The 57,671-nt window shown below is 64.7% G+C and carries 38 protein-coding genes and 10 pseudogenes (2 of these 48 running past the window's edge); 24 read left to right on the top strand and 24 right to left on the bottom strand.

Annotation, left to right across the window (positions count from 1 at the left end; translation table 11 throughout):
- Together ACETMP_RS25400 and ACETMP_RS25395 are read right to left on the bottom strand one after the other, a co-directional pair.
- Positions 1-723, bottom strand: partial view of an efflux RND transporter permease subunit gene (locus ACETMP_RS25400; RefSeq protein WP_375158305.1) — the 5' end (the start) only. It extends 2,445 nt beyond the left edge of the window; 723 of the gene's 3,168 nt are visible here — the first part of the coding sequence; the start codon lies at positions 721-723; its stop codon lies beyond the left edge, outside the window.
- Positions 720-1,925: an efflux RND transporter periplasmic adaptor subunit gene (locus tag ACETMP_RS25395; RefSeq protein ID WP_375158304.1), complete on the bottom strand. Its 1,206-nt coding sequence runs from the start codon at positions 1,923-1,925 to the stop codon at positions 720-722. Before ACETMP_RS25395 ends, ACETMP_RS25400 begins: the two co-directional genes overlap by 4 nt.
- Before the next feature lie 373 nt (positions 1,926-2,298).
- Here ACETMP_RS25395 and ACETMP_RS25390 point away from each other — a divergent pair, with 373 nt between their 5' ends.
- From ACETMP_RS25390 to ACETMP_RS25355, 8 genes and pseudogenes are all read left to right on the top strand, one after another.
- Positions 2,299-3,453, top strand: coding sequence for an iron-containing alcohol dehydrogenase (locus ACETMP_RS25390; protein ID WP_375158303.1), 1,155 nt, complete (start codon positions 2,299-2,301; stop codon positions 3,451-3,453).
- Between the two features lie 17 nt (positions 3,454-3,470).
- Positions 3,471-5,020: pseudogene (locus ACETMP_RS25385) on the top strand (AMP-binding protein).
- A gap of 402 nt (positions 5,021-5,422) precedes the next feature.
- The gene (locus ACETMP_RS25380; protein ID WP_375158302.1) at positions 5,423-7,021 is read left to right on the top strand and encodes an ABC transporter substrate-binding protein; all 1,599 of its coding nucleotides are present in this window, start codon (positions 5,423-5,425) and stop codon (positions 7,019-7,021) included.
- 40 nt (positions 7,022-7,061) lie between these two features.
- On the top strand, positions 7,062-8,009 hold the full coding sequence (locus tag ACETMP_RS25375; protein ID WP_375158301.1) for an ABC transporter permease: 948 nt from the start codon (positions 7,062-7,064) through the stop codon (positions 8,007-8,009).
- Between the two features lie 9 nt (positions 8,010-8,018).
- On the top strand, positions 8,019-8,912 hold the full coding sequence (locus tag ACETMP_RS25370; RefSeq protein ID WP_375158300.1) for an ABC transporter permease: 894 nt from the start codon (positions 8,019-8,021) through the stop codon (positions 8,910-8,912).
- Positions 8,912-9,918, top strand: a pseudogene (locus ACETMP_RS25365) (ABC transporter ATP-binding protein). Before ACETMP_RS25370 ends, ACETMP_RS25365 begins: the two are co-directional and overlap by 1 nt.
- On the top strand, positions 9,915-10,901 hold the full coding sequence (locus tag ACETMP_RS25360) for an ABC transporter ATP-binding protein (protein ID WP_375158299.1): 987 nt from the start codon (positions 9,915-9,917) through the stop codon (positions 10,899-10,901). Before ACETMP_RS25365 ends, ACETMP_RS25360 begins: the two are co-directional and overlap by 4 nt.
- A gap of 35 nt (positions 10,902-10,936) precedes the next feature.
- Positions 10,937-11,803 carry a formate/nitrite transporter family protein gene (locus ACETMP_RS25355; protein WP_375158298.1) on the top strand — a complete coding sequence of 289 codons (867 nt, stop codon included), beginning with the start codon at positions 10,937-10,939 and terminating at the stop codon, positions 11,801-11,803.
- Between the two features lie 129 nt (positions 11,804-11,932).
- Here the strand turns inward: ACETMP_RS25355 and ACETMP_RS25350 are convergent, their stop codons facing one another.
- The 8 genes from ACETMP_RS25350 to ACETMP_RS25315 all read right to left on the bottom strand — a co-directional run bounded on the left by ACETMP_RS25350 (position 11,933) and on the right by ACETMP_RS25315 (position 21,852).
- A complete protein-coding gene (locus ACETMP_RS25350) occupies positions 11,933-12,733 on the bottom strand; it encodes a hypothetical protein (protein WP_375158297.1) in 801 nt (266 codons plus the stop codon).
- 221 nt (positions 12,734-12,954) lie between these two features.
- The gene (locus tag ACETMP_RS25345) at positions 12,955-14,928 is read right to left on the bottom strand and encodes an acetyl/propionyl/methylcrotonyl-CoA carboxylase subunit alpha (protein WP_375158296.1); all 1,974 of its coding nucleotides are present in this window, start codon (positions 14,926-14,928) and stop codon (positions 12,955-12,957) included.
- Positions 14,925-16,541 carry an acyl-CoA carboxylase subunit beta gene (locus ACETMP_RS25340; RefSeq protein ID WP_375158295.1) on the bottom strand — a complete coding sequence of 539 codons (1,617 nt, stop codon included), beginning with the start codon at positions 16,539-16,541 and terminating at the stop codon, positions 14,925-14,927. Before ACETMP_RS25340 ends, ACETMP_RS25345 begins: the two co-directional genes overlap by 4 nt.
- 114 nt (positions 16,542-16,655) lie before the next feature.
- Positions 16,656-17,522, bottom strand: coding sequence for a 3-keto-5-aminohexanoate cleavage protein (locus ACETMP_RS25335; RefSeq protein ID WP_375158294.1), 867 nt, complete (start codon positions 17,520-17,522; stop codon positions 16,656-16,658).
- Positions 17,523-17,739: 217 nt separating this feature from the next.
- Positions 17,740-18,540 carry a helix-turn-helix domain-containing protein gene (locus ACETMP_RS25330; protein ID WP_375158293.1) on the bottom strand — a complete coding sequence of 267 codons (801 nt, stop codon included), beginning with the start codon at positions 18,538-18,540 and terminating at the stop codon, positions 17,740-17,742.
- A 232-nt stretch (positions 18,541-18,772) separates the two neighbouring features.
- Positions 18,773-19,429 (bottom strand): glutathione S-transferase family protein, encoded by a 657-nt coding sequence (locus ACETMP_RS25325; RefSeq protein WP_375158292.1) that lies wholly within the window; start codon positions 19,427-19,429, stop codon positions 18,773-18,775.
- Positions 19,429-20,592, bottom strand: a complete 1,164-nt coding sequence (locus ACETMP_RS25320; RefSeq protein ID WP_375158291.1) for an acyl-CoA dehydrogenase family protein — start codon at positions 20,590-20,592, stop codon at positions 19,429-19,431. The genes ACETMP_RS25325 and ACETMP_RS25320 overlap by 1 nt, the downstream gene beginning before the upstream one ends.
- Before the next feature lie 123 nt (positions 20,593-20,715).
- A complete protein-coding gene (locus tag ACETMP_RS25315; protein ID WP_375158290.1) occupies positions 20,716-21,852 on the bottom strand; it encodes an acyl-CoA dehydrogenase family protein in 1,137 nt (378 codons plus the stop codon).
- 231 nt (positions 21,853-22,083) lie between these two features.
- Here ACETMP_RS25315 and ACETMP_RS25310 point away from each other — a divergent pair, with 231 nt between their 5' ends.
- A complete protein-coding gene (locus ACETMP_RS25310; RefSeq protein ID WP_375158289.1) occupies positions 22,084-23,634 on the top strand; it encodes a long-chain fatty acid--CoA ligase in 1,551 nt (516 codons plus the stop codon).
- Between the two features lie 59 nt (positions 23,635-23,693).
- Here the strand turns inward: ACETMP_RS25310 and ACETMP_RS25305 are convergent, their stop codons facing one another.
- On the bottom strand, positions 23,694-24,464 hold the full coding sequence (locus ACETMP_RS25305; RefSeq protein WP_375158288.1) for a multiprotein-bridging factor 1 family protein: 771 nt from the start codon (positions 24,462-24,464) through the stop codon (positions 23,694-23,696).
- Between the two features lie 187 nt (positions 24,465-24,651).
- On the opposite strand from ACETMP_RS25305, the pseudogene ACETMP_RS25300 reads away from it, so the two are divergent.
- The 4 genes and pseudogenes from ACETMP_RS25300 (at position 24,652) to ACETMP_RS25285 (ending at position 30,990) form a co-directional block, all read left to right on the top strand.
- A pseudogene (locus tag ACETMP_RS25300) lies at positions 24,652-26,914 on the top strand (marine proteobacterial sortase target protein).
- Between the two features lie 178 nt (positions 26,915-27,092).
- Positions 27,093-27,653, top strand: a pseudogene (locus tag ACETMP_RS25295) (class GN sortase); the annotation flags it as partial.
- A gap of 142 nt (positions 27,654-27,795) precedes the next feature.
- On the top strand, positions 27,796-30,012 hold the full coding sequence (locus ACETMP_RS25290) for an acetate--CoA ligase family protein (RefSeq protein WP_375158287.1): 2,217 nt from the start codon (positions 27,796-27,798) through the stop codon (positions 30,010-30,012).
- Positions 30,013-30,165: 153 nt separating this feature from the next.
- Positions 30,166-30,990: an MlaD family protein gene (locus ACETMP_RS25285; RefSeq protein WP_375158286.1), complete on the top strand. Its 825-nt coding sequence runs from the start codon at positions 30,166-30,168 to the stop codon at positions 30,988-30,990.
- 49 nt (positions 30,991-31,039) lie between these two features.
- On the opposite strand, the pseudogene ACETMP_RS25280 reads toward ACETMP_RS25285, so the two are convergent.
- The 8 genes and pseudogenes from ACETMP_RS25280 to urtA all read right to left on the bottom strand — a co-directional run bounded on the left by ACETMP_RS25280 (position 31,040) and on the right by urtA (position 39,074).
- A pseudogene (locus tag ACETMP_RS25280) lies at positions 31,040-32,081 on the bottom strand (aliphatic amidase).
- A 43-nt stretch (positions 32,082-32,124) separates the two neighbouring features.
- Positions 32,125-32,502, bottom strand: a complete 378-nt coding sequence (locus ACETMP_RS25275) for a zinc ribbon domain-containing protein (RefSeq protein WP_375158285.1) — start codon at positions 32,500-32,502, stop codon at positions 32,125-32,127.
- 99 nt (positions 32,503-32,601) lie between these two features.
- A pseudogene (gene fmdA, locus ACETMP_RS25270) lies at positions 32,602-33,778 on the bottom strand (formamidase).
- A gap of 81 nt (positions 33,779-33,859) precedes the next feature.
- A pseudogene (gene urtE, locus ACETMP_RS25265) lies at positions 33,860-34,548 on the bottom strand (urea ABC transporter ATP-binding subunit UrtE).
- Between the two features lie 227 nt (positions 34,549-34,775).
- Positions 34,776-35,531: an urea ABC transporter ATP-binding protein UrtD gene (urtD, locus tag ACETMP_RS25260; protein WP_375158284.1), complete on the bottom strand. Its 756-nt coding sequence runs from the start codon at positions 35,529-35,531 to the stop codon at positions 34,776-34,778.
- A gap of 65 nt (positions 35,532-35,596) precedes the next feature.
- The gene (gene urtC, locus ACETMP_RS25255; protein ID WP_375158283.1) at positions 35,597-36,739 is read right to left on the bottom strand and encodes an urea ABC transporter permease subunit UrtC; all 1,143 of its coding nucleotides are present in this window, start codon (positions 36,737-36,739) and stop codon (positions 35,597-35,599) included.
- 17 nt (positions 36,740-36,756) lie between these two features.
- Positions 36,757-37,683: an urea ABC transporter permease subunit UrtB gene (gene urtB, locus ACETMP_RS25250; protein WP_375158282.1), complete on the bottom strand. Its 927-nt coding sequence runs from the start codon at positions 37,681-37,683 to the stop codon at positions 36,757-36,759.
- A 132-nt stretch (positions 37,684-37,815) separates the two neighbouring features.
- Positions 37,816-39,074 (bottom strand): annotated as a pseudogene (gene urtA / locus ACETMP_RS25245) (urea ABC transporter substrate-binding protein).
- Between the two features lie 172 nt (positions 39,075-39,246).
- Between urtA and ACETMP_RS25240 the strand changes: the two are divergent.
- On the top strand, positions 39,247-42,618 hold the full coding sequence (locus ACETMP_RS25240) for an ATP-binding protein (protein ID WP_375158281.1): 3,372 nt from the start codon (positions 39,247-39,249) through the stop codon (positions 42,616-42,618).
- Positions 42,602-43,528 (top strand): response regulator, encoded by a 927-nt coding sequence (locus ACETMP_RS25235; RefSeq protein WP_049819940.1) that lies wholly within the window; start codon positions 42,602-42,604, stop codon positions 43,526-43,528. The genes ACETMP_RS25240 and ACETMP_RS25235 overlap by 17 nt, the downstream gene beginning before the upstream one ends.
- 239 nt (positions 43,529-43,767) lie before the next feature.
- On the opposite strand, the gene ACETMP_RS25230 is transcribed toward ACETMP_RS25235, so the two are convergent.
- Positions 43,768-45,270, bottom strand: coding sequence for a flavin-containing monooxygenase (locus ACETMP_RS25230; protein WP_375158280.1), 1,503 nt, complete (start codon positions 45,268-45,270; stop codon positions 43,768-43,770).
- Between the two features lie 124 nt (positions 45,271-45,394).
- Entirely contained in the window at positions 45,395-46,153 is a 759-nt protein-coding gene (locus tag ACETMP_RS25225; RefSeq protein ID WP_375158279.1) for a trypsin-like serine protease, read from the bottom strand.
- Positions 46,154-46,257: 104 nt separating this feature from the next.
- Here ACETMP_RS25225 and ACETMP_RS25220 point away from each other — a divergent pair, with 104 nt between their 5' ends.
- The gene (locus tag ACETMP_RS25220) at positions 46,258-46,893 is read left to right on the top strand and encodes an HAD-IA family hydrolase (protein WP_375158278.1); all 636 of its coding nucleotides are present in this window, start codon (positions 46,258-46,260) and stop codon (positions 46,891-46,893) included.
- Between the two features lie 110 nt (positions 46,894-47,003).
- Here ACETMP_RS25220 and mtnA read toward each other — a convergent pair whose 3' ends face one another.
- The 3 genes from mtnA to ACETMP_RS25205 form a co-directional block, all read right to left on the bottom strand.
- Positions 47,004-48,110 (bottom strand): S-methyl-5-thioribose-1-phosphate isomerase, encoded by a 1,107-nt coding sequence (gene mtnA / locus ACETMP_RS25215; RefSeq protein WP_375158277.1) that lies wholly within the window; start codon positions 48,108-48,110, stop codon positions 47,004-47,006.
- Between the two features lie 18 nt (positions 48,111-48,128).
- A complete protein-coding gene (locus ACETMP_RS25210; protein WP_375158276.1) occupies positions 48,129-49,004 on the bottom strand; it encodes an S-methyl-5'-thioadenosine phosphorylase in 876 nt (291 codons plus the stop codon).
- A gap of 130 nt (positions 49,005-49,134) precedes the next feature.
- Positions 49,135-49,407 carry a phosphopantetheine-binding protein gene (locus tag ACETMP_RS25205; RefSeq protein ID WP_375158275.1) on the bottom strand — a complete coding sequence of 91 codons (273 nt, stop codon included), beginning with the start codon at positions 49,405-49,407 and terminating at the stop codon, positions 49,135-49,137.
- A gap of 355 nt (positions 49,408-49,762) precedes the next feature.
- Here ACETMP_RS25205 and ACETMP_RS25200 point away from each other — a divergent pair, with 355 nt between their 5' ends.
- The 8 genes and pseudogenes from ACETMP_RS25200 to ACETMP_RS25165 all read left to right on the top strand — a co-directional run.
- A complete protein-coding gene (locus ACETMP_RS25200) occupies positions 49,763-50,980 on the top strand; it encodes an acyl-CoA dehydrogenase family protein (RefSeq protein ID WP_375158274.1) in 1,218 nt (405 codons plus the stop codon).
- 54 nt (positions 50,981-51,034) lie between these two features.
- Complete coding sequence (locus ACETMP_RS25195) at positions 51,035-52,015, top strand: amino acid--[acyl-carrier-protein] ligase (RefSeq protein ID WP_375158273.1); 981 nt, start codon at positions 51,035-51,037, stop codon at positions 52,013-52,015.
- A 37-nt stretch (positions 52,016-52,052) separates the two neighbouring features.
- Positions 52,053-52,928, top strand: coding sequence for an acyl-CoA acyltransferase (locus tag ACETMP_RS25190; protein ID WP_375158272.1), 876 nt, complete (start codon positions 52,053-52,055; stop codon positions 52,926-52,928).
- 175 nt (positions 52,929-53,103) lie between these two features.
- Positions 53,104-53,625 (top strand): annotated as a pseudogene (locus ACETMP_RS25185) (PAS-domain containing protein); the annotation flags it as partial.
- A 70-nt stretch (positions 53,626-53,695) separates the two neighbouring features.
- Positions 53,696-54,616 (top strand): annotated as a pseudogene (locus ACETMP_RS25180) (PAS-domain containing protein); the annotation flags it as partial.
- Between the two features lie 22 nt (positions 54,617-54,638).
- On the top strand, positions 54,639-55,973 hold the full coding sequence (locus ACETMP_RS25175) for a putative bifunctional diguanylate cyclase/phosphodiesterase (protein WP_375158271.1): 1,335 nt from the start codon (positions 54,639-54,641) through the stop codon (positions 55,971-55,973).
- Between the two features lie 263 nt (positions 55,974-56,236).
- Positions 56,237-57,163 (top strand): tripartite tricarboxylate transporter substrate binding protein, encoded by a 927-nt coding sequence (locus ACETMP_RS25170; RefSeq protein ID WP_375158270.1) that lies wholly within the window; start codon positions 56,237-56,239, stop codon positions 57,161-57,163.
- Positions 57,164-57,316: 153 nt separating this feature from the next.
- A protein-coding gene (locus tag ACETMP_RS25165; protein ID WP_375158269.1) for a tripartite tricarboxylate transporter TctB family protein crosses the window boundary here: on the top strand, positions 57,317-57,671 show its 5' portion. 131 nt of this gene lie beyond the right edge of the window; the window shows 355 of its 486 coding nt (coding positions 1-355); the start codon lies at positions 57,317-57,319; its stop codon lies beyond the right edge, outside the window.

The following is a 57,671-nucleotide window of genomic DNA, read 5'->3' as shown; positions in this document are numbered from 1 at the left end:
CCGGCCGGTGAAGGTGAGATTCGGCTGGAAGGCGCGGTCGGCGATCGGCGGCTCGGCGATCTGGCCGCCGGCGATCTGCACGTTCTGGGCCCGGATCGCGGCCAGCACCTCGGCCGAGGTCAGGCCGAGATTGGCGATCCGGTCAGGGTCGAGCCACAGCCGCATCGAATAGTCGCGCGCGCCGAAGATCTGGATGTCGCCGACGCCGTCGAGACGCAGCAGCTGGTCGCGGACCTGGAGCAGCGCGTAATTGGAGATGTAGAGCTGGTCGAACGTGTCGTCAGGCGACAGCATGAACACGACCATCAGGATGTCGGGCGAGTTCTTGCGCGTGGTGACGCCGTTGCGCTGCACCTCCTCCGGCAGCCGAGGCTGCGCGATCGCGACGCGGTTCTGCACCAGCACCTGGGCCTTGTCGAGGTCAGTGCCGAGCTTGAAGGTGACGGTGATGGTGAGCTGGCCGTTCGAGGTGGCCTGGCTGTAGAGATACAGCATGTCCTCGACGCCGTTGATCTCCTGCTCGATGGGAGCTGCGACCGTGTCGGAGACCGTCTGCGCGGAGGCGCCGGGATATTGCGTCGTGACCACCACGGTCGGCGGCACCACTTGCGGATATTCGGAGACCGGCAGCGTGGTATAGGCGAGCGCACCGACGATCAGGAGCACGATCGACAGCACCATCGCCAAAATGGGCTGGTTGATGGAGAGACGGCCGAGATTCATGACTTGTCACCGGCTGGGGCTGGCGCGGTCTGCGGAGCGACCTTGGCCCCGACCCGGGCGCGCTGGATGCCGTTGACGATGACGCGGTCCTCCGCCTTCAATCCCTCGCGGATCACTCGCAGGCCGTCATCCAGCGGGCCGAGCACCACGGGACGGGCCTCGACGGTGTCATCGGGCTTCACCACGAAAACGATCTTGCGGGATTGGTCGGTCGCGACGGCGGCATCGGGGATCAGCAGAGCTTCATAGGGCGCGCTGCCGATCAGCCTGACACGGCCGAACTGGCCGGGCAGGATCGAAAGGTCGGTGTTCTTGACGACCGCGCGGCTCCGCAGCGTGCCGGTCGAGACGTCAAGACGGTTGTCGAGAAAGTTGATGGTGCCTTCATGCGAGGGCTTGGTCTCACCGGCGAGCGTCACCTGCACCGGGTTCGCCGTGTCGCGCGAGCTCGGGCGCCGCCCCTCGAACCACAGCTTGCTGTATTTGATGAAGGTCGCCTCGTCCATGTCGAAATAGATGTAGATCGGATCAAGCGTGACGATGGACGTCAGCAATGTCGACGTGCCGCTGTCGCTGCCCTGCACGAGATTGCCGGGACTGACGAGATGGCGGCTGACGCGTCCCGTCAGCGGCGCCGTCACATGCGTGAACTCGATGTTGAGCTTGGCGGCCTTCAGCGCGCCTTCGGCCTGCATCTCGGCGGCGTGCGCGGCCTGCAGGGCTTGGCGGCGCTGATCCACCACCTGCTCGGAGACGGCGCTGCTCTGCACGAGGCTGAGGCCGCGATCGAGCTCGCGCTTGGCAAGCTCCACCTTGGCCCGTGCATCCGACAGCTGGCCCTCCGCTTGCGTCGCCACCGCCTCGAACGGACGCGGGTCGATCACGTAGAGCAGATCGCCCTGGCGCACGATGGCGCCGTCCTGGAATTCGACCGAGTTGACGAAGCCGCCGACACGCGGGCGCACCTGCACCTCCTCGACCGCCTCGAAGCGGCCGGTGAACTCGTCCCAATCGGTGACGGTGCGCTTGACCGGCTGGGCCACCGTCACCGCCGCCGGCGGCGGAGCAGCGGCTTGCGAGGTCGGTTGTCCGCAACCGGTGAGCGCGACAGCCGCGACGAGCAGCGCGGCGATTGCAATCGGTCGGGTCAGAACGAAATCGTGCTTTTTGACAAACCGCTCGCTTCCATCCGGTCCGCTCATCCCAGGTCCTCGCACAAAAGCCGCAGAAAGGCACATGGTACGCTTCTACCTGCGGGCGCCACAAGGTGGGTGGCCAAGATGAACTCTTCAAGACCGCGATGCGCGCAATGCTCGGACGAGCGCCCTGGCCGGAAGACGGGTTGACAGCCCAGATCGCCGGCTTCGCACGCGACGATGAGCGGGCGGATTGCGAATGGGAATCATTGGCCCGGCTCATGAATGGAGACGGCAAGATGTCTGCGGCGCGATCGGTGTCACCCTCCCCTGGAGGGGAGGGTAACAAGAGGGCCAGCGTCTTCACACATGACGGGAGGCGCCGGCTCGGCTAGATTAACCCGCACAAAAACAAGGCGAATTGTCCGGGAGGACAGGCGTGCACCAGGGACGTGTCGTTTTCGGCGCGATCGAGGAGGTCGTATTCGGCCATCCCGCGGCCGACGCCATCGTCGGGCAGATGGACCGGTTGGGAACGCGCCGGGCCTTCCTGATGGTCTCCGGCACGCTCAACCGGCAAACCAACGAAATCGAGACGATCAAGCAGGCACTGGGCCCGCGCTGCGCTGGCCTGTTCGACGCCATGCCGGCGCATACGCCGCGCGAGGCGGTGATCGCGGCCACCCATGCGGCGCGCGCGGCGGAGGCCGATCTGATCGTCACCGTGGGTGGCGGCTCGATCACCGACGGTGCCAAGGCGGTGCAGCTTTGCCTCGCCAATGGCATCACCGAGGTCGACGGCATCGAACGCATCCGCGTCCGCAAGGGCATCGCGCCCGAGATGAATGCGCCGACGGTGCGACAGGTCAGCGTGCCGACCACGATCGCCGGGGGCGAGTTCAGCGCGATCGCCGGCGTCACCGACCGCAGCACCAATGTGAAGCAGATGTTGCGGCATCCGCTGACGGTGCCGCGCGCGACCATCCTCGATCCGGCCATCACCGTGCACACGCCGGAATGGCTGTTCCTGTCGACCGGCATCCGTGCCATCGACCATTGCGTCGAGGCGATCTGCTCGCGGGAGACGCATCCTTATGCCGACGCGCAGGCGGTGAAGGGCCTCGCCATGCTCGCCGAAGCGCTGCCGCGGGTGAAGGCCAATCCCGCCGATCTCGACGCGCGAATGGACGCGCAGATCGGCACCTGGCTGTCGATGGGCGCGCTCGCTGCCGGCGTGCCGATGGGCGCGAGCCACGGCATCGGCTACGTGCTGGGCGCGGCCTTCGACGTGCCGCATGGCTACACTTCCTGCGTCATGCTGCCTGCGGTGATGCGCTGGAATGCCCGCGACAACGCCGAGCGGCAGATGATCGTCGCCGCCGCCATGGGCTATCCCGGCCACAACGCCGCCGATGTGCTCGATGCCTTCATCCGCTCGCTCGGCATGCCGCGCAGCCTTGCCGACGTGCATGTGTCGCCCGAGCATTTCGAGTCGATCGCCGACCAGGCGATGCGCACGCCCTGGGTGCCGCGCAACCCGCGCAAGATCGAAAGCCCGGCAGCGGTGCGCGAAATCCTGCTTCTTGCCGCGTGATTCAAGCCGGAGGATAGATGTACACAGGTCACCACGCCCGCCTGCGCCCGCTGCAGCCCGCCTTCATCATGGCGGCCACAGGCGAGGCCGTCACCTATCGTGAGCTGGAGGCGCGCAGCAACCGGCTGGCGCATCTGTTCCGCAAGCACGGCTTGAGGCGGCTCGACCATTACTCGATCTTCATGGAGAACAATTCGCGGTACCTGGAAGCCTGCGGCGCGGGCGAACGCTCCGGGCTGTACTACACCTGCATCAACTCCTTCCTGACGCCGGGCGAGCTCGCCTATCTGCTCGTCAACAGCCAGTCGAAAATCCTGATCACGTCGGTGGCGAAGCTCGACATCGCGCGCGAGGCGATCAAGTCCTGCCCCGATATCAAGCTCTGCATCGTCGCCGATGGCCCGGGCGAAAGCGAGCGCATCGTCGGGCTTGCGGACGTGACCGCGGACATGCCGGCGACACCGATCGCGGACGAATGGCTGGGCACCGCCATGCTGTACTCGTCCGGCACGACGGGACGGCCGAAAGGCATCCTGCGGCCGCTGCCGGAGGAGCCGCCGAAGCACAATCTGCCGCTGTTCGATTTCCTGACCAAGCTCTGGCACTACCGTGAGGGCATGGTCTACCTCTCGCCGGCCCCGCTCTATCATTCCGCCCCGCAAGCCGCCGTGAACCTCACGATCCGCATGGGCGGTACCGTGATCATCATGGAGAGCTTCGATCCCGAGCGGTACCTCGAGCTGGTCCAGCGCTGGGGCATCACGCACACCCAGCTGGTGCCGACAATGTTTTCGCGCATGCTGAAGCTGCCGGAGGAGGTCCGCAAGCGCTACAACCTGTCGTCGCTCGAGATCGCGATCCATGCCGCCGCGCCTTGCCCGGCGCTGGTCAAGGACGACATGATCAAATGGTGGGGACCCATCATCCACGAATATTACGGCGCGACCGAGGGCCTCGGCTTTACCGCCTGCAACAGCGAGGAATGGCTTAGCCATCGCGGCACCGTCGGCAAGGTGCTGCTCGGCGACCTCCACATCCTCGACGAGAACATGCGGGAATGTCCGGCCGGGACGCCCGGCCAGGTCTGGTTCAAGACGGCGACACCGTTCGAATATTTCAACGACCTTGAGAAGACCAGGGAGGCGCGCTCGGCCGACGGCAGCATGAGCACGGTCGGCGATGTCGGCTATGTCGACCAGGACCGTTTCCTGTACCTGACCGACCGCGCGACCTTCATGATCATCTCCGGGGAGTGAACATCTATCCGCAGGAATGCGAAAACCTCCTGATCACCCATCCGAAGGTGGCCGATGCCGCGGTTTTCGGCGTGCCCAATGCCGATCTCGGCGAGGAGGTGAAGGCGGTGGTGCAGCCGATGCCGGGCGTGGTGCCGGACGCGGCGCTGGCCGAAGAGCTGATCGCGTTCTGCGCGAAGTCGCTGTCGCGGCAGAAGGTGCCGCGCTCGGTCGATTTCGAGAAGGAATTGCCGCGGCTGCCGACCGGGAAGCTGTACAAGCGCCTGCTGCGGGACCGGTATTGGGGAAACAAGGCGTCAAGGATCGTGTGAGGGCGCCTGTCCACTCGCGCGAGATGCGCGAGACGCGTCGACACAAAAGGTGTCGTCCCGGGGCGCGCGGAGCGCGAACCCGGGATCCATAACCACAGGGAGTGGTTATCGCGCAAGCAGGTCACCCCGAGTCTTCGCCAAACGTCTCCCTGTGGCTATGGGTCCCGGAGCTGTGCTTCGCTTGTCCGGGACGACAGCGAGTTTGTTGAGATAGCATCGCCCAATATCTGCACCGGGAACCATCTCTTCGCACCTGCACTCTCACATTGTGAGATGTGAGGTCCTGCGGCCTTCCGTCATCCGAAATGTCGAGGCGGCGCGATCGGGGTTGCCACGCGCGGCTTGCGTGCTATCGTCGCGACAAACAGGCCGCAAAAAGGCCGATGTCCAGGGAGGATGAGCATGCGGAGCGTGTGGGCGCTCGCCGCGACGGCGGCGCTATCTGTGCTGATGGCCTCGACTGCCACGCTTGCCGGCGAGCCCAAGCAGGGCGGCGTCCTGCGGATGTATCACCGCGACAGTCCGGCCAACGCGTCGATCCTCGAAGGCGCGACCTATTCGGTCAACGTGCCGTTCATGGGGGTCTTCAACAATCTCGTCATCTACGATCAGCACATCGCGCAGAATAGTCCCGATACCCTCAGGCCCGAGCTCGCCGAAAGCTGGTCCTGGAGCAGCGACAACAAGAAGCTGACGTTCAAGCTGCGTCAGGGCGTCAAATGGCACGACGGCAAGCCGTTCACGTCGGCCGACGTCAAATGCAGCTTCGATCTCCTGATGGGCAAATCGCAGCAGAAGCTGCGGCAGAATCCACGCAAGACCTGGTACAACGAAGTCAACGAGATCACGACGAGCGGCGATTTCGAGGTCTCATTCGCCCTGAAGCGGCCGCAACCCTCGCTGCTGGCGATGCTCGCGTCCGGCTATACGCCGGTCTATCCCTGCCACGTCTCTCCGGCGGACATGCGCACCCATCCGATCGGGACCGGACCGTTCAAGTTCGTCGAGTTCAAGGCCAATGAATCGATCAAGCTGACGCGAAATCCGGACTATTGGAAGAAGGGCCTGCCCTATCTCGACGGCATCGAGTACACGATCATCACGAACCGCTCGACCGCGATCCTCGCTTTCGTCGCCGGCAAGTTCGACATGACCTTCCCGACGCACATCACGATCCCGCTGCTGAAGGACATCAAGTCGCAGGCGCCGAACGCGACCTGCGTCGTCGAGCCGACCAACGTTTCGACCAACATCATCGTCAATTCGAGCTCGGCGCCGTTCGACAATATCGATGTTCGCAGAGCCATGTCGCTCGCGCTCGACCGCAAGGCCTTCGTCGACATCCTGTTCGAGGGCCAGGCCGATATCGGCGGCACCATGCTGCCGCCGCCTCAGGGCATCTGGGGCATGCCCAAGGACAAGCTCGAGACCATTCCGGGCTACGGCCCGAACGTCAACGCGAACCGCGAGGAGGCGAAGAAGCTGATGCAGAAGGCGGGCTACGGTCCCGACAAGCATCTTGCGGTGAAGGTCTCGACACGCAACATCGCGGAATATCGCGACCCCGCGGTGATCCTGATCGACCAGCTCAAGAGCATCTATATCGACGGCGAGCTCGACGTCGTCGAGACGGCCAACTGGTTTCCGAAGGTTGCACGCAAGGACTACATGCTCGGCCTCAATCTGACCGGCAGCGCCGTCGACGACCCCGACCAGTCCTTCTACGAGAACTATTCCTGCGGCTCGGAACGCAACTACACCAATTACTGCAACAAGGAGATCGAGAAGCTGTTCGACGTGCAATCGCAGGAGACCGACGTCAACAAGCGCAAGCCGCTGGTGTGGGACATCGACAGGAAGCTGCAGGAGGACGTCGCCCGCCCGATCATCTTCCATGCACGCGCCGGCACCTGCTGGCAGCCCTACGTCAAGGGCGTCACGATCATGTCGAACAGCTCCTATAACGGCTTTCGCTACGAGGACGTGTGGCTCGACAAGTAGCACGGCAGGCTGAAGACTAGCGGCTCGCGGAGGGCGAAGGATGTTTGCCTATCTGGTGCGACGCCTGTTCCTGATGCTCGTGACCCTGCTTGGGATCTCGGTCGTCATCTTCGTCCTGCTGCGCGTCGTGCCCGGCAATATCGTCGACATCCTGTTCGCCGCCGCCGGCTATGTCGATCCCGCCGACAAGGCCAATCTGGAGAAGGAGCTCGGTATCGACCAGCCGCTGATCGTGCAATATTGGCACTGGATCAGCGGCTTTCTGCGCGGCGACTTTGGCTATTCCTATGTTTCCGAGAAGCCGGCGCTGCAGGAGATATTGCCGCGAATTCCGATCACGGCAAAGCTGGCCGGCCTCGCGCTGCTGTTCTCGGCCTCGATCGGGATTCCCTTGGGCGTCATCAGCGCCGTGAAGCAGGGCACGCGGCTGGATTACGCCTTGCGCGTTATCAGCCTCAGCGGCCTGTCGCTGCCCTCGTTCTGGCTCGGCCTTCTGATCCTCACCGCGTCGGTGGCGATGTTCGGCCAGATGCCGATTTTCAATCCCAATCCGCAGACCTGGCTCGAGGCGTTCGCGACGTACGCCGTGCCGGCCGCCGCCGTCGGCTTCCGCAGCGCGGCGCTGACCATGCGCATCACGCGGTCCTCGATGCTGGAGGTGCTGCGGCAGGACTACATCCGCACCGCGCGCGCCAAGGGTGCCTCCGATGCCGCCGTGAACTACCGTCACGCGCTGAAGAACGCGATTCTGCCCGTGATCACCGTGATCGGCATCGAGGCGGCCTTCCTGATCGGCGGCCTGATCGTCACCGAAACGGTATTCAACATCCCCGGTGTCGCCCGCTTCCTGGTCGAGGCGATCCGCTGGCGCGACTATCCGATCGTGCAGAACCTCGTAATGTTCATCGCCGTGGTCGTGGTGGTCGCGAATTTCACCGTCGACATGCTCTACGCGGTGTTCGATCCGCGGATCAGGTACACGGATTAGGAGAGCTACTTGGCCGCGATCGACTTCGACGTTGAACTGAGGCGGGCCGGCGCGCATGCCACCGGGGGCTGGCGGCGCGTGCTGTTCCTGGCGCAGCGGCACGTGCTCGGCGCGGCCGGGCTCATCATCATGACGGTGTTCGTGCTCACCGCGATCTTTGCCGACTTCATCGCGCGCTACGACCCGCTGACGGTCGATTCCGCGCGCGCGCTGGCTCGCCCGAGCTGGGCGCACTGGATGGGGACCGATTCCTTCGGCCGCGACGTGTTCAGCCGCATCATCCACGGCGCGCGCATCTCGCTCGCCGTCGGCATCGGCTCGACCGCGCTCGGCGGCACGATCGGCGTCATCGTCGGGCTCACCTCCGGCTACCTGTCCGGCTGGGTCGATCTCGTCTTCCAGCGCGTGTCCGACGTTCTTCAGGCGCTGCCGCTGCTGGTCCTCGCCCTGATCATGACGGCGGCGCTCGGCCCGTCCCTGCCGAACGTCATCATCGCCATCGCGATCCCGCTGATCCCGACCGTGTCGCGCGTCACCCGCGCCAATACGCTGGCGCTGCGCGAGCAGCCCTTCGTCGAAGCCGCCAAGTCGATCGGCATGAGCGAGGTGCGGATCGCGCTGCGCCACGTGCTGCCGAACACGCTCGCGCCGCTGATCGTGCTCGCGACCGCCCAGCTCGGCTCGACCATCCTGACCGAGGCCTCCCTCTCCTTCCTCGGCCTCGGCATTCCCGAGCCCTATCCATCCTGGGGCCGCATGCTGTCGGAATCCGCCGCCGAATATGTCCGCACGGCGCCCTGGCTGGTGATCTTTCCGGGCATCGCCATCAGCCTCGCCGTGTTCGGCGCCAATCTGTTCGGCGACGCCCTGCGTGACATTCTCGATCCCCGGCAGCGCGGCTGATGACGAAACAATCCGATCTCGTGCTCGAGGTGAAGAACCTGAAGACGGTGTTCTTCACCAATTCCGGCCTGTTCAAGGCCGTGGACGATCTCTCCTTCAACGTGAGGCGCGGCGAGACCCTGGCGATCGTCGGCGAATCCGGCTGCGGCAAGAGCGTCACCGCGCTGTCGCTGATGCGGCTCGTGCCCGACCCGCCCGGCCGCATCGTCGGCGGCTCCGTCTCGCTCGAGGGCACCGATCTGCTGGCGCTGGACGAAGCGGAGATGCGCGCCGTCAGGGGCAACCGCGTCTCCATGATCTTCCAGGAGCCGATGACGTCGCTCAATCCGGTGATGCGGATCGGCGACCAGATCGTCGAAGCGGTGCGGCTGCACCGGAACATCCCGGCCAGGAGGCCCAGGACATCGCCGTCGAGATGCTCCGCCTGGTGCGCATTCCCGAGCCGGCGCGCCGCGCGAGGGAATATCCGCATCAGCTGTCCGGCGGCATGCGCCAGCGCGCGATGATCGCGATGGCGCTGGCCTGCCGGCCGGCGCTGCTGCTCGCGGACGAGCCGACCACCGCGCTCGACGTCACCATCCAGGCGCAGATCCTGGCGCTGATCCTCGACCTTCAGAAGGAGCTCGGCACCGGGCTCGTGCTGATCACCCACGATCTCGGCGTCGTCGCACAGACCGCCCAGCGCGTGATCGTGATGTATGCGGGGCGGAAGGTCGAGGAGGCCAGCGTCGAGGCGCTATTCGCCTCGCCAAAGCATCCCTATACGCGCGGGCTGATGGCTTCGATCCCGGCCGTCCCCGCCCCCGGCATTGTCGCGCCGGCGCGGCTGAACGAGATCCCCGGCACGGTGCCCTCGCTGGTGCGCTTGCCGAAGGGTTGCGCCTTCGCGCCGCGCTGCAAGCTCGCCATCAAGCGTTGCGAGGCCGAATATCCGCCGCTGGCGGATTGGGGCGACGGCCATCTCGCCGCCTGCTGGCGCGCGGAAGAAGTCGCGGAGGTGGCATGACCGAGGTGCTGCTCGAGGTCACCGACCTCAAGAAATATTATCCGGTGCGCGCCGGCGTGCTGCGGCGGCTGGTCGGCACCGTGCATTCGGTCGACGGCGTCTCGTTTTCCCTTCAGGCCGGCGAGACGCTCGGGCTCGTCGGCGAGTCCGGCTGCGGCAAGTCGACGGTGGCGCGCAGCGTGCTGCGGCTGGTCGAGCCGACCTCCGGCCAGATCCGCCTCGACGGGGAGGACATCACGTACCTCTCCAAGTCGGCGCTGCGCCCGCACCGACGCTCGATGCAGATCGTGTTCCAGGATCCGTTCGCCTCGCTCAATCCGCGCATGACCGCCGGCGACATCGTCGGCGAGCCGCTGATCGTGCATGGTCTTGCGACCGGCAAGGCGCTGGAGGCGCGGGTTGCAAAGCTGTTCGAGCAGGTGGGCTTGCGACCGGATCAGATGCGCAACTTTCCGCATCAATTCTCCGGCGGCCAGCGCCAGCGCATCTGCATCGCGCGGGCGCTGGCGCTGGGGCCCCGCCTGATCGTCTGCGACGAGCCGGTCTCCGCGCTCGACGTCTCGATCCAGGCGCAGGTGATCAACCTTCTGATCGACCTGCAGCGGCAGCACGGCTTCTCCTATCTCTTCATCGCCCACGACCTCGCCGTGGTGGCGCATATCAGCCACCGCGTTGCCGTGATGTATCTCGGCCGCATCGTCGAGATCGCCGGCAAGGACGAGCTGTTCCGCAATCCCAGGCATCCCTACACGCAGGCGCTGCTCGCCTCGGTGCCGATTGCCAACCCGCTGGCGAAGAAGCTCGCGCCGCTGGTCGACGGCGACGTGCCGAGCCCGGTCAATCCACCGCCGGGCTGCGCATTTCACACCCGCTGCCGGTTTGCGATGGAGCGCTGCAAGATCGAGCGGCCGGCGCTGCTGGACGCGGGCGACGGGCACCAGGTGGCATGCCTGCTCAATGACGGGACGGGGCGGGGCCGCTAGGGCGTGGACTCATAGAATCAATGTCAGCTCCTCTCATGATCGAAAAAATCGAAAGGTCGTGCGACACCGGTCGTGTCGACGCTCCACTACCGCCCGAAATGGCTCTTGCGTGCGAAGTCGCCGGCGCTGCGAAAGCCGGGCGCGATGAGATTACTCTCGTTGTCCTCGGCGTTCTCGCAGGCGCTTTCATTGCGCTCGGCGCGATGTTCATGACGGTCGTAATGACCGGAGCTGGCGACCTCCCATGGGGTATTGCACGCCTTCTTGCCGGCCTCGTCTTCTCGCTTGGCCTTGTCCTGGTGATTGTCGGCGGCGCTGAATTGTTCACCGGAGACTCATTGATGATCGTGGCCTGGGCAAGCCGGCGCATTACGGTTGGGTCGCTCCTGCGCGCATGGTCACTGGTGTACGTCGGCAACATCGGTGGTGCGGTCGGCACGGCCGCCCTGGTATTTCTGGCTGGTCAGTATGGAGTTGCCGGCGGCCAAGTGGGGAAAACGGCGCTTGCAATCGCATCGGCCAAAGCAGGGCTACCTACAGGTCAATTGTTTTTCCTCGCCGTGCTTTGCAACGTGTTGGTCTGCCTCGCCGTGTGGATGTCTTTTGGGGCTCGAAGCGCAACCGATAAGATTATGGTTATCGTGCCGCCCGTCACGGCCTTTGTTGCCGCCGGTTTCGAACACTCTGTCGCCAATCTCTATTTCTTGCCTTACGCGCTCGCGATCAAATATTGGGTTGGGCCAGAATTCTGGACTGCAATTGGTGGCAGTGCGACAGATTATGCGGTGCTCAACGCAGTCAGCGCGGCTCACAACATTGTCGTAGCCACCATTGGCAATCTTGTCGGCGGAAGCCTTCTGGTTGGTGCGGTCTATTGGTTCGTGTATCTGCGCCGACGTTAAGGCGCGATCCTATGGCCGTTCTCGAATGACGAGGATTGGGTCGTCGCCGTGATTGTCAGCTGCTGGCCCTTCAGGCATTGGAAGATTGCTGCTTCTGCCGGTGTTGGGGCGCAAACCGGGGCCAGCCGCTTAATGCGTACACGGTCTTGATCCCAGCGCCCGGATCACCGGCCAGGCGGCGAGCGCGGCAGCGAGATGCTTGAGCGTATGGCCCGAGACGATGTGGCCCGTCGCGTCGAACACGATCGCATCGCCAAGCTCGAACAGCTTGGCCAATGCGTAGAAGAAGATCACGCCGCCGAGCGGTACGCCAAGCGCGCCGGGCCGGGGCCGCGTCGACGCCAGTGCCACGGCGAGCGCGATGCCGCCGTACTGCACGACCACCCATGGCATGAGATTCTCGCGCGCGACCCAAGCCGCCAGCAGGCCCGCGATCATCATCAGCACCAGCACCGCCTCGCCCGCGCGCACGCTGATGCGCTCGCTGGCGGCGATGCCCAGAAATCCCGCAAACGCCACGGCCATGCCGAGGCGGTCGGCGACCAGCCGTTGCGGCACGTCTGGGTCGAGATGATAAAAGCCTGAGCCCAGGCAGGTGAGGATCAGTCCCACAAAGAACCAGCTTGCACCGACCGGCACATCGAGACGGCCGCGCAGCCGCTCCGTGCCCCAGACACCCATCGCGAGAAAGGCGAGATTGCTCAGTACGTCGGCGGCGTTGGGCACGCCGAGCCAGGTTCGGCCGTCGACGAAATGCGGGATGTGCCAGGCGGCGGCAGGCAGCGCGGGTGCGAAGAGCGACGCCAGTGCCAGCACGAACAGCGCCGCGGCCAGATATTTTTCGCGGGCTTGCGGGGCGCCGAACGGGAGGCGGCGGAACACCGAGGGGAGGATGGCAGCCGCCTGGATGGGATCGTTTGCGCGCGACATGCGGGGCTCCTAATGTGAACATTGTTCATCATTAGTAGCAGCAGAATGAACAATGTTCAATGAAGATCATCCACGGCTGCGACCGTTTACCTATCCCCTTGTTATCAAAATATTTTTTAGAATTAGGGTTACGTCTAATGTCACGTGCGGGCGAGCCAGCCACGCTCGCCCTTGGCGACATGGGTTCCGGCGCTCGCGCTTCGCGCGTCCGGGACACGAGGTTAGGCGGCGATCTCCGCCACGATCCTGCCCGTGGTCACCTGCTCGCCCTCGGCGACGTCGATCGCGGCGACGACGCCGTCGATGCCGGCCTTGTGGACGTGCTCCATCTTCATCGCCTCCAACGTCATCACCGGCTGGCCGGCTGCGACGCGGTCGCCCGGCTTGACCAGGACGGCGACGACGCGGCCGTTCAGGGCCGCGCGGACCTTGCCGTCGCCGCCATTGCTTGCGGCCGCCTTCGGCGCAGCGAGGGTCAGGTCACTCACCGTGAGCGGGATACCGCGATGCCGGAGGTGGAGCCGGTCGCCGTCGCGCAGGAATTTGGCGCTGTCCATCACGCCGTCATGGCGGAAGCGGATCATGTCGGAATCAAGCTGCTCGATCTCGAACCGGTCCTGCCGGCCATCGGTCGCCACGGTATAGCTGCCGTCGCGCTCGCGCGTGATGTCGAGCTCGTGCGCGTGGCCTGCGATCTCGATCTTCGCAGGAAGCGCGAATGTGGCCGACAGGCGCCGGCCACTTTGCCAGCACGGCGCGCGCGGATTGGTGACGTAGAGCAGCAGGCCTGCAAGCGCCGTATCGAATGCCGCCTCTCGCCGCGGCGCCAGCAATTCGTCGCGATGCGCGCCGATGAAAGCCGTCGTCGCCTCGCCCTTGGCAAAGCCGGGATGACGCAGGCACGACATCAGGAACGCCTGGTTGGTCGTCACGCCGAACGCGGTGAGCTGCTCCAGGCCGACGATCAGCCGTCCCCTCGCCTCCTCGCGCGTGGTGCCATGGCTGATCACCTTGGCGATCATGGAATCGTAGAACGGAGGAATTTCCGAGCCCGATTGCAGCGCGTGCTCGACACGGATGCTGTCAGGCACCTGCCAGCGCGCCATGCGGCCCGACTGCGGCATGAAGTCGTGCGCGGCGTCTTCCGAGCACAGCCGCACCTCGATGGCATGGCCGGAGAACTCGATGTCCTGCTGCTTCACCGGCAATTGCTCGCCGCGCGCGACGCGCAGCTGCAGTTCGACGAGATCGAGCCCGGTGATCGCCTCGGTGACGGGATGCTCGACCTGAAGACGCGTGTTCATCTCCATGAAGTAGAATTCGCCGCTGGCATCGAGCAGGAATTCCAGCGTGCCGGCGCCTTCATAGCGCAGCGCCTTCACGGCCGCGACGGCGACCTCGCCCATCCTGGCGCGCAGCTCCGGCGTGACGGCGGGCGACGGCGCCTCCTCGATCAGCTTCTGGTGCCGACGCTGCACCGAGCAGTCGCGCTCGCCGAGATGAATGGCGTTGCCGAAGCTGTCGCCGAACACCTGGATCTCGATATGCCGTGGATTTTGGATCGCGCGCTCGAGGATGATTGTGGGATCGCCGAACGCGGCCTTGGCTTCCGACCGCGCGCTGCGCAGCGCATCCGGGAACGCGGCCTCCTCAGTGACGAGCCGCATGCCGCGGCCGCCGCCACCGGCGACCGCCTTGATCATGATGGGGAAGCCGATCTTCCTGGCCTCCGCAAGCATGATTTCGTCGCCCTGCTCTGCGCCCTGATAGCCCGGCACGACGGGAACGCCGGCCTTCGTCATGATATCCTTGGCACCGGCCTTGTTGCCCATCGCCTCGATCGCCTGCGGCGCCGGGCCGATGAAGACCAAGCCCGCATCCTTGCAGGCTTGCGCAAACTCCTCGTTCTCGGCGAGGAAGCCGTAGCCGGGATGGACGGCATCGGCGCCGCTCGCCTTGGCCGCTGCGATGATCGCGGGGATGTTGAGATAGGACTGCGCCGGCAAGGCTTCGCCGATGCGCACGGCCTGGTCGGCCTGCTTGACGTGGAGCGCATCGCGATCCGCATCCGAATAGACCGCGACGACGCCGAGGCCGAGCTTTCGCGCGCTGCGCATCACGCGGAGCGCGATCTCGCCGCGGTTGGCGACCAGGACCTTGAAGAACGGCCGATGCTGCACTGATCCGTTCCTCATGGGCGGGCCACCGAAAACTGCATGCGCTGCGGCGTGCGTGCATCGCCCTCGCGGCAGATCGCGAGCACTTCGGACAGCACCGCGCGGGTGTCGCGCGGATCGATCACGCCGTCGTCGAGCACGCGCGCGCTGGTGGAGAAAACGTCCATCTGGCCGTCGAATACGCCGATGATCTGCGCCCTCATGGCATCGAGCTTCTCCTTCTCGATCGGCTTGCCGCGGCGGGCGGCGGCAGCCTCGGTGACGATGGCCATGGTCTCGGCAGCCTGCTCGCCGCCCATCACGGCGGTCTTGGCGTTGGGCCAGGAGAAGCAGAAGCGCGGATGGAAGCCGCGCCCGCACATGCCGTAATTGCCTGCGCCGAACGAGGCACCGCAATAGATGGTGATCTGCGGCACCGTCGCCGAAGTGACCGCCTGGATCATCTTCGAGCCGTGCTTGATCATGCCGGCTTCCTCATAGGCCTTGCCGACCATGTAGCCGGTCGTGTTGTTGAGATAGAGCAACGGCGTACGCGTCTGGCAGCAGGCCTGGATGAAATGCGTCGCCTTGTTGGCGCCCGCGGGATCGAGCGGGCCGTTGTTGGTGATGATGCCGATCGCCTGTCCCTCGATGCGGGCATGGCCGCAGACGGTGGCCGGGCCGTAATTGGGTGCCATCTCGGTGAAATCGGAATCATCGATGATGCGCGCGATCACTTGGCGCATGTCCACGGGCCGCTTGTGGTCCATCGGCATGATGCCGAGCAGCTCGTCCTGGTCGTAGCGCGGCGGCTTGAACTCCGGAGCCGCCCGGCCCGGCCGCTCCCATTGCAGCGCGGCCATGATCTCGCGCGCGATGCGCAGTGCGTCACGGTCGTCCTCGGCGAGATAGTCGCCGAGGCCTGAGACCTGCGTGTGCATCTCGGCGCCGCCGAGCTCCTCCTCGGTTGCGATCTCGCCGGTCGCGGCCTTCAGCAGCGGCGGTCCTGCGAGAAAGGCGCGGGTGCGGCCGCGGACCATCACAATGTAATCGGACAAGCCGGTCTGATAGGCGCCGCCGGCGGTCGAGGAGCCGTGCGTGACGGTGACGACAGGCAGGCCTGCCGCCGAGAGCCGCGCCAGATTGCGAAAGATATTGCCGCCGCGGATAAAGTCCTCGACGCGGTAGCGCAGGAGATTGGCGCCGGCGCTTTCGACGAGTTGCACATAGGGCAGCTTGTTCTCCAGCGCGAGCTCCTGCACGCGCAGCGTCTTGTCGAGGCCAAAGGGCTGCAGCGCGCCGGCATCGATGCCGGAATCGCTGGCGCTGACCATGCAGCGGACGCCCGAGACGAAGCCGATGCCGGCGATGACGCCGCCGCCGGGTACGCTCTTGCTCGCATCCGGCACGTCGAACATGTAGCCGGCCAGCGTCGACAGCTCGATGAAGGGCGCGCCGGGATCGAGCACCAGCGCGACGCGCTCGCGCGGCAGCAGCTGCCCACGCTTGTGGAAACGGTCCTTTGCCGCGGCAGATGCCGCCCGTGTGCGCTCTTCCAGCGCGCGCATGCGGTCGATCAGCGCGAGCATGCCGTCCCGGTTGGCGTGGTAGCCGGCGCTACCGGGGGAGATGGTGTTTTCGAGAATGGACATGGCTTGATCCTGCTCGTCATTGCGAGGAGCGAAGCGACGAAACAATCCAGACTGCATCCGAGGAGAGATTCTGGATTGCTTCGCTTCGCTCGCAATGACGGGTGAGGCGATACCTTACCTGTTCGTCCCAAAGATCTTCCGCGCCTCGGCCGGGCTCGCGATCTCGCGGCCCGCACGCCTTGCGCAGGCGGCGATCGCCTCGATCAACTGGCCGTTCGACGTCACCTTCTTGCCGTCGGCGAGATAGAGCGTATCCTCGAGTCCCGTGCGCAAGTGCCCGCCGAGCTCGGCGCAGCGCTGGTGCAGCGGCCAGATCTCCTCGCGGCCAATGGCGGTGACCTGGAAATGCGCCTCGGGACGCTTCAGCTTGAGCAGGATCGGCAGCAACTCGGGATCGGCGGGCATGCCGGAGGCAACGCCCATCACGAAGTTGTACTCGAGCGGGCCGTTGTACATGCCGACCTGGCGATACATGCCGACGCAGCGGACGATGCCGACATCGAAGCACTCGAACTCGGGGATGGTGCCGACCGCGTTCATGACGTCGAGATAGTCCTTCACCTTCTCGACCGCGTTGTCGAACATCATCGGAGGCCAGGCCCAGGTGTTATCGGCCTTCACCTTCAAATAATTGAGCGAGCCGGCATTGCAGGCAGCGATCTCCGGCTTGGTCTCGCGGATGCAATCGAGCGCGCCGGAGTAGTTCGGCCCCGACACGCCCGAGGTGTGATTGATGATGACGCCGGGGCAGGCTTCGCGGATGGCCTGCTGAATCTCCCTGCTGACGCTCACCTCCCAGGACGGCAGGTGCCCCTTGCCCGGCGCCTGCTGGCGCAGATGGATGTGCATGACCGACGCGCCGGCCTCGAACGCGGCCTTGGCTTCGCGCGCCATCTGCTCGGGCGTCACGGGTACGTTGTGCTGCTTGGGGTCGGTGAGCACGCCGTTCAGCGCGCAGGTGATAACGGCCTTGTCGCTCATGCCAACAATATCTCGCACGTTGAGAATTCAACGTTTGCGATCATGTGATGAGTGGCATGCGGCTTCTTGCGCGGAGAAGCTGGGAAATGAGCATGAATTCGTAGGGTGGGTTAGCGCAGCGTAACCCACCAAGGTCTCTTGCCACGGATGTATAGATGGTGGGTTACGACGGACAGATGCGCCTTGCGCATCTGTCCGGCTAACCCACCCTACGAGGCTACGAAGCCTCCGCCAACCGCACCGTCTCGGTGCTGCGGTAGATCGCAAGGTCGCGCGAGCCGACGAAGATCGCGCGCGGCTTCAGGCCGTAAAAGCGGCGGATCGAGTGGCTGAAATGGGTCGAGTCGGGATAGCCGATGTCCTGCGCGAGATGGGCGAGGTTGAGATCCTGGTTGGCGAAGTGCAGCAGATGCCGCGCGCGCTTCCAGGCGCGGAAGGAGCGGAACGAGATGCCGGTCTCCTCCTTGAACAGATGCAGAAAGCGCGAGGCGGACAGTCCGGCTTCGGCGGCGCAAGTATCCGCCGTCACCGGCTCGCCGGAGAAGCGCTCGATGCGGGCGACGGCCCGGGTGATGCGCGGATCGAGCACGCGGCGCGGCAGCGCCTCGCCAAAGCACATCTCGTCGAACTCGGCGGTGGTGATGTCGCCGTAGCGGCGCTGGCGCAGCAACGCGTAAGCGGCGAGGATCTTGCGGGCATAGGCGGCTTTGTCCGGCCCGCGCAGCCGTGTGGCGAGGGCCTCGATCAGGCCGTCCGGCATGCTTTCGGGCTCCAGCGTCACGCTGATGACGGTGCGATAATCGCTGGCGATGGTGTGCCGCTGGTTCGGCAGGGTCACGAGCAATTCGTCCGAGGTGTGGACCTCGTCGATCGTCAGATGCAGGCTGCCCCTCACCGCGACATAGACATGGCAGCAGCCGGGGGTCCGCTTGCGAGGGCGCCCGAGCAGGCCGGCATAGAAGACCCGCTCCGGCGTGATCAGCATCAGATGGTCGGATTCGCGACCTTTATCTTCCATTGGGTTCCTCCTCGCGCGGCTCTCTGGCCGCTGCGGACGGAGGTCACCTTAGCGGAAATTTGGCCGCTGTCACGATGGGATAGCGCTGTCATGAAAACAGGCATCGTCGTTCCGGGGCGGTCGCAGACCGAACCTCAGGTGCGCAACTGCGCACCGGGGAACCTCGAGATTCTCAGGTGCGCAAGGGCGCACCGGGGCTCGATGCTGCGCATCGCCCCGGAATGACGGAAACCTACGCCTTCACCCTCGGTGCAACATTCTGCTCGACGCCAGCCTTCTGTTCCGCGGCAACAGCACGCTTGAAACCGTCGCGCTGCTGCAGGCGCGCCCAATAGGCTGCGACATTTGGCCCAAAATCCTTGGCGAGGCCGATGTTGCTCGCCAGTCGAAGCGCGTATCCGATGACGATGTCAGCGGCGGTGAAGCGGCCGGCGCACAATGTTTCGGCATTGGCGGTGGCTGCCTCGACGGCGCGCAGTCGGCCCAAGAACCATTTGGCATAGTCGCCGGCGACCTGCGGGTTACGACGCTCCTCCGGCTCGAGCTGGGTGTATCGGAGCACCAGCGTCTGCGGAAAGGTTAACGTGGCATCGCTGAAATACATCCAGTTCAGGAAGGCGCCATAGGCGGGATCCTCCGGTCCGACCATCAGCGGCGTCGGGCCGTGTTTGATGCCGAGATAATGGCAGATGCCGGAGGATTCGGTCATCCTGGTCTCACCGTCGACCATGAAGGGAATCGTGCCGAGCGGATTGAGCGCAAGATATTCCTTGGCGAAGACCCGCGGCGGGAACGGCAGCATCTTGAGCTCATAGGGCAGCCCCATCTCCTCCAGCATCCAGAGCGGGCGAAACGAGCGCGCGGCGTCGCAGTGATAGAGCGTGATCATCAAGCACTCCCTTTGCTGCCGGGCAACGTACCCATCATCTTGCACAGGACCATCAGCATGACCTCGTCGGCACCGCCGCCGATCGAGGTCAGGCGGCTGTCGCGATAGGCGCGGCTGACCGGCGTCTCGTTGGTAAAGCCCATTCCGCCCCAATATTGCAAGCAGGCGTCGGTGAGCTCGCGGCCGAGGCGACCGGCCTTCAGCTTGGCCATGGTCGCGAGCCGCGTCACGTCTTCGCCCGCCACCAGCTGCTCGGCGGCGCGATAGATCAGCGCGCGCAGCAGTTCGACCTCGGTCTGCATCTCCGCGAGCTTGAAGTGCACGACCTGGTTGTCGAGGATGCTCTGGCCAAAGGCCTTGCGGTTGCGGGTGTACTCGATGGTCTCGTTGATGATGTATTCGTGCGACTTGAGGCAGGCAGCCGCGCCCCACAGCCGCTCCTCCTGGAACTGGATCATCTGGTAGGTGAAACCCTTGCCCTCCTCGCCGATCCGGTTGCGCTTGGGCACGCGGACGTTGTCGAAGAATATCTGCGCAGTGTCGGAGGAGCGCATGCCCATCTTGTCGAGCTTTCGCGCGACGGTGACGCCCTTGCTCTTCATGGGCACGCAGATCAGCGACTTGTTGCGGTGAACGGGCCCGTCGCCGGTGTTGGCGAGCAGGCAGATCCAGTCGGCCTGCGTGCCGTTGGTGATCCACATCTTGCCGCCGTTGATGACGTAATCGTCGCCGTCGGAGCGCGCCTGCGTCTTGATCGAGGCGACGTCTGACCCCGCGCCGGGCTCGGAGACGCCGATGCAGGCGACATAATCTCCGGCAATCGAGGGAGCCAGAAATTCGCGGCGAACCTCGTCCGAGCCGAAGCGCGCCAGCGCCGGCGTCGCCATGTCGGTCTGCACCCCGATCGCCATCGGCACGCCGCCGCAGGTGATGGCCCCTAGCTCCTCCGCCATCATCAGCGCATAGGAATAGTCGAGGCCGGAGCCGCCGAACTCCACCGGCTTGTTCAGCCCGAGGAAGCCGAGATTGCCCATCTTCTTGAACAGCTCATGCGCCGGGAAGATGTCGGCCTTCTCCCATTCATCGACATGGGGATTGATCTCGTTCGCGATGAATTTTTGTAAGGAACGGCGGATGTCGTCGTGGTCGGCGGTGAACAGCATTTTGTCCTCTTCGTCATTCCGGGGCGCGCGAAGCGCGAACCCGGAGTCCATTTCTCTACAGTGCGTGCGGCCCGATGGATTCCGGGCTCGACGCTTCGCGTCGCCCCGGAATGACGGCGTCCGTCACAACCCCATCTGCCGCGATGCCAGATCCTTCATGATCTCCTCGGTGCCGCCGCCGATGGCGTTGACCTTGACCTCGCGATAGATGCGCTCGGCCTTGATGCCGCGCATGAATCCGGCGCCGCCGAAGATCTGCACCGCCTCCGAGGCGCAGAACGCCATGGTCTGCGTCGCCTGGTTCTTCATCATGCAGATTTCCGCAACCGGGCTCTCGCCCTGCTCGAGCCGCCAGGCCAGCATCTCCAGCATTGCTTGCGAGGCTGCCACCTTCTGCGCCATGTCCACGATCTTGTGGCGGATCACCTGATGCTGGGCGAGCGGCTTGCCGAAGGTCTTGCGCTCCCTGGCGTAGGCGATCGCCTCGTCGAGACAGACCCGGGCGAAGGCGGTGCAGCTTGCCGCCATGCCCATGCGCTCGCTGTTGAAGTTCTGCATGATGATCTTGAAGCCCTGGCCCTCCTCGCCGATCAGGTTCTCGGTCGGCACGCGGCATTCGTCGAAATGCAGCGTCGCGGTGTCGGAGGCCCACCACCCCATCTTCTTGAGCTTGGTGCGCGACAGGCCCGGCGTGTTCCCTTCGATCAGCAGCAGGCTGACGCCGCCCGCACCCTCGCCGCCGGTGCGCACCGCAACGGTCAGATAATCGGCGCGCATCCCGGAGGTGATGAAGGTCTTCTCTCCACTCACGACGTAGTGATCGCCGTCGCGCCGTGCCCTGGTACGGAGGCCCGCGACATCGGACCCACCGCCCGGCTCAGTGATCGCGAGCGCGGAGATCTTCTCGCCTGACAGCACCTGCGGCAGCACGCGCGCCTTCACCTCGGGCCGAGCCGCCCGCGCGATCGGCGGCGAGCCGATGGTGTGGCTCATCAGGCTGGCGCCGACGCCACCGGCGCCGGCTCGCGCCAGCTCCTGGCTGGCAACAATCTTCATGAACTGATCGGCGGCGATCCCGCCATATTCCTCGGGAAATCCGAGTCCCAAGAGGCCGATCTCCGCCGCCTTGCGATAGAGCTCACGGGGAAATTCGCCGGCCTCGTCCCACTCATGGGCAAACGGGGTGATCTCCTTGTCGACGAAACGCCGCATGACGTCGCGGAAGGCGTCGTGCTCGGCGGTATAGAACGGGCTTTTCATTGGTCTCGCCCTGTTGGCGGATTCGCTGGTTCACCATGGCTGGAACATTTGCCATTCACTTGCGCAGAGTGGCTGTCCGAAAGGAGCCGCTCCACTGTTGCGTCCCACCTAGCAACTCAACGCAAGACGATTTTCCCCGCTCGCAGGCCAACTCTGGCGCAAAAAGACGTTGCTGCACAGACTCCGGCTGGCCCCAGGGCCACGCCGGCATCGTGCGCAGGGGAGGTATTTTTGGCCGTTCGTTACTACGACTGGATCGTTCATCATGGCCGCCGCACTCCGAACAAGGTCGCGGTGATCGACCTCGCGAGCGAGCGCCGCTTCACCTATTCGCAGTTGGACGCCCGTGTCTCCCGCCTCGCTTCGCTCCTGCGCCACACGCTGAACGTCTCGCGCGGCGACCGCGTTGCGGTGCTGGCGCTGAACACGACCGATACGCTGGAGGTACAGTTCGCCTGCGGCCGCCTCGGCGCCATCTTCGTGCCGCTGAACACCCGCCTCACCGTTCCCGAGCTTCAATTCATCACCGGCGATTGCGCGCCGAAGGTGATGATCCACGACGTCGAGCTCGCCGAGACGGCGCTTGCCGTCGCCAAGCTCTGCGGCGTCGCGACCAGCCTGCTGCTCGGCCCGGGCGGGTCCTACGAGGCCGGCATCGCGGCCGCAAAGCCGCTCGACCGCGCCGAGGAAGTCACGCTCGATGACGTCTCGACCATCATGTACACATCGGGCACGACGGGCCATCCGAAGGGCGCGACCATCACCCATGGCATGACCTTCTGGAATTGCGTCAATCTCGGCGGCCCCGCCTGCATCGGGCCATCCTCGGTGCTGCTCACCGTGCTGCCCTTGTTCCACACCGGCGGTCTCAACTGCTACACCAATCCGGTGCTGCATGCCGGCGGCACCGTGATGATCATGCGCGCGTTCGATCCCGGCACGGCGCTGGACCTGATCAACGACCCCGCGCAGGGCATCAACGTGTTCTTCGGCGTTCCCGCGATCTACCAGTTCATGGCGCAGCATCCCGCGTTTGCGACGACCGACCTCAGCCGGCTGATCGTCGGCGGTGTCGGCGGCGCGCCGATGCCGGTGCCGCTGCTGAAAGTGTGGGAGGCGCGCGGCGTCGCCCTGCAGCAGGGTTACGGCATGACCGAGACCTCGCCGGCCGTCTTGGTGCTCGATCGCGAGGATGCGGCGCGCAAGGCCGGCTCCGCCGGCAAGCCCGTGCTGCATACGGAGGTGCGCATCGTGCGCCCCGACGGCACCGATGCCGATGTCGGCGAGCTTGGCGAGCTCTGGGTGAAAGGACCGAACATCACGCCGGGCTATTGGAACAGGCCGGAGGCGAACAAGACCTCCTTCACCGACGGCTGGCTGCACACGGGCGATGCCACGCGCATCGACGAGGAGGGCTTCTATTACATCGTCGACCGCTGGAAGGACATGTACATCTCCGGCGGCGAGAACGTCTATCCGGCCGAGGTCGAGAACGTCCTGCATCAGCTCAGTGCCATCGCGGAGGCTGCCGTGATCGGCATTCCCGATCCACAATGGGGCGAGGTGGGCCTTGCCATCGTCGCGGTCAAGCCCGGCCAGAAACTGACGGAGACCGAGGTCTTCGCGCATTGCGCGGCCAATCTGGCGCGCTTCAAGTGCCCGCGCCAGATCCGCTTCGTCGACGCGCTGCCGCGCAACGCCACCGGCAAGATCCACAAGCCGACCTTGCGCAAGGAATTCTCGGTGGCCTCGGAGGTCGACAAGAAGGTCGCCAACGCCTGACGACAGCGTCCGTCGCGGATGCTTTTGTTTTTCCGGCGGGCCGGCCCGTCGATCGCGGATTATTGCGTCAAGAACAGCGCAAAAGGCTCTTCCACCGTGCGGCGGAGATGCTTTCGATACAGGGCGTGGTTGGCATCGCCAGGCGCAACCCGCCCCAGGGATGGCTGCGGGACGTTCCTGAGCGGCACATAGGCGATCGGTGCCGCGATCGGCGTGAGCTGCGAACCAGGGCCTGCACGAAGCGTCGAGATGATGCCGTACATCTCACCGGACACCGTCGGCCGCGACACCGTGATCACGCGGTGCTGGCCGTGCTTGATGATGACGAGGTAGATGAAGCCGGACTGATGGGGGACGGCGACCTCGCCGGTATGCTCGTAGGCGGCATCGGTTCGATCGCCCTCGCGGAAGACCAGCGAAGAGACTTTCGGCTCCCAGACGATCTCGGTGCGGTAGGCGAAAATCGCGTCCTTGTCGCCGAAGGACGGCCGCAACGTGATGTAGACGTCTTCCAGCCAGGTCACGGCGCGATGCGCATAGGAGCCGAGGCTGTCGGGAGCGACATCGTTGGCGGCCTGAGGCGCCGGCACGACGGGACCTTTGCGTAAGGAAACGCCCAGTGCCTGCTCCAGCCGGACCGTCGTCGCCAGCGTGAATGGGCGTCGTCCGCCGAGCACCTTCTCCAGCGTGGAGAGGCTGAGCTTGGCCTGCTCGGCCAGCGCCTGCCGGGACATCCGGCGCCGGGCGAGCTCCTCGCGAATGGTCTCGGCGATCTCGCGGCTCTGTTCATCCGAAAGCTGCTTGTCGGAAACCTTGTCCTGCATCTGCATCGTTAGCCCTGCTCCAGCACGGCCACTCTAGCAGGCCGGACAAACCAGCACAAAACCGCACATGGCCGCCCCGGCCGCGGCGCACCCGGCCGGCCGTGGCGGAACATTGCCGATCATTCTGCTCGCGAAAGCGGCTGCTCCCGGCGAATGCTCGGAGCCAGCAAACGCCCTTTCGGGAGCAGGCCAAATGGACACCTACGACACAGCCGACAACGACGAGCACCCCCTGTTGAAAGGACTGATCAAGTTCGGATTGTTGCTCCTCGCTCAGGGCATCGCGGTGATGCTGATGGCCTTCGTGGCCCTGCTCGTCAGCTTCGGGACGAGTTGGTCGGCAACGACCGAGCAGGCCAGCCTGCTCCAGCCCGGCGATGCCAGGTCCGGAAGCCTGCTCCTGAAGGACGGCGACGCCATCACGGAAGCGATCCGCCTCGGCATCGACGTCGACATCACGGTTTCTGGCCCGACCTTGCGTGCCCGGATCACTCAGGTATTCCGCAACCCGACCCAGGATTGGGTCGAGGCGACCTATGTCTATCCGCTCGCGACCGGCGGTGCCGTCGATACGCTGAAGATGGTGGTCGGCGACCGTATCATCGTGGGAGACATCAAGGAGCGGCAGCAGGCGCGCGTGATCTACGAAGAGGCGCGCCGCGCCGGTCAGAGGGCCGCGCTCACCGAGCAGGAACGGCCAAACATCTTCACCAATTCGGTTGCCAATATCGGCCCCGGCGAAACCGTGCTGGTGCAGATCGAATATCAGGAGCCCGTGCACCAATCCGGCAACGAATATTCGCTCCGGCTGCCGCTGGTGGTCGGACCGCGCTACAATCCGGCGCCGATCGTCCAGAGCGTCGACTTCCGCAAGGACGGATCGGGCTGGGGAGCGACGACGTCGGATCCGGTAACGGATCGTGACCGCATCTCGCCGCCCGTGCTGGATCCTGCCAAGTCTGCACCGGTCAATCCGACCAGCATCACGGTGCGCCTGAACGCCGGCTTCGCGCTCGGCGAGGTCAAGAGCCACCACCATAACGTCAAGATCGACGGCCCGGACAGCACGACACGGACCGTCACGCTCGCCGACGGAGTCGTCCCCGCCGACCGCGACTTCGAGCTGACCTGGAAGCCCGCCGCCGAGAAAGCGCCATCGGTCGGCCTGTTCCGCGAACGCGTCGGCGACGCCGATTATCTGCTCGCCTTCGTCACCCCGCCCAGCACCGAGCAGGTGACAAGAAAGCCGCTGCCACGCGAGGTCGTGTTCGTGATCGACAATTCGGGGTCGATGGGCGGCACGTCGATCGTCCAGGCCAAGGCGAGCCTCGCTTACGCGCTCTCCCGGCTTCAGCCGACCGATCGCTTCAACGTCATTCGGTTCGACGACACCATGGACGTGCTGTTTCCCGCTTCCGTGCCGGCCGATGCCGCGCATGTCGGCGAGGCGACCTCGTTCGTGAGCGCTTTGCAGGCGCGCGGCGGCACCGAGATGGTGCCGGCGATGCGCGCAGCGCTATCCGACAAGCTCGGCGACACCGGCATGGTTCGCCAGGTGGTTTTCCTGACCGACGGCGCAATCGGCAACGAGCAGCAATTGTTCGAAGCGATCACGGCGATGCGCGGCCGCTCGCGTGTCTTCATGGTCGGCATCGGGTCGGCGCCCAACACCTATCTGATGACGCGCGCCGCCGAGCTCGGCCGCGGGGCTTTCACCCATATCGGCTCGGTCGAACAGGTGGAGGAGCGCATGCGCGGCCTGTTCGCCAAGCTCGAAAACCCGGCCGTGACCGGCCTCACCGCGAAGTTCTCCGAGACCAACGCCGACGTCACTCCGGCGATCATCCCCGACGTCTATCGCGACGAGCCGCTGGTGCTGGCGGCAAGGCTCGACAAGCTCGCAGGCGCGCTTCGAGATCAGGGGACGGGTCGGCGACCGTCCATGGTCGGTGTCGCTGCCGCTGCAACAAGCCGCCGAAGGCAAGGGCCTGTCGAAACTCTGGGCCAGGCGCAAGATCGGCGACGCCGAAGTGGCGCGCGCCATGCGGGAGCTCGCCCCCGAGGAGGCCGACAAGGCGATCCTGGCGCTGGCGCTCGACCATCAGATCGTCACGCGCCTGACCAGCCTGGTCGCCGTTGACAGAACGCCGAGCCGCCCCGAAGGCGCGCCGCTCAAGCTCAGCGAATTGCCGATCAACCTGCCGGCCGGCTGGGATTTCGAGAAGGTGTTTGGCGAACGGCCGCAGATCCCGGCGCAGTTGCGCGAGCGCCATGCCGATGCAGCCACCTCACCGGCCGCGCGGCGTCCGACGCCCGCAGCGCCCGATGCGATCCGCCTGCCCAAGACGGCAACCTCGGCCGAGCTGAAGATGATCGCGGGTCTGATCCTGATCGCGCTCGCCCTTGTCCTGTTCGTGTTTAACCGGCGTCGGCCCTTGCTCACCAACGCCGCTTGAGAGAGGAGCCCCCCGACTCCTCTGTTAGCGCGCGCGGCTGCCTGTCCCGTCATCAACGGCCGCGCGCGCCTTTTTTGGGAATGTCATTCCGGGGCGGTGCGGAGCATCGAGTCCGGAATCTCGAGATCCCGGGTTCGGCTCTACGAGCCGCCCCGGAATGACCAACAAGGAGATACAGATGCTCCGCCTCATATCTCCTCTGGTTCTGGCCCTGATCGGCCTCATCCTGTTCGGCGACGGCGCCTACATCCACGCCAAGGCGTGGCTCGCGCAGGTGCTGCTGGAGCGGGCGTTCGACCGAAGCATCGCGACGGGACAGGCGGTGAAGCCGTGGTCCTGGGCCGACACCTGGCCGGTCGCGCGGATCGAGGTCAGGCAGATCGGCGCCAGCGCCATCGTGCTGGAAGGCGCGAGCGGACAGGCGCTGGCTTTTGGCCCCGGCCATATCCACCAGACAGCCGATGCGGGTGAACGCGGGACTGCCGTCTATGCCGCCCATCGCGACACTCATTTCCGCTTCCTGCGCAATGTCGTCATTGGCGACATCATGGATGTCACGCGTCGCGACGGTCGACATTTCCGCTATCGCGCGGATTCCTCGGATGTGGTCCGTTTCGATGCATCAGGCATCGAGGCCAGGACACAGGGTTTCGAGCTTGTTCTCGCGACCTGCTGGCCATTCGACGCGGTCACCTCCGGTCCCGAGCGTTACGTCCTGCATGCAACATTGATCGGAGCCGACAAATCGCCCACCGCGCCGACGACACGCGGCAGCATCGCTCATTCCACCACGCGGCATACCCCCGTGGTTGCCAGTCCAACGGACTCGCCATAGAACGGAGTGGCACTCGACCAAGAAGAACAACAGGTGAGGTCACGGCATGGAAGCCCAGGTGTCCGCTGCGTCCGCGTTCCATCCATGGTCTCCGCCGTCCGATGCCAGCGACATCGTCAAGGGCATCCACGCCATGCTGCACCCGCGCAACATCGTGCTGGTGGGCGCGACCGATAAGCCTGGCAATTATGCCGAACGCATCTGGAACAATCTGGTCAAGTACGGCTACGAAGGCGGCCTCTATCCAGTCAACGCCAAGCGCGACACCATCTGGGGCGTTCCCTGCTACAAGGACTTTGCGAGCCTCCCGGAAAAGCCCGATCACGTTCTGGTGCTGGTGCCGGCGCGTTTTGCGGTCCAGGTGATCCGCGACGCCGCGGCGGCCGGCGCGCGCTCGGCCACGATCGTCACTTCCGGCTTCAGCGAGCTGCAGGATGAGGAAAGCCAAAAGCTCGCCGCCGAATTGCAGGCGGCCGTGCGCGAGACGGGGCTTGCGGTCACGGGCCCGAACTGCCTCGGCAATCTGAGTGCCGGGGAAAAGCTCTTCACCAACATCGACGACCGTGTCGTGACCATGGAGCAGGGCGCGGTGGCGATCGCCGGGCAGTCCGGCGCTATCGTCATGGCGATCCGTCAGGCGCTGGAGGATCGGGGCGTCGGTGTCGGCTACATGGTGACGACCGGCAACGAGGCCGGACTCGAGACGCCAGATCTGATGCGCTATTTCGCCGAGGATCCGAGCATCAAGGTGATCGTCGTCTACCTCGAAGGCGTACGCAACACCAGGGCGTTCCGCGATGCCTGCAAGGCGGCGCGCGCCGCAAGCAAGCCCGTCATCGCGCTCAAGCTCGGCGCCTCCGAAGGCGGCCGCGCCGCCGCAATGGCGCACACCGGCGCGCTCGCGGGCTCGATCGAGACGTTCGACGCGGTTGCGACGCGCGAAGGCGTGATCCGGGTCGGCGGGCTCGACGAGCTGATCGAGACCACCGAATGCTTCGTCCACGCGGCCGTGCCCAAAGGCGACCGGCTCGCCGCCGTCACGCTGTCGGGCGGCAAGCGCGGCATGCTGATCGACGCCTTCGACGCAGAAGGCCTGAAGTTCGCGCCGCTGAGCCCGCATGTCAGCTCGGAGCTGGCGAAGATGCTCGGGCCGGGCTCGATCGTCGGCAATCCGCTCGATGCCGGCTTTGCCGCGGTCGTCGATCCCTCCGTCTATATGAAGTCGATCAAGCTGATGATCGACGATCCCGATATCGACATCGTCATCATCGATGCCGAGCTGCCGAAGGCGCCGCACGAGCTGCGCGAGCGCAATCTGCGCATCGTCGACGAGATGGCGAGCAAGGGCGGCAAGCCCGTGATCTATATCAGCGCGATGTCGATCGGCTTCACCGAATTCACCAAATCCTTGCGCAAGTCGCTGCCGCATCTTGCGGTCATGCAGGGCATGGACCGGGCGGTGACCGCGATCAAGTCGCTGCTCGCCTACGCCAAGCTGCGCAAGGAGGTGCCCGACATCGTATCGAGCTCGAAGCCCGCCGCACGCGCCGTGCTGGAGAAGGCGCTGAAATCGGCAAGCGGCGCCGCGCTCGACGAGGTCGCCTCGAAGAAGCTCCTGAAGGCGTATGGCATTCCGATCTCGAAGGAGGCGATCGCGCAGACCGCGGCGGAAGCCGCAGGGATCGCCAAGCAGATCGGCTTTCCGGTCGTGGCCAAGGTCGTCAGCGCTGAGATCCTGCACAAGTCCGACATCGGCGGCGTGGTGTTGAACCTGAACAGCGCCTCCGAGGTGAAGAAGGCGTTCGCCGAAATCACGGCCCGGGTGAGCAAGTTGAAAGGCAAGCCGAGGCTCGACGGCGTCCTGATCGCGCAGCAAGTCAAGGCCGAGCTCGAGCTCGTGGTCGGCGCCTCCCTCGATGCCGAGATGGGGCCTGTCGTGCTGTTCGGCACCGGTGGCATCGACATCGAGCTGATGAAGGACGTCGCGCTCGCCGGCGCGCCGCTGGACGAGGCCGAAGCGCGGCTCCTGATCGGCCGTACCAAGGCCGGCATCAAGATGCGCGGCTATCGCGGCAAGCCCGCCCTGCACGAGGCCTCCGTGGTGAAGGCACTGGTCGGCCTCTCCAATTTGATCGCCGATGCCGGCGACCGGATCGCCTCGATCGACGTCAACCCGTTCCTGATCAACACCAGGACCGGCGTGGCCGTCGATGCCCTGATCGTGCTCAACAACGCTGCGGCAAGAGGGGCGGCGGGACATTAAGGTCGTAGAAGCCGTAGGGCGGATTGGCGCCAGCGTAATCCGCCAATTTGCACGACTGAGGCCAAAGCGGCGGGTTACGCTTCGCTAACCCGCCCTACGTACCATTGCGGCTCCCTTCCAACTTTCCCGTTTTCGCCGTAAAACCCTCCCCTCATGGCACGTGCGAGCAATCTGGTGATCGGAACGGCGACGCTGGCGGTGGTCGCCGTGGCGCTCGGCGGCGTGCTCGGCGTGCAGAAATGGCGCACCATCCAGAGCCGCAGCCAGTTGCGTGTGGTGTTCGAGGGTGGCTCCGCCAGCGGCCTGCGCCGCGGCGGGCCGGTCAATTTCGACGGTGTGCCGGCCGGCCAGATCCGCTCGATCAAGCTGGAGAGTCCGCGCCGCATCGTGGCGCTGGTGATGCTCGACAATACGGCGCCGATCCGCAAGGACACCGTGGCGGGCATCGAGTTCCAGGGCCTGACCGGCGTCGCTGCGATCTCACTGATCGGGGGCGCGCCCTCCGCGCCACCGGTGCCGCTGGACTCGGACGGCGTCCCTATCCTGACCGCCGATCTCAGCGATGCCGAAACCATCGTCGAAACCCTGCACAGCGTCGACCGCGCGATCGTCAGCAATGCCCCCGCAATCAAGGAAGGCCTGAGCACGTTCGAAAACTACACCGCCGATCTCCGGAGCAAGAGCGCCGAGATCGATTCCGTCATGGCCAAGGTCGACAGCGCCTTCGCGGGCTTCGATAAGGCGGTCACGAAGATCGAGGGCGTGGTACCCGGCTTCGTCGACGGCAAGGCCGACGAACTGTTCGAGAAGATCAAGGGGCTGCACGAGCTTGCCGACACCATGAAGAAGAAGTCGGCGGGTTATCTCGAGGACATCCGTCGCTCGCTGCTCGATGTCAGCGAAGCCGCCAACAAGATGGCGGGAACGCCCGTGCCACCGCGACCACCACGCAGGCCTACGGAGCAGAAGAACCGGTAATGCTTACCCTCCCCTGGAGGGGGAGGGTAACGCGGAATCCGCCAACGGCTCAGTAGTTGCTGGCCGCCGCTCCGTTCGGGATGCCGTCGATCGGACATTCGTCAGTCCCCGGCGTCGCGCGGGTCATCGCCTCGACCATGTCCCGCGTGCCTTCGGGATCCCTGATCCAGTTCTTGTAGAAATCATACGGGCACGCCGCGACGCCACGCGGGCTGTCTCCGGAATTGATCATGCCGGTGTAGCCGCGGTGGACCAGCTTGTAGAGGTGGTTCTGCGACTGGCCGTTGCGGCGCGCATCGCGGATCAGGTGTTTCGACAACTGGGCGTATTGGATGCCGTAATCCTCCTCGCCGCATTCGCCGAGCGTGCGGCCGTCGAAGCCGATGATCGCGGAATGCCCGAAATAGGAATAGACGCCGTCGAAGCCGGCGGCATTGGCGACCGCGACATAGACGTTGTTGGCCCAGGCCATCGCCTTGGAGATCATGACCTGCTGCTCCTTGGCCGGGTACATGTAGCCCTGGCAGCGCACGATCAGCTCGGCGCCCTTCATGGCGCAGTCGCGCCAGATCTCCGGGTAATTGCCGTCGTCGCAGATGATCAGGCTGACCTTGAGACCCTTCGGTCCGTCCGAGACATAGGTGCAATTGCCGGGATACCAGCCCCTCGATCGGCACCCATGGCATGATCTTGCGGTACTTCTGCACGATCTCACCCTTGTCGTTCATCAGGATCAGGGTGTTGTAGGGCGCCTTGTGAGGATGCTCCTCGTGGCGCTCGCCGGTCAGCGAGAACACGCCCCAGACCTTGGCCTTGCGGCAGGCGTCGGCGAAGATCGCGGTCTCCTCGCCGGGCACCATGGATGCGGTTTCGTACATCTCCTTGGAATCGTACATGATGCCTTGCGTGGAGTATTCCGGGAAGATCACGAGGTCCATGCCGGGCAGACCGACCTTCATGCCGACGATCATGTCGGCGATCTTGCGGGCGTTGTCGAGCACCTCGGCCTTGGTGTGCAGGCGGGGCATCTTGTAATTGACCACGGCGACGCCGACCGTGTCGTTGCTGCTGGAGATGTCACCGTGAAGCATGTTGAGCGCTCCTGTACCTTCTGTCTGATGCTGGCGTGTCGCGTTAGTGGCTGATCATCCAGGGCCGCGCCGTCGGAAAGCCCTTGGCGCCGCTTCTGGACTTGGTCATCAGCCGTGCCGGTTTCTTCTTGTCCGACGAGCCCTTGTCCTTCACCGTCTTGCCCGACGAGCAGCAGCCGCAGCCGGGACCGTGCGAGGCCTTATATTGCGCCAGCGTCTGCGGCGCGTGCGAGCTGCGCTCGTTGACCGCGTGCGCCTTGCGCTTGTCGGCCGGCATGCAGAAGAAATTCGGGGCGGTCAGAATCACCCGCGGCGCTGGGGTCTCGCAGTGCGGACAGCTTTGCGGATCGTCACATTCCGCCATCGGGCGCAGGTCCTTGAACGGACCGCAATCGTCACAGAGATATTCGTAGACCGGCATCGCATCATCCCACATGTGCGTTCAACACAATCGCTACCACCGCTCGTTCGGAGACAGCCCCGCCCCCTCTCCCCGTAAGGACGGGGAAAGGGGGCGGCGTCATTTGTCCGGCGAGATCGGCATCTGGATATCGCCGGTGATGTGCTTGATGGGGCCTGCCGCCGACGGCATCACGTCGAAGTCGAAGATCTCCGTCGGCAGCCACAGCGTGGCGCAGGCGTTAGGCACGTCGACGACGCCGGAGATATGGCCCTGACACGGCGCGGTGCCGAGGATCGAGTAGGCCTGGGCGCCGGAATAGCCGAACTTCTTCAGATACTCGATCGCGTTGAGGCAGGCCTGGCGATAGGCGATGTGGACGTCGAGATAGTGCTGCTTGCCGGCTTCGTCGACCGAGATGCCTTCGAAGATCAGATAGTCCTTGTAATTCGGCGTGATCGGCGACGGCTTGAAGATCGGGTTCTTGATTCCGTACTTCGACATGCCGTCCTTGATCACCTCGACCTTGAGATGCAGCCAGCCGGCCATCTCGATGGCGCCGCAGAAGGTGATCTCGCCGTCGCCCTGGCTGAAGTGCAGATCGCCCATGGAGAGACCCGCGCCGGGTACGTAGACCGGGAAGTAGATCTTCGAGCCCCGCGACAGATCCTTGATGTCGCAGTTGCCGCCGTGCTCGCGCGGCGGCACGGTGCGCGCGCCCTCCGCGCCGATCTTGGCCTTGACGTCGCCCTTGGCACGGCCGCCATGGGCCGTCGGCGCGAACGGAGGATTGGCCAGACCGGGCACGCGGGTCGGATTGGTCGAGATCAGCTCGGCCTCGCGCTTGTTCCAGGTATCCAGCATCTTCGGATCGGGCAGACAGCCGATCAGGCCGGGATGGATAAGTCCGGCAAAATTCACGCCGGGCACGTGGCGCGACGAGGTGTAGAGGCCCTTGATGTCCCAGATCGACTTCTGCGCCAGCGGGAAATGGTCGGTCAGGAAGCCGCCGCCGTTCTGCTTGGAGAAAAAAGCCGTTGAAGCCCCACAGGCTCTCCTTGAGCGGACCGACATCGAGCAGATCGACGACGAGGAGGTCGCCCGGCTCGGCGCCCTTGACGCCGATCGGTCCGGACAGGAAGTGCACGATCGACAGGTCGATGTCGCGCACGTCATCGGCGGAATCGTTGTTCTTGATGAAGCCGCCGGTCCAGTCATAGGTCTCGATGATGAAATCGTCGCCGGGATTGACCCACGCCACGATCGGGATGTCGGGGTGCCAGCGGTTGTGCACCATGTCATTTTCATAGGCCGATTTGGTGAGATCGACCTTGATCAGTGTCTCTGGCATCGAGAGGCTCCCCTTGACTACGGTTGGTTAGACGGACAGATATTTCGAGACCTGCGCGGCATCGACGGCATCGCGCGGATCGTCACGGACGATCTCGCCGTTCTCGATCACCAGAACGCGGTCGGCGATATCGAGCGCAAAGCTCAGGACCTGCTCGGACACGACGATCGAGAGCCCTTTTCGTCGCGGATGCGCTTCAGGGTGCGCGCCATCTCCTTGATGATCGACGGCTGGATGCCTTCGGTCGGCTCGTCCAGCAGCAGGACCTTCGGCTTGGTCGCGAGCGCGCGCGCGATCGCGAGCTGCTGCTGCTGGCCGCCGGAGAGATTGCCGCCGCGCCGGCCCTTCATTTCCAGCAGCACCGGAAACAATTCGTAGATATCACCCGGCACCTCGGAGCCGCCGGAAACGACGAGCCCGGTCTCGATGTTCTCCTTCACCGTCATGGTCGAGAAGATCATGCGGCCCTGGGGCACGTAGGCGAGGCCCTTGGCGACGCGCTCAAAGCTCTTGAGGCTGCCGAGCTCGGCGCCGTCCATGCTCACCGAGCCGCTCTTCGCCGGCAGGATACCCATCAGCGACTTCATCAGCGTGGTCTTACCCATGCCGTTGCGGCCCATGATCGCCACGATCTCGTTGGGCGCAACCTTGACGTTGAGCCCGTGCAGCACCTCGCTCTGACCATAGGCAACGTGAAGATCGGAAATTGCCAGCATCAGCGTGCCTCCAGGGTTCGATATCTCCTCTTCCTTCTCCCCTTGTGGGAGAAGGTGGCGCGGGCGAAGCCCGCGACGGATGAGGGGTATGCATCGGTGGATGCGAGAGGCAGTTGGATGCGCGGAGAGATACCCCTCACCCGGATCGCTTGCGCGATCCGACCTCTCCCACAAGGGGAGAGGTGCACCGGCGTTGCCGAAACAGGCTCACTTGACGTCATCATGCGCTAGTGCCCCAGATAGACTTCGACGACCTTGGGATCGTTCTTGACCTTCTCCATGGTGCCCTCGGAGAGGATCTGCCCCTGGTGCAGCACGGTCACCTTGTGCGCGATGTCCTCGACGAACTTCATGTCGTGCTCGATCACCAGCACCGAGCGGTTCTTGATGATGCGGTTGAGCAGCTCGGCGGTCTTGGCGCGCTCGGACACGCTCATCCCGGCGACGGGCTCATCGAGCATCAGAAGATCGGGATCCTGGATCAGCAGCATGCCGATCTCCAGCCACTGCTTCTGGCCGTGGCTGAGCTCGTCGGCATAGGTGTTGAGCTTGTCCTTGAGGAAGATCATCTCCGCGACCTCCTCGACCCGGTCCTTCACGAGCTGGTCGCGCTGGAAGGTCAGCGAGCCGAACACGGTGCGGCCGCGCGGGAACGAAATCTCGAGGTTCTCGAACACGGTGAGGTCCTCGAACACCGACGGCGTCTGGAACTTGCGCCCGACGCCGGTCTGCACGATCTCGTTCTCCTTCATCTTCGTGAGCTCCTTGCCACGAAACTGGATCGAGCCCGAGGTCGCCTTGGTCTTGCCGCAGATCAGGTCGAGCACCGTGGTCTTGCCGGCTCCGTTGGGACCGATGATGACCCGGATCTCATTCTCCTCGACATAGAAGGAGAGATCGTTGACCGCCTTGAAGCCGTCGAACGAGACGGTCAGTCCGGAGACCGCGAGCAGGAAGTCCTTCGGCTGATGTCCAATGAGCACGATCTATCTCCTCACTGCCAGCGTGGCATCGGCATCGTGATGACCGATGAGCATGATTGATCTCCTCACTCGGCCGGAGCGCCGTCGGCGACCGAATTCTCGCTCCAGCCCGGCTTCGCCTTGCGCGAGGCGAACAGCCGATCGATGCGCGGCTGCACGTAGTCAGCCCAGAGCCCGGACAGACCATTCGGGAAGGCGAGCACGACCGCGATGAACAACGCGCCGAGACCGAACAGCCAGAGTTGCGGGAAGGATTCGGACAAGCTGGTCTTGGCGAAGTTCACCAGGATAGCGCCCCAGATCGCGCCGAATATCGACATCCGGCCGCCGACCGCGGTGTAGATCACCATCTCGATCGACGGCACGATGCCGACGAAGGACGGCGACATGAACCCGACATTGAGCGCGAACATGGCGCCGCCGATCGCGGCGAAGACCGCCGCCATGCAGAAGGCGAAGATCTTGAAATTGGCGACGCTGTAGCCGGAGAAGCGGACGCGGTCCTCCTGCTCGCGCATCGCGACCAGGATGCGGCCGAGCTTGGTCAGGCGGATGAACTGCGCGATGCCGATGCAGGCGAACAGCAGCACCACTTCGACGAAGTACAGGATGATCTTGGCGTGGTCGGGCCGGATGTCCCAGCCCTTGAGCGTGCGCAGATCGGTCATGCCGTTGATGCCGCCGGTATAGCCCTGCTGCCCGACGATCAGGATGGTCAGGATGGCGGCGACCGCCTGGGTGATGATGGCGAAATAGGTGCCGCCGACGCGGCGCTTGAACATCGCAGTGCCGATGATCAGCGCGAACAGGCCGGGGACCAGGATGATGGCGAGGATGGTGAAGGTGAGGCTGTGGAACGGCTGCCAGAACAGCGGCAGTGACGTGATCTGATTCCAGTCCATGAAATCGGGGATGCCGGGCGTCGACTGGATCTTGGTGTTCTCGACGCTGGAGGCCTCGAGCTTGAGGAACATCGCCATGCAATAGCCGCCGAGGCCGAAGAACACGCCCTGACCCAGGCTCAGGATGCCGCCATAGCCCCAGCACAGCACGAGGCCGAGTGCGACGAAGGCGTAGGTCAGGTATTTCGCGACCAGATTGAGACGGAACACGTCGAGCGTCAGCGGCAGGATCACGAACAGCACGGCGGCGAGAACCACGAAGCCCATGAGTTCGGATCGATTGAAGAAGCGTGAGTTGATGATCATGACTTGCCTGCTTCTCGTTATTTGCGAACCTTGAGGGCGAAGAGACCCTGCGGCCGCAGCATCAGGATGCCGACGACGGCGAGCAGCGTGAGCACCTTGGCCATCGAGCCCGACATGAAGAATTCGAGCGTCGATTGCGTCTGCGAGATCGAGAACGCGGAGGCGATGGTGCCGAGCAGGCTGGCGGCGCCGCCGAACACGACGACCAGGAACGTATCGACGATGTAGAGCTGTCCCGACGTCGGCCCGGTCGAGCCGATCATGGTGAAGGCGCTGCCGGCGATTCCGGCGATGCCGCAGCCGAGGCCGAAGGTGTAGCGGTCGACCTTTTCGGTGTTGATGCCGACGGCGCCCGCCATGATGCGGTTCTGAACGACGGCGCGCACCTGGCGGCCCCAGCGCGACATGTAGAGGACGTAGGCGACGGAGATGGTGATCAGCACCGTGAGGCACATCACGAAGACGCCGTTGATCGGCACTTCGATGCTGTCGCTGACGTGCAGCGAACCGAGCATCCATTGCGGCAGCTCGACGCCGACTTCGCGGGCGCCGAACACGGAGCGATAGGCCTGCTGCAGCATCAGGCTGAGGCCCCAGGTGGCGAGTAGCGTATCGAGCGGACGCTTGTAGAGATGCCGTATCAGCGCCCATTCCACCAGCATGCCCAGCGCGCCGGATGCGACGAAGGCCAGGATCATCGCGAGGAAGAAATAACCGGCGAACAGGCCCGGCAAATAGGCCTGGAAGAGATTGGAGGTCATCCAGGTGACGTAGGCCCCGAGGATCATGAACTCGCCATGGGCCATGTTGATGACGCCCATCTGGCCGAAGATGATGGCAAGCCCGAGCGCCATCAGGACGTAGACCGAGAACAGGATCAGCCCGGCAAAGCCCTGCATGACGAAGATGGAGCCGAGATCACCAAGCGAATAGTCGCCGAACATCGATGTCCTCCGTCGGGGATAAGGGTCCCGCGTCGCGATGCAGACTCGCGACGCGGGGTCTTGGGCATGGACTTGCAATCCACGCCAGGGAGCGGTTTGCCTTCCGGGAAACTTTGGCGGACGCCGCGGCTGTTACTGATAGCCCTTGGGGAACGGATCCGGCTCGACGAGATCGGCGGTCTCGTAGATCAGCTCGAACTGGCCATCGAGCTTGGCGCGCCCCACCCGGGTCTTCGACCACAGGTGATGGTTCTCGTGGATGCGCACATAGCCTTCCGGCGCGCCCTTGAACTCGACGCCCGGAGAGGCCGCCGCGATCTTGTCGACGTCGAAGGAGCCGGCCTTCTCGACCGTCAACTTCCACAGCCACGGGCCGAGATAGGCAGCCTGGGTGACGTCTCCGATCACAGTCTTCTCGCCCCACATCTTCTTGAACGCCGGCACGAACGCCTTGTTGTTCGGATTGTCGAGCGACTGGAAGTACTTCATGCAGGCATAGGCGCCCGCAATGTTCTCGCCGCCGATACCGTCGATCTCGTCCTCGGTGACCGAGATCGTCAGCAGCGGCTGCTTGGCGAGGTCGATGCCGGCGGCCTTGAGCTGCTTGTAGAAGGCGACATTGGAGCCGCCGACGACGTCGGTGAAGATCACGTCCGGCTTGGTCAGCTTGATCTTGTTGATGACCGAGTTGAACTGGGTCGAGCCCAACGCATAGTATTCCTCGCCGACGACCTTGCCCTTCAGCACGTTCTCGACGTGCTTGCGCGCGATCTTGTTCGAGGTGCGCGGCCAGATGTAGTCGGAGCCGATGAAGAAGAACGATTTTGCGCCCTTCTCCTTGGCGATCCAGTTCAGGCCGGCGAGAATCTGCTGGGTCGCCTCCTGGCCGGTGTAGATGACGTTCTTGGATTGCTCGAGACCTTCGTAGAAGGTCGGGTAGTAGAGCATGCCGTTATACTGCTCGACGACCGGCAGCACCGCCTTGCGCGAGGCCGAGGTCCAGCAACCCATGATGGCGGCGACCTTGTCGTTGACCAGGAGCTTCTTGGCCTTTTCCGCAAAGGTCGGCCAATCGCTGGCACCGTCTTCCTGGATGAACTTGATCTTGCGCCCGAGCACGCCGCCGGCGGCGTTGATCTGCTCGATGGCGAGCTTCTCAGCTTCGATCGAGCCGGTCTCGGAGATCGCCATGGTGCCGGTCGCCGAGTGCAGGATGCCGACCGTCACCTCGGTGTCGGTGACCGCAAGACCCGTGGTGTTGACCGCCGAGGTCGCCGGCGCCTGGGCAGACGCCCCCGCGGCAGCATCGTCATGGCCGGCACGGCGGCCATTCCCATCAATAATTTGCGCCGAAACGGCGATAACAGGCCCTTGTTTCCTTCGTCCGACATGAGCACCCCACTTTTTGTTCGAGACCACGCGATTGGTGCCGTGAGGATGGCGCGGATTGGGGCAGCGGGCGGATACGCAAGATCGCGTATACTGCACCGCAAAATGCCGACGTAGGCTCCTGGTACGGAATTTGCGAGGGGTTCCGGGTCCGTATCGGCAGTGGGGTAGAGCGTGGCAGGGCGGCAGCGAATAGACCGCGTCAGGCGCCAGTACAACCAATGGGTCGCCAACCAGACGCTGGAAGACTACGCGCTGCGCTTCACGGCCAAGAGCGCACGCCGCTGGTCCGCCGCCCGGGTCGCCAACACTGCGCTGGGCGCGATCTCGTTCCTGGCGATGGAGGCGATCGGCGGCACCATCACGCTGAACTACGGCGTCACCAACGCCACTGCCGCCATTCTCATGGTTTCCCTGATCATCTTCTGCTGCGGCGTTCCGATCGCCTATTATGCCGCCAAATGCGGCATCGACATCGACCTGCTGACGCGCGGCGCCGGGTTCGGCTACATCGGCTCGACCGTGACCTCGCTGATCTACGCGTCCTTCACCTTCATCTTCTTCGCGATTGAAGCGGTGATCCTCGCGTCCGCGCTCGAGATGTGCTTCGGGATCCCGCGGCCGATCGGCTATCTCATCAGCGCCGTCGTCATCATCCCGCTTGTGGCTTACGGCATCACGCTGATCAGCCGCTTCCAATTGTGGACGCAGCCGCTGTGGATCGTGCTGCACATCATCCCGTTCGCGGCGATCGCCTGGCACAACCCGCATTCCTTCACCGAATGGCGCAAGTTTTCCGGCGAGCACGGCGATCTCAACGGACAATTCGATCTGCTGCTGTTCGGTGTCGCGGCCTCGGTGGTGTTCTCGCTGGTGGCTCAGATCGGCGAGCAGGTCGATTTCCTGCGCTTCCTGCCGCGCGACCGCCGCGCGTCCAGGGTCTCCTGGTGGATGGCGCTGATGAGCGCGGGCCCCGGCTGGATCGTGCTGGGCGCGCTGAAGCTCCTGGCGGGCTCGTTCCTCGCCTTCTTCGCACTGAGCCACGGAGTGCCGCCCGAGGAGGCCGCCGAGCCCGCGCACATGTATCTCGAAGCGTTCCGCTACGTGCTGTCGCAGCCCGATCTTGCGCTGGCCTTGACCGGAACGTTCGTGATCCTGTCGCAGGTGAAGATCAACGTCACCAACGCCTATGCCGGCTCGATCGCCTGGTCGAACTTCTTCTCGCGTCTGACCCACAGCCATCCCGGCCGCGTCGTCTGGCTGGTCTTCAACGTCATCGTGGCGCTGCTGTTGATGGAGATCGGGGTCTACAAGGCGCTGGAGCAGACGCTGGCCCTGTATTCGAACGTCGCGATCGCCTGGGTCGGCGCGCTGGTCGCCGATCTCATCGTCAACAAGCCGCTTGGATTGCGGCCGCAGCAGATCGAGTTCAAGCGCGCGCATCTCTACGACATCAACCCGGTCGGCGTGGGTGCGATGACGATCGCGACCATCGTCTCCATCAGCGCCTTTTACGGTCTGTTCGGGCCTACCGCGAAGGCGCTGTCGGCCTTCATCGCGCTGGCGGTCGCCTTCATCGCCGCACCGTTGATTGCCTGGGCCACGGGCGGCAAGTACTACATCGCACGCAAGCCGAAGCGGAGCTGGCAGAACATCGAGTCGATCCAGTGCTGTATCTGCGAGCACGCGTTCGAGCCGGAGGACATGGCCTCCTGCCCCGCTTACGCCGGGCCGATCTGCTCGCTGTGCTGTTCGCTGGACGCCCGCTGCCACGATCTCTGCAAGCCGCACGCGCGGATCCAGACGCAGGTGTCGGAGACGCTGGGCAAGCTGATGCCGCAGCCGATCTACGCCCGGATCAACTCGCAGCTCGGTCACTATATCGGCGTGTTCGTCGTCTCGGCGGGTCTCGTCGCGCTGGTGCTCGGGCTGATCTATCTGCAGACATCGGCGAGCGTGCATGGCGAGAACGCGCTCGTCTCCGAAATACTCTGGAAGGTGTTCTTCTCGCTCAGCATCATCATCGGCGTGGTGGCCTGGCTGTTCGTGCTGGCGCAGCAGAGCCGTCGCGCCGCCGAGGCCGAGACGCGGCGGCAGACGACGCTGCTGATCCAGGAGATCGACGCCCACAAGCGCACCGACGCCGAGCTCCAGCGCGCCAAGGAAGTCGCTGAATCCGCCAATCTCGCCAAGAGCCGCTATGTGGTGGGCCTGAGCCACGAGTTGCGCTCGCCGCTGAACGCGATCAGCGGCTATGCCCAGTTGCTGGAGCAGGATGCGACGCTGAGCGCCAAGCCGCGCGACCAGGTCCGCGTCGTCCGCCGCAGCGCCGACCACCTCTCCGGCCTGATCGACGGCATTCTGGACATCTCCAAGATCGAGGCAGGGCGGCTGTATCTGTCGCGCGACGAGGTGCGCGTCGGCGAATTCCTCGACCAGCTCGTCGGCATGTTCCGCTTGCAGGCCGCGGCCAAGGGCATCGACTTCGTGTTCCGGCGGCCTCCGCACCTGCCGCTGGTGGTCTATGCCGACGAGAAGCGGCTGCGCCAGGTGTTGATCAATTTGCTCTCCAACGCCATCAAGTTCACGCAGAGCGGCAGTGTGCAGTTCGTCGTGCACTATCGCAGCCCCGTGGCCGAGTTCGAAGTGATCGACACCGGCCCGGGCATCCGGGCCGACGACCTCGAGCGCATCTTCGCACCATTCGAACGCGGCGCGCTCGGCATCTCGCAGCCGCAGACCGGCACCGGGCTCGGCCTGACCATCAGCCGCCTGCTGGCCGGGGTGATGGGCGGCGATATCAAAGTGACAAGCACGGTCGGCACCGGCTCGACCTTCAAGGTCAAGCTTCTGCTCTCGGAGGTCACCAATCCGCAGCGCATCGCGCCGGTGGAGGCGCCGGTCTCCGGCTATCACGGCGCGCGCAAGACCATCCTCGTCACCGACGACGATCCCGTCCATCGCGACCTGCTGCGCGAGGTGCTGACGCCGCTCGGTTTCATCCTGCTCAGCGCGCCCGATGGGCCCGGCTGCCTCGCGCTGGCGCAGCATTGCCGGCCCGATCTGTTCCTGCTCGACATCACGATGCCGGCCATGGACGGCTGGGCCGTCGCGGAGGCCTTGCGCGCGAGCGGCCATCACCAGGCGCGCATCCTGATGGTGTCGGCAAGCGCGCTGGAAGCACACGGCACCCCGCTGGCGCAGCCCTTCCACGACGGCTACCTGATGAAGCCGATCGACATCCCCCGCCTTCTGGAGACGATCCGCCACCTGCTCAAGATCGAATGGCAATACGGCTCGGACGAGATCGCGGTGCCGTTCTGGCGTCCCGAGAGCGGATCAAGGCCGCCGGCGCGGCACATCGAGGCGCTGATCGGGCTCGGCCGGATCGGCTACGTCAAGGGCATCCAGTTGAAGCTGGACGAGATCGGCAGCGAGCATCCGGAGCATGCCGACTTCGTCGCGCAGATGCGGTCGCTGGTCGACCGCTTCGATCTCGATCAGTACATGGACACATTGAAGACATTGCATGCGCATGAGCATTGAACCGAAGAAGCGCGACGTCGCGCTCGTTGTCGATGACTCTCCGGAGACGCTGCGGCTGCTGACCGACGCGCTCGACGGCGCCGGCATGACGGTGATGGTGGCGCTCGACGGCGCAGCGGCGATGCGCATCGTCGACCAGATCACGCCCGACATCGTGCTGCTCGATGCCGTGATGCCCGGCATCGACGGCTTCGAGACGTGCCGCCGGCTCAAGCGCGATGCGGACCTCGCCAATGTCCCTGTCATCTTCATGACGGGCCTCGCGGAAACCGAGCACATCGTGCGCGGGCTCGAGGCCGGCGGGGTCGACTACGTGACCAAGCCGATCGTGATCGAGGAGATGCTGGCGCGCATCCGCGTCCATCTCGGCAATGCCCGGCTGACGCAGAGCGCGCGCGCCGCGCTCGACGTCTCCGGCCGCTTCCTGTTCGCGGTCGACCGCCAGGGCAACGTGCTGTGGGCGACGCCGCAGGCGCAGAAGCTGATGTCCGACCACCAGGGCGCGCAGGCCGACGACTTCGTGCTGCCGCCATCGCTGCTGCAATGGCTCGAGCAGGCCAAGGCCAAGGGCAGCTCGAAGTCGCAGGCGACCTCGTTACCCGACAATCCGCAACTCCGGCTCTATTACATGGGCGAAACGGCACCGAACGAGTTTCTGCTGCGGCTCTCCCGGGAGTCCGGCACCGCGCTGCCTCCCGAATTCACCAGCGAGCTCGGCCTCACCACCCGCGAGGGCGAGGTGCTCGCCTGGCTCAGCAAGGGCAAGACCAACCGCGACATCGCGCAGATTCTTGGATTGAGCCCGCGCACGGTCGACAAGCATCTCGAGCAGATCTACGCCAAGCTCGGCGTGGAGAACCGGACGGCGGCGGCGGCGATCGCGGCGAATGCGACGAGGCGGAATTCGTGAGACTGCTGCAAATGAGTTGAGATGCCGCGCACCCGATCCACGGTGTCGTCCCGGACAAGCGCAGCGAAGCGGAGCGCCGATCCGGGACCCATAACCACAGGAAGATGTTTGCGAAGACTCGGAGTGATCAGCGTGCCCAATAGCCACTCCCTGTCGCTATGGGTCCCGGGTTCGCTTCGCGCCCCCGGGACGACAGCGGAGTGTGCGGCGATCGATAGCCGCCCCTTACATCGGCATCTTCAGCTGTACACAAACGCACTGTCGTCCAGATCCGTCTTCGGAATCTCGTCCTTCTCGGTCCAGTAATCCTGGCTGTGCTGCCATTCCGGCTTGTCGCCACGCTTGGGCAACAGGTCCATGTTGCGCATCATGTAGCCGGGATTGAAGTTTTCCGGATCGATCCAGGGCAGGATCGGCATGTTGTGATCCTCGGGGCGCAGTTTCACCTCGACCTTCCTGGCGCCCTTGGCCTTCATGTGCCCGAGCAGCCGGCAGACGAAATCGGCGACGAGGTCGACGCGCAGCGTCCAGCTGGCGCGGAAATAGCCGAACACCCAGACCATGTTCGGAACGCCCGTGAACATCATGCCGCGATAGGTGACGGTGTCGCCGAAGGCGAGCGGCTTGCCGTCGATCTCGAAGGCGATGTCGCCGAGCGCGGCGAGATTGAAGCCGGTTGCGGTGACAATGACGTCGGCTTCGAGCAGCTTGCCCGATTTCAGCTGGATGCCGTTCTCGACGAAGCACTCGATCTCGTCGGTGACGACGGAGGCCTTGCCGCTGGCGATGCCCTTGAACAGGTCGGCATCCGGCACGAAGGCGATGCGCTGGCGCCAGGGCCGGTAGGTCGGCGTGAAGTGCGTCTCGACATCGTAGTCGGGACCGAGCACGGCGCTGATCTGGCCGATCAGCTCCTTCTTCACCTGCTCGGGCTTGGATACGCAGAGTTTCGTGAAGGCATCCTGCTCGAACAGGATCTTGCGCCGCACGATCTCGTGGATCCACTCTTCGTCGACCTGAAGCCGGCGTAGCTCCTCCGCGATCTCGATGGCGTTGCGGCCGAGCCGGAAATAGGTCGGCGAGCGCTGCAGCATGGTGACATGCGCGCATTTGTCCGCGATGTTCGGCACCAGCGTCGCCGCCGTTGCGCCCGAGCCGATCACGACGACCTTCTTGTTCGTGAGGTCGATGTCGTCGGGCCAGGTCTGGGGATGGACGATGCGGCCCTTGAAGCGGTCCATGCCCTTCCATTCCGGCGTATAGCCCTCCGAATGGCGGTAATAGCCCTGGCACATCCAGAGGAAGTTCGCGGTGAACGTCCTTGCTTCGCCGGTGTCGGTCGTCACCGCCTCGATGGTCCAGAGATTCTGCTCGCTCGACCAGCTGGCGGAATTGATCTTGTGCTTGTAGCGGATGTGCTTGGCGAGATCGTTCTCGTCGATCACCTCGTTCATGTAGGCGAGAATCTCGTCGGCGGTCGCGATCGGCGGTCCAACCCAGGGCTTGAAACGGTAACCGAAGGTGTGGAGGTCGCTGTCGGAGCGGATGCCGGGATAGCGGTGCGTGGTCCAGGTGCCGCCGAACGTCGCCTGCGTTTCCAGAATGACGAAGCTCGTCCCCGGAAGCTGCTTCGTCAGGTGATAGGCGCTGCCGATGCCGGAGATGCCGGCGCCGACGATCAGCACGTCGAAATGTTCCGAAGCTTGCTTGGTTGTGGCGTGATTGCGAACAGCGACATTCATTGTTGCTTCTATGCCTTGCTTGTTTTTATGGCTGCCTTTGACGGGCAACGCGTTTCCTCCGCGACTGGCATGATCACCCGGCGCGCTTCCGCTTCAAAATGACATAGATCAAGTCGCGGTCAAATCACAGCGCCGCGCCCCAGCCCCGCGCGGTCTGCAAGATCCAGTCGCGGTACAGCGTGAGCGGCGTGACGCCGGTCATTCCGCCGCAACCGGCCGCGCCGTTCGGACCCGTGGACCAGCTGACGAGCCCGACGAGGAAGGCGCCACTCGGCTTGTCCTCGAACACAGGACCGCCGGAATCGCCGGTACAAGCGCCGATTCCCTCGCGAACACCGTTGGTTACGGGATCGACCAGCCGGATCTGGAGCGTGCCGGGCTGGCCCGTGGCAACGAGCCCGGCCACACGCGTGATGCCGCCACTCTTGCCGTCACCGTGGACCGTGACGCCAATGCCGGCAATGACGAAACGGCTGCCGACCCGGATTGGGATCGTCGGCGTACCGACCGTCACCGTGGATTTTCCCTTGAGTGGAATTTCCAGTTGCAGCAACGCCACGTCGGCGGTGGCGCGGTGCGACTGCATCGCCTGCATGTTGAAGTTCGGATGGGTCGCGACCGTGCGCACGTTCAGCAATTGCGGCGTACCGTCGGCGCCCCGATCGACCACCTTGTAGTCCGCTCCGGGCTGCACACAATGCGCGACCGTCAAGACCACGCGTGGTGCAATCAGGCTGCCGGTGCAGAAATTGCCGCGTGAGCCGACGATGGTGACGATGGCGCGCGCGACACCATCGGCCTGCGGCGTGCCGCCGCCGACGATGGCGTGAGCTGGCCCGACGGTCAGCAGCGCAGCGCTGACGAGAGTTGCAAGCTTCTTCATGGGAACACGCTTCGGCGTCGTTGACGGCAGGAGATGGCTTCGGACTGGCCCTTGCCGATAGCGCATGCTAGCCGTCTTGGAAAGGAATTGACGAGGGCAGAACATTGGCGATCGAGGCGGTGATCTTTGATTTTGGCGGCGTGCTGACGAGCTCGCCCTTCGAGGCGTTCGCGCGGTTCGAGACGGCGCGCGGCCTGCCCGTCGACATCATCCGGCGCACCAACGCCGCCAACCACCTGGAAAACGCCTGGGCCAGGTTCGAGCGGGCCGAGGTCGACATCGAGACGTTCGATCAATTGTTCGCCGAGGAATCTCGCGCGCTTGGCGCCGAGGTGCGCGGCCGCGAGGTGCTGCCGCTGCTGCAGGGCGAGCTGCGCCCGGAGATGGTCGAGGCCTTGAAGCGCATCAAGGCGCAATTCAAGACCGGCTGCATCACCAACAATCTTCCAGCCAATGCGATCGGCAGCCTGACCGGGCGCTCGCTCTACATTGCCGAGGTGATGGTGCTGTTCGATCATGTGATCGAATCCGCCAAGATCGGCCTGCGCAAGCCGGACCCGCGCATCTACGCGCAGATGGTAGACACACTGAGGGTCGATCCAAAGAACTGCGTCTATCTCGACGATCTCGGCGTCAACCTCAAGCCAGCGCGCGAGATGGGCATGACCACGATCAAGGTGACGAGCGGCGCACAGGCGATTGCGGAGCTGGAGAAGGCGACGGGGCTGACGCTGGGGTAGGCACCTCGTCGTCGCGAGGCACGAAGCCGTAGGGTGGGCAAAGCGCAGCGTGCCCACCACGAGCATATGGTGGGCACGGCGCTTCGCGCCTTTGCCCACCCTACGGGAGCCTACTCCGGCGTAGCCGCGATGCGCTCGGGAAATGCTGCCGCCAGCGAGGCGCGATCCGGCTTCAACACGCCACGCTCGGTGATGAGACCTGTGACAAGGCGCGCCGGCGTCACGTCGAAGGCGTAGTTCGCGACCGGCGAGCCCTCCGGCACGATTCGCACCGTCTCCAGCCGGCCATCGGCGGTGCGGCCGGTCATGTCGGTGACCTCGACGCCGCTGCGCTGCTCGATCGGGATGTCGCGGATGCCGTCATGAACGGTGAAATCGATCGTGGGCGACGGCAGCGCGACGTAGAACGGCACGTTGTTGTCGTAGGCGGCGAGCGCCTTCAGATAGGTGCCGATCTTGTTGCAGACGTCGCCATTGGCGGCGACGCGGTCGGTGCCGACGATGGCGAGATCGACCATGCCGTGCTGCATCAGATGGCCGCCGGTATTGTCGGGGATCACGGTGTGCGGCACGCCGTGATGGCCGAGTTCCCATGCAGTGAGCGAGGCGCCCTGGTTGCGCGGACGCGTCTCGTCGACCCAGACATGGATCTTGATGCCGCGCTCATGCGCAAGATAGATCGGCGCCGTCGCCGTGCCCCAATCGACGGTGGCGAGCCAGCCGGCGTTGCAATGGGTCAGCACGTTGACCGTCTCGCCCGGCTTCTTCGATGCGATCGCCTCGATCAGCTTCAGACCGTTGCCGGCGATGCCGCGATTGATCTCGACATCCTGCTCGACGATCCCGTCGGCGCGCGCATAGGCGGCCTCCGCCCTTTCAGCGGGGTCGATCGGCATGAGCGTCGCACGCATCTCGTCCAGTGCCCATTTCAGATTGATCGCCGTCGGCCGCGCCACCACGAGCGTGTCGTAAGCATGCTTCAGACCGGCGTCGGAGGCATCCTCGCGCATGGCGAGTGCCATGCCATAGGCGGCGGTGGCGCCGATCAGCGGCGCGCCGCGCACCAGCATGTCGCGGATAGCAACGGCCGCGTCCTCGCACGAGGTCAGTTTCGCGACGACGAACTCATGCGGCAGCCGGCGCTGATCGATCGCGCCGACCGACCAGCCGTCGCGCTCGCGCCAGATGCTGCGGAAATGCTTGCCATCGACCTTCATGCGATTCGGCCTTTCGTCTCAACCACGCAGAATGCGCCCCGCGACCGCATCGAGCTTCTTCAGAAGCTCCGGATCGCGGGCCTCCGGCGCCGTGATCAGCGCGGTGTCGAGCGCGCGGTCCGAGCCGATCGGGCACGGCTCGTGCTCGCGCGGGAAATCCCTTGCCAGCCGCGCCACCAGCGCCTTCGCCTTGTCGGCGTTCGAGGTCAGCACGCGGATGATGTCCTGCACCGTGACGGCATCGTGGTCGGGATGCCAGCAATCGAAATCCGTCACCATCGCGACCGTGGCGTAGCAGATCTCCGCTTCGCGCGCGAGCTTCGCCTCGGGCATGTTGGTCATGCCGATCACGGAATAGCCCAGCGTCTTGTAGGTCATGCTCTCGGCATAGGTGGAGAATTGCGGCCCTTCCATGCAGACATAGGTTCCACCGCGCGCAATCGCGATATTCTCGGCTTCGGCCGCTGCCGCAAGGTGGATGCGCAACCGCGGCGAGACCGGATGCGCCATCGACACATGCGCGACGCAGCCCCGCCCGAAGAACGAGCTCTCGCGCTTGTGGGTACGGTCCACGAACTGGTCGACGAGGACAAAGGTGCCGGGCGGAAGTTCCTCCTTGAACGAACCGCAGGCCGACAGCGAGATCAGGTCGGTGACCCCAGCGCGCTTCAGCACGTCGATATTGGCGCGATAGTTGATATCGGAAGGCGACAGCCGATGGCCCTTGTCGTGCCGCGGCAGGAACACGATCGGCAGGCCGGCGATGGTGCCGCGCCGCAAGGGAGCCGAGGGCTCGCCCCAGGGACTTCCGATCACCTCTTCGCGCGCATCCTCGAGACCCGGCAGATCATAGATGCCTGAACCGCCGATGATGCCCAATACCGCCTGCGCCATGCCTGCTCCATCCCGTTCGCCACGTGCGACATGGTTAAGCTATGCCAGTTTTGCGGCGGCATTGGAACGGGGTGGGGCGATGGCGGTGGTGTGGGTGGCGAGCACTCCACATTCTGGGAAGCAATTTGGCTTAGGCCGCGTTCGCCAGCTGCAGCTGCGCCGCCACCATCCGCTCCAGGGTCTCGACGGACTGGAAATTTTCCGGCGTGATCTCCGACTGCGGGATCGTGAAGTCGAACTCGGCTTCGACCCCGAGCATCAGATTGACCATATCCATCGAGGTCAGGCCAGCATCGACCAGCTTGGCGGATGGCGTGATGTCCGCACTGAGCGAATTCTGTTCGAGGATGCCCTTCACCAGCTTGATGATGCGGTTGCGCAATTCGGTATCAAAGGCCTGCATCGGAAAAATCCCATCTGTCGTCAGAGGTGGACCAGCTCCGGCTACGATGGGCGCGGCCCGCCGGTCCTGCAATGGGAGGCACCAATACTTCGCGTTTGTTAGTAAACGATGACTCAGATTGTCTGGAATTCGAGCTTCTTCCAGATTCCTAACGCAATGCTTGAAAAACGGGAGGTGCAAACAACCCGACCTTAACTGTTCGTTCGGAATTCGGCTTTGTTTACCCTGTATTTCATCGACGAATTTGAATTAAATCCGTAGCCTCGTCTCACAAGCAAAGATGACCGGAGGATCGCTTTCAGCGGCGTCGCAATGACGCCGGCGATCTCGAACGGCAAACCGGAGGCGGACGAGTATGAACGTGCGTGAAGCAATCCTCACTGTCGACGAAGCGCAGGCGAGCTTCCTCGAGCAGGGCCCCTCCCTGATCGAGCGCGCCGCCCGAACCGCCGCTGCTGCGGCGGCCGACGCCGACGAGGTCGATCGCGACGCCCGTTTCCCGCACAAGGCTTTCGAGGTCGCCCGCGAGCAGAAGCTGCTCGGCGTCATGATCCCGGTCGAGTTCGGCGGCTTCGGCGCCTCCATCTACGACGTCACCGACATCTGCTACACGCTCGGCCGCGCCTGCGCCTCGACCGCGATGATCTACGCGATGCACCAGACCAAGGTCGCCTGCGTTATCCGGCACGGCCACGGCATTCCCTGGATGGAGACCATGATGCGCCGGGTGGCCCGCGACCAGTGGCTGCTCGCCTCCTCCACCACCGAGGGCCAGAACGGCGGCAACATCCGCGCCAGCGCCGCCGCCGTCGACCACGCCGGCGACACCATCTCGCTGGTGCGCGATGCCACCGTGATTTCCTACGGCGCCGAAGCCGACGGCCTCGTCACCATCGCCCGTCGCGCCACCGATGCCGCGGCCTCCGACCAGGTGCTGCTGGCACTCGCCAAGGACGATTATTCGCTGAAGCGGACCCTTGGCTGGGAGACGCTGGGAATGCGCGGCACCTGCTCGACCGGGTTCGAGCTGAAGGTCGACTGCCCCGCCGACCGCGTCTTCCCGGAATCCTATGACAAGATCCACGCCCAGACCATGACGCCGTTCGCACATCTGTGCTGGTCGTCGGCCTGGGCCGGGATCGCCGCCGCAGCCGTGACCCGCGCGCAGGCCTTCATCCGCAAGGCGGCCCGCAGCTCCGGCGGCCAGATGCCGCCCGCCGCGGCACATTTCACCGCCGCCAAGATGTCGCTGGCAAGACTGCGCGCGCTGCTGGCGGCCAACATCGACGCCTTTGCCCGCGCCGAGCATGACGAGCGCGCCCTCGGCTCGCTCGACTTCCAATCCTCGATCACGCTTCTGAAGGTGCAGGCCTCCGAGCTCGCGGTCGAGACCGTGATGCACGCGATGCGCACGGCGGGCCTCTCCGGCTACCGCAACGACGGCGAATTCACCATGGGCCGGCACCTGCGCGACGTGCTGTCGGCTCCGATCATGATCAACAACGACCGCATTCTGGCCAATGCCGCGACATCGACGCTGATGAGCGGCGTGCCGACAAGCCTTCGTGACTAAATGCTCGGCGACCGAACCAACAAGAACAATTTCGAGATAGCAGGATACCGAATTATGAACATTGCCGTCCTCCCGGATTCGCCGACGACCGCGCCGCAGACGATCGATCCGCTCGATCATCTCGCCGACAAGCTGTTTCACCGCATGGGCGCCGATGGCGTCTATGCCCGCACCGCGCTCTATGAAGGCGTCGTCGAGAAGCTGGCCGCACTGATCACGGGCCATCGCGAGACCGGCACCGAAGTGATGCGCTTCCCGCCGGTGATGAGCCGGGCACAGCTGGAGAAATCCGGCTACCTCAAGAGCTTTCCGAACCTGCTCGGCTGCGTCTGCGGCCTGCACGGGACCGAGCGCGAGATCAACGCCGCGGTGAGCCGCTTCGATGCCGGCGGCGACTGGACCACCTCGCTGTCGCCCGCCGATCTCGTGCTGTCGCCTGCAGCCTGCTATCCGGTCTATCCGATCGCCGCGAGCCGCGGGCCCCTGCCGAAGGGCGGTCTGCGCTTCGATGTTGCCGCGGATTGCTTCCGCCGCGAGCCGTCGAAGCATCTCGACCGGCTGCAATCGTTCCGGATGCGCGAATATGTCTGCATCGGCAGCCCCGACGACGTCGCCGATTTCCGCGAACGCTGGATGGTGCGCGCGCAGAAGATCGCCACCGATCTCGGCCTCACGTTCCGCGTCGACTATGCCAGCGATCCCTTCTTCGGCCGCGTCGGTCAGATGAAGGCGGTGAGCCAGAAGCAGCAGCAGCTCAAGTTCGAGCTCCTCATTCCGCTGCGCTCGGAAGAGCAGCCGACGGCCTGCATGAGCTTCAACTATCACCGCGAGCATTTCGGCACGACCTGGGCAATCCAGGATGCCAACGGCGAGCCAGCCCACACCGGCTGCGTTGCCTTTGGCATGGACCGGCTCGCGGTCGCCATGTTCCACACCCACGGCACCGACCTTGCGGCCTGGCCCGCCAAGGTGCGGGACGTGCTGGGCCTGCAGCCGCTGGCTCCGGCCCATGCCCATGTCGAAGGCTGGCGCTAACCGAACGAGGCCTGTCATTTCCACGGGTAAGACGAGCGTGATCCACACCAAGGTCCGATGCCGCGAGATCACCGAGTCCGACGCAGACGCGATCGCGGACTTGCTGACGCGCGGCTTCGTGGGCCGCTCGCGCGACTACTGGATCCAGGGTCTGCGCCGGCAGGCCTTCCGGCCCGTGCCGGAGGGCTATCCGCGCTTCGGCTACATGCTCGACAATGACGGCACGCCGGTCGGCGTGCTGCTGCTGATCTATACGGCACGCAGGAACGGCGACGAGACCGCCATCCAGTGCAACCTGTCCAGCTGGTATGTCGATCCGGCCTACCGCAACTATGCTCCGCTGCTGACCAAGATCGCCCAGCGGCACAAGGACGTGACTTACTTCAACATCAGCCCGGCGCCGTGGACCTGGCCGATCATCGAGACCCAGGGCTTTCGCGCCTATTGCCGCGGCATATTCTTCTCGGTGCCTGCATTGGCGCGTGTCCCGCGCTCGAGCGAGATCGAGGTCGTCTCGCCTCACGCCAAGACGGTCGAGGGGCTTTCCGAAGCCGAATCCGAGCTGCTGATCCAGCATGCGCGGTACAATTGCCTCAGCCTGGTCTGCCGCACGCCACAGGGAACGTTTCCCTTCATTCTGCAACCCGTTCGCATCCGCCGCGGCTTCATCGCGCCCCCTGCGATGAAGCTGATCTATTGCCGTAACGCCGCGGAATACGCCGCCTGCGCCGGCCGTATCGGCCGGCTGCTGCTTCGGCTCGGCAAGATCGCGGTGGCGGTCGATGCCAACGGACCGATTCCCGGTCTTGTCGGTATTTATACCGAACGGCGCGGTCGCAAGTACTTCAAGGGCCCGCACCGGCCGCAGCTCGGCGATCTCACGGACACGGAGCTCGTGTTGTACGGGCCATAATTTGCCGCGCGCCCTCTCAACGAACTCATGCAGGCACCTCTGTAATCCGGACACTCTCTCCATCGCCGGTCACCCTCCGTAAACTACTGCGCTTAAGGGAATTTTCCGGCCTCTTCGCTACGCTCAGTGGTTGAATTAGGCTGCGTTAATTGCTCGCCGAGATCCCGCCGATCCCATGACGTCGACCTGCGACAACGAGCTTGGTGCACGCCGCGAGCTGGGCCCAGAGGCTCTGGTCGCGCTGAGCCAGCTTGCGCTCGACCACATGGAGCAGGGCGTCTGCGTCTACGACGCCGACAACCGGATCGTGCTGGTCAACCAGCGCTACCTCTCCCTGTTCAACATGTCGGCCGACATCGTACGGGTGGGCACGAGCTACCGGGAGGTGCTCGCGCACAGCGCCGGGTGCGGCAACTTCCAGCCAAGCGAGCTCGACGCGCTCTATTCGGCGCGGATCGCACGGATCGCGGCTGGAGAGCCGTTCCGGACCGAACAACGGCTTGCGACCGGCTTCGTCATGTCGCTCGAGATGAAGCCGCTTCCCGGCGGCGGCTGGATGACGATCTGCGACGATGTCACCCGCCTCGCCCGGCTCGAAGCGGAATTGCGCGTGCAGACCGAGCGCAGCCAGCACGCGCTCGCCAACATGTCGCACGGCCTCATCATGTATGACGCCGACAGCCGCGTCGTCGTCTACAACGAGCGCTTCCTGAACCTCTACAACCTCGATCCCGGAATCGTGGAAGCCGGGGGTCTCCCATCGTGCGGTGCTCGACCATTGGGTGTCGCGCGGCAATTTGTCGGGCATGCCGGCCGACGAATTCCACGATTCCAGATTGGAGGACGTGCGTCTCAGACGGACGAAATCCCTGCTGGTGATGCGTTACGACGGCCGCATGGTGCAGACGATCTCCCGCTTCCTGCCCGACGGCGGCTGGGTGACCGTGCACGAGGACGTCACGGAGCGGCTGCAATACGAGGAAACGCTGCGGCAGCAGAACGTCATGCTCGATGCGGCGCTGGAGAACATGGCGCACGGGCTCGCCTTCTACGACAGCGACATGCGGCTTCGGATCTGCAACACCACCTACCGCAAGCTCTACCGATTGTCGCCGGAGGAAAGCAGGCCCGGCACGCATCTGGCCGAGCTGATCGAACGTTCGATGGCGAACGGCGCGTTCTCCTCCGAGTACAGCCCCCAGCAGATCCTGGAAGCCGCCCGCACGCGGATCGCGAGCCGGGACTCCTCGCCGATGCGTCGGCGCATGTCGAACGATACCGTGATCTCGGTACGCTATTGCGCGCTGGCCGAGGGCGGCTTCGTCGCAACCTATGAGGATATCACCGAGCGGGAACATGCGATCGGGGAGCTGAGCGAGCAGTACCGCCGCTTCGACGCCGCGCTCAACAACATGAGCCAGGGCCTGTGCATGCTCGATGCGAACCTGCGCGTGATCGTCTGCAATCGCCGCTATATCGAGATGTTCGGCCTGTCGCCGGAGGTCGTGAGGCCCGGCGTCTCGATGCGCCAGATCATGGAGCACAGCTGCGAGCTCGGCCTGCATCCTGACATGACGGGAGCCAGGCTTTATGCCGATTACGTCGAACGGCTGCGCGAAGGCGAGCACACGCTGCACCGGCATTTGAACGACGGCCGCATCATCAAGCTCAACCACAAGCGCATGGAGCAAGGCGGCTGGGTCGTCACCTATGAGGACGTCACCGAGCGTCACAAGGCCCAGGCCCGCGTGGCGCACATGGCGCGGCACGATTCTGCTCACCGACCTGCCCAATCGCATGCTGTTCCGCGAGAAGATGAGCGAGGGGCTGAACCAGGTCGCGATCGCCGGCGGCGCGATGGCGGTGCTGTGCTTCGACCTCGACAATTTCAAGACCGTCAACGATCGCCTCGGCCACGCCGCGGGCGACCGCCTGCTGCGCTGGGTCGCGGCGCGCCTGAAGGAGAATGTCGGCGAGCACGACACCGTCGCACGCCTCGGCGGCGACGAATTCGCCGTCCTGCAGCGCGGACCGCAGCCGCAATCGGCCGAGAAGCTCGCCAGACGCCTGGTCGAGGTCATCGGCCGCCCGCCGCCGCTGGAGAACCAGTCGATCCATGTCGGCGCCTCCGTCGGCATCGCGATCGCGCCCGATCACGGGCTCGATGCGGACGAGCTGATGAAGTGTGCCGACCTCGCGCTGTACCAGGCCAAGGCCAAGGGGCGCGGCGCCTATCAGCTGTTCGAGCCCGCGATGGAAGAAGAGGCACGCAGCCGCCACGCGCTGGAGCAGGATCTGCGCAGTGCGCTGGAGGCACGCGAATTCCACCTGGTGTTCCAGCCGCAAATGCGACTCGATTCGCCGGAGCTCACCGGCTTCGAGGCCTTGCTGCGCTGGAAGCATCCCTCGCGCGGCTTGGTCCCGCCGGCCGAGTTCATTCCGATCGCGGAAGAGACCGGGCTGATCGTTCCGATCGGCGAATGGGTGCTGCGCAGCGCCTGTGCGACTGCCGCGTCCTGGCCCGACATCACCGTCGCAGTGAACCTGTCGCCGGTGCAGTTTCGCTCGCGCGGACTGGTGGCAATGGTCACGAGCGCGCTGGCTGAAGCCGGCCTGCCGCCGCAGCGGCTCGAGCTCGAAGTCACCGAAACGGCCCTGCTCGACGACAGCGAGGCGACGATCGAGATCCTGCACCAGCTTCGCGCCCTGGGAGTGCGCGTCAGCCTCGACGATTTCGGCGTCGGTTATTCCTCGCTGAGCTACTTGCGCAAATTTCCCTTCGACCGCATCAAGATCGACCGCTCCTTCGTCGGCACGCTCGGCGAGAGCCCGGAGAGCGTTGCCATCGTCCGCACCATCGCAAGCCTCGGCTCCGTGCTCGGCGTCGAGACGACGGCGGAGGGTGTGGAAACCGAGGAGCAGCTCGATTTCGTCCGCGAATGCGGCTGCACCGCGGTGCAGGGCTATTATTTCGGCAAGCCGTGCCTGGCATCGGAGGTCGGCCGCACGATCGAGACGCTGAACACGGTTAGAAAGGTCGCCTGAGCCTCGCGCCGTCCTCCGACGGTGCAAATTCCGTGTCTCGGCAAGCGCCAGAACGACCGATTGTCGCACGTCCCGTTTCCGGCATGATTGGCTCCCCGACTGTGCACCGCGACCGTGCAATGCGCTTTTCTTCTCCCGTGAATTCGAGGACAATCCCGTCGCAACAATGAGAAACTGCGGCCCGAACGGGCCGCTGCGAGGGAGGTGTTCCGATGTCGGGATATGGGCCGAGGGCGGCTGCATTTGCCGCTATGCATGTCGTCATGGGCGCGTTGGCCGCAACCACCGCTGGCGCGCAAGACTATCCCACCAAGCCGATCACGCTGATCGTGCCGTGGCCGGCCGGCGGATCGACCGATATCTCGATGCGCGCAATCGCCGACAGCGCCTCGAAGGTGCTGGGGCAGCCGATCGCGATCGACAACAAGGCCGGCGGCGGCGGCACGGTGGGTCCGGCGACCATGGCGGCCGCGGCGAAGCCGGACGGCTACACCATCTCGCAGATCCCGATCACTGTCTTCCGCCTGCCCTTGATGCAGGAGGTGTCGTGGGATCCGGCCAAGGACTTCAGCTACATCGTCCATCTCACCGGCTACACCTTCGGCGTGACCACCAGCGCAGAGTCGCAGTTCAAGAGCTGGAAGGACGTGGTGGAGTTCGCGAAGGCGAATCCCGGCAAGGTCACCTATGCCACGCCGGGCGCCGGCACCTCGCTGCATATCGGCATGGAGCAGATTGCGGGAATGTCCGGCATCAAGCTGACGCAGGTCCCGTTCAAGGGCGGTGCGGAGACCAATGCCGCGGTGCTGGGACAGCACACCATGCTCCAGGCGGACTCCACGGGATGGCGGCCGCTGGTCGACGCCGGCAAGCTGCGCCTGTTGATGGTGTGGACCGGCGCGCGGTCGCCGAACTACCCCGATGTGCCGACGCTGAAAGAGCTCGGTTATCCCATGGTCTACGATTCCCCGTTCGGCATCGCCGGCCCGAAGGGAATGGATCCCAAGATCGTCGCCAAGCTGCACGATGCTTTCAAGAAGGCGGTCGAGGACCCTGCCGTCGTGGCGACGCTCGCCAAATACGACATGGTGCCGAACTACAAGAACACCGAGGATTACAAGAAGTTCGTGGTCGAGGTCACCGAGTCCGAGCGCAAGGTGCTCGACAAGCTCGGGCTGGCGAAGAAGTAGGATCCAGCTGTTCGTGTCCCGGACGCGGTGCAGCGCTTCTTCGGCGATGCACCGCAGAGCCGGGACCCATCTTGCCACGCATCCATGGACCCCGGATCTGCAGCGCGTCACTGCGTGTCGCGCAGCGTCCGGGGAACGGCCGAGAGGACGTCGATGATCGACCAAACCAACGTCAAGCTCCGCCTCAACAATTCCGAGCTCTGGGGCGGAGTGATCGGGCTCGCGCTCGGCGGCTTCGTGATCTGGTCGGGCATGAAGCTCAAGCTCGGCACCATCAACGATCCCGGCTCCGGCTACGTGCTGTTCTACACCGGTATCCTGATGTGCGTGTTCGCCGCCGCCATCATCGTCTCCGCGGTCACCGAGGGCGGCCCGACGCTGGCCTCGCGCTGGGAGAACGTGCGCTGGAGCAAGCCGCTCCTGCTGATCGGCTGCCTGGTCGCATTCTCCGTTGCGCTGGAGCCGCTCGGCTTCCTGCTGTCGTCGATCCCCTTGATGCTTCTGCTGT

This window comes from Bradyrhizobium dasycarpum, from assembly GCF_042019905.1.
Lineage (GTDB): Bacteria > Pseudomonadota > Alphaproteobacteria > Rhizobiales > Xanthobacteraceae > Bradyrhizobium > Bradyrhizobium japonicum_B.
Note: the sequence above shows the minus strand (reverse complement) of the source record. Positions and strands in the feature narration are given on the sequence as shown.

Coding starts and splice junctions, on each gene's coding strand:
- ACETMP_RS25210 (WP_375158276.1), bottom strand. CDS start 49,004: ATGGCGCAGGCGGTATTGGGCATCATCGGCGGTTCAGGCATCTATGAT.
- urtB (WP_375158282.1), bottom strand. CDS start 37,683: ATGTTCGGCGACTATTCGCTTGGTGATCTCGGCTCCATCTTCGTCATG.
- ACETMP_RS25395 (WP_375158304.1), bottom strand. CDS start 1,925: ATGAGCGGACCGGATGGAAGCGAGCGGTTTGTCAAAAAGCACGATTTC.
- ACETMP_RS25350 (WP_375158297.1), bottom strand. CDS start 12,733: ATGTCGCGCGCAAACGATCCCATCCAGGCGGCTGCCATCCTCCCCTCG.
- ACETMP_RS25315 (WP_375158290.1), bottom strand. CDS start 21,852: ATGAAAAGCCCGTTCTATACCGCCGAGCACGACGCCTTCCGCGACGTC.
- ACETMP_RS25200 (WP_375158274.1), top strand. CDS start 49,763: ATGAACGTGCGTGAAGCAATCCTCACTGTCGACGAAGCGCAGGCGAGC.
- ACETMP_RS25355 (WP_375158298.1), top strand. CDS start 10,937: ATGATCGAAAAAATCGAAAGGTCGTGCGACACCGGTCGTGTCGACGCT.
- ACETMP_RS25335 (WP_375158294.1), bottom strand. CDS start 17,522: ATGAGCGACAAGGCCGTTATCACCTGCGCGCTGAACGGCGTGCTCACC.
- ACETMP_RS25360 (WP_375158299.1), top strand. CDS start 9,915: ATGACCGAGGTGCTGCTCGAGGTCACCGACCTCAAGAAATATTATCCG.
- ACETMP_RS25195 (WP_375158273.1), top strand. CDS start 51,035: ATGAACATTGCCGTCCTCCCGGATTCGCCGACGACCGCGCCGCAGACG.
- ACETMP_RS25285 (WP_375158286.1), top strand. CDS start 30,166: ATGGCACGTGCGAGCAATCTGGTGATCGGAACGGCGACGCTGGCGGTG.
- ACETMP_RS25325 (WP_375158292.1), bottom strand. CDS start 19,429: ATGATCACGCTCTATCACTGCGACGCCGCGCGCTCGTTTCGCCCGCTC.
- ACETMP_RS25275 (WP_375158285.1), bottom strand. CDS start 32,502: ATGCCGGTCTACGAATATCTCTGTGACGATTGCGGTCCGTTCAAGGAC.
- ACETMP_RS25235 (WP_049819940.1), top strand. CDS start 42,602: ATGCGCATGAGCATTGAACCGAAGAAGCGCGACGTCGCGCTCGTTGTC.
- ACETMP_RS25205 (WP_375158275.1), bottom strand. CDS start 49,407: ATGCAGGCCTTTGATACCGAATTGCGCAACCGCATCATCAAGCTGGTG.
- ACETMP_RS25230 (WP_375158280.1), bottom strand. CDS start 45,270: ATGAATGTCGCTGTTCGCAATCACGCCACAACCAAGCAAGCTTCGGAA.
- ACETMP_RS25380 (WP_375158302.1), top strand. CDS start 5,423: ATGCGGAGCGTGTGGGCGCTCGCCGCGACGGCGGCGCTATCTGTGCTG.
- mtnA (WP_375158277.1), bottom strand. CDS start 48,110: ATGAAGGTCGATGGCAAGCATTTCCGCAGCATCTGGCGCGAGCGCGAC.
- urtC (WP_375158283.1), bottom strand. CDS start 36,739: ATGATCATCAACTCACGCTTCTTCAATCGATCCGAACTCATGGGCTTC.
- ACETMP_RS25320 (WP_375158291.1), bottom strand. CDS start 20,592: ATGCTGTTCACCGCCGACCACGACGACATCCGCCGTTCCTTACAAAAA.
- ACETMP_RS25305 (WP_375158288.1), bottom strand. CDS start 24,464: ATGCAGATGCAGGACAAGGTTTCCGACAAGCAGCTTTCGGATGAACAG.
- ACETMP_RS25375 (WP_375158301.1), top strand. CDS start 7,062: ATGTTTGCCTATCTGGTGCGACGCCTGTTCCTGATGCTCGTGACCCTG.
- ACETMP_RS25330 (WP_375158293.1), bottom strand. CDS start 18,540: ATGGAAGATAAAGGTCGCGAATCCGACCATCTGATGCTGATCACGCCG.
- ACETMP_RS25170 (WP_375158270.1), top strand. CDS start 56,237: ATGGGCGCGTTGGCCGCAACCACCGCTGGCGCGCAAGACTATCCCACC.
- ACETMP_RS25225 (WP_375158279.1), bottom strand. CDS start 46,153: ATGAAGAAGCTTGCAACTCTCGTCAGCGCTGCGCTGCTGACCGTCGGG.
- ACETMP_RS25345 (WP_375158296.1), bottom strand. CDS start 14,928: ATGAGGAACGGATCAGTGCAGCATCGGCCGTTCTTCAAGGTCCTGGTC.
- ACETMP_RS25340 (WP_375158295.1), bottom strand. CDS start 16,541: ATGTCCATTCTCGAAAACACCATCTCCCCCGGTAGCGCCGGCTACCAC.
- ACETMP_RS25175 (WP_375158271.1), top strand. CDS start 54,639: ATGAGGACGTCACCGAGCGTCACAAGGCCCAGGCCCGCGTGGCGCACA.
- ACETMP_RS25290 (WP_375158287.1), top strand. CDS start 27,796: ATGGAAGCCCAGGTGTCCGCTGCGTCCGCGTTCCATCCATGGTCTCCG.